Source organism: Paraburkholderia sp. BL6669N2 (assembly GCF_003387275.1).
GTDB lineage: Bacteria > Pseudomonadota > Gammaproteobacteria > Burkholderiales > Burkholderiaceae > Paraburkholderia.
Genome location: NZ_QUNA01000001.1, coordinates 2810844 through 2866214, shown reverse-complemented (window position 1 = coordinate 2866214; position 55371 = coordinate 2810844). Strand labels below are relative to the sequence as shown.

General features: G+C 63.6%; 54 protein-coding genes, 1 tRNA gene, 1 pseudogene and 1 riboswitch (1 of these 57 cut by a window edge). Of the genes and pseudogenes, 26 read left to right on the top strand and 30 right to left on the bottom strand.

Annotated elements, in window-relative coordinates; all coding sequences use genetic code 11:
* The 3 genes from B0G80_RS12965 to B0G80_RS12955 all read right to left on the bottom strand — a co-directional run.
* Nucleotides 1-138, bottom strand: the 5' portion of a protein-coding gene (locus B0G80_RS12965) for a PhoH family protein (protein ID WP_116118258.1). The gene continues 936 nt to the left of window position 1, outside the view; only the first 138 of its 1074 coding nucleotides appear in the window; the start codon lies at nucleotides 136-138; its stop codon lies beyond the left edge, outside the window.
* Between the two features lie 59 nt (nucleotides 139-197).
* Nucleotides 198-1571, bottom strand: a complete 1374-nt coding sequence (gene miaB, locus B0G80_RS12960; RefSeq protein ID WP_116118257.1) for a tRNA (N6-isopentenyl adenosine(37)-C2)-methylthiotransferase MiaB — start codon at nucleotides 1569-1571, stop codon at nucleotides 198-200.
* Between the two features lie 151 nt (nucleotides 1572-1722).
* On the bottom strand, nucleotides 1723-2706 hold the full coding sequence (locus tag B0G80_RS12955) for a LysR family transcriptional regulator (RefSeq protein WP_116118256.1): 984 nt from the start codon (nucleotides 2704-2706) through the stop codon (nucleotides 1723-1725).
* Nucleotides 2707-2815: 109 nt separating this feature from the next.
* On the opposite strand from B0G80_RS12955, the gene B0G80_RS12950 reads away from it, so the two are divergent.
* The 4 genes from B0G80_RS12950 (at nucleotide 2816) to ribB (ending at nucleotide 6445) form a co-directional block, all read left to right on the top strand.
* The gene (locus B0G80_RS12950) at nucleotides 2816-3214 is read left to right on the top strand and encodes a VOC family protein (protein WP_116118255.1); all 399 of its coding nucleotides are present in this window, start codon (nucleotides 2816-2818) and stop codon (nucleotides 3212-3214) included.
* Between the two features lie 16 nt (nucleotides 3215-3230).
* A complete protein-coding gene (locus B0G80_RS12945; protein WP_116118254.1) occupies nucleotides 3231-4397 on the top strand; it encodes an MFS transporter in 1167 nt (388 codons plus the stop codon).
* Nucleotides 4398-4584: 187 nt separating this feature from the next.
* A complete protein-coding gene (locus B0G80_RS12940; RefSeq protein ID WP_116118253.1) occupies nucleotides 4585-5274 on the top strand; it encodes a helix-turn-helix domain-containing protein in 690 nt (229 codons plus the stop codon).
* Between the two features lie 121 nt (nucleotides 5275-5395).
* Nucleotides 5396-5578, top strand: a riboswitch (FMN riboswitch).
* 147 nt (nucleotides 5579-5725) lie between these two features.
* Entirely contained in the window at nucleotides 5726-6445 is a 720-nt protein-coding gene (ribB, locus tag B0G80_RS12935) for a 3,4-dihydroxy-2-butanone-4-phosphate synthase (RefSeq protein ID WP_116118252.1), read from the top strand.
* A gap of 104 nt (nucleotides 6446-6549) precedes the next feature.
* Here the strand turns inward: ribB and B0G80_RS12930 are convergent, their stop codons facing one another.
* From B0G80_RS12930 to glpD, 4 genes are all read right to left on the bottom strand, one after another.
* Nucleotides 6550-7236 (bottom strand): HAD family hydrolase, encoded by a 687-nt coding sequence (locus B0G80_RS12930; protein ID WP_106284043.1) that lies wholly within the window; start codon nucleotides 7234-7236, stop codon nucleotides 6550-6552.
* 177 nt (nucleotides 7237-7413) lie between these two features.
* Entirely contained in the window at nucleotides 7414-8127 is a 714-nt protein-coding gene (locus tag B0G80_RS12925) for an MIP/aquaporin family protein (RefSeq protein WP_116118251.1), read from the bottom strand.
* A gap of 94 nt (nucleotides 8128-8221) precedes the next feature.
* A complete protein-coding gene (gene glpK, locus B0G80_RS12920) occupies nucleotides 8222-9721 on the bottom strand; it encodes a glycerol kinase GlpK (RefSeq protein WP_106284045.1) in 1500 nt (499 codons plus the stop codon).
* 176 nt (nucleotides 9722-9897) lie between these two features.
* Nucleotides 9898-11427: a glycerol-3-phosphate dehydrogenase gene (glpD, locus tag B0G80_RS12915; RefSeq protein ID WP_116118250.1), complete on the bottom strand. Its 1530-nt coding sequence runs from the start codon at nucleotides 11425-11427 to the stop codon at nucleotides 9898-9900.
* Between the two features lie 201 nt (nucleotides 11428-11628).
* On the opposite strand from glpD, the gene B0G80_RS12910 reads away from it, so the two are divergent.
* Nucleotides 11629-12003 carry a hypothetical protein gene (locus tag B0G80_RS12910; RefSeq protein WP_116118249.1) on the top strand — a complete coding sequence of 125 codons (375 nt, stop codon included), beginning with the start codon at nucleotides 11629-11631 and terminating at the stop codon, nucleotides 12001-12003.
* A gap of 74 nt (nucleotides 12004-12077) precedes the next feature.
* Here the strand turns inward: B0G80_RS12910 and B0G80_RS12905 are convergent, their stop codons facing one another.
* From B0G80_RS12905 to B0G80_RS12895, 3 genes are all read right to left on the bottom strand, one after another.
* Nucleotides 12078-12707: a TetR/AcrR family transcriptional regulator gene (locus tag B0G80_RS12905; protein ID WP_116118248.1), complete on the bottom strand. Its 630-nt coding sequence runs from the start codon at nucleotides 12705-12707 to the stop codon at nucleotides 12078-12080.
* 208 nt (nucleotides 12708-12915) lie between these two features.
* A complete protein-coding gene (locus B0G80_RS12900) occupies nucleotides 12916-13113 on the bottom strand; it encodes a hypothetical protein (RefSeq protein ID WP_166679045.1) in 198 nt (65 codons plus the stop codon).
* Between the two features lie 305 nt (nucleotides 13114-13418).
* Nucleotides 13419-14198 (bottom strand): DeoR/GlpR family DNA-binding transcription regulator, encoded by a 780-nt coding sequence (locus B0G80_RS12895; protein ID WP_116118247.1) that lies wholly within the window; start codon nucleotides 14196-14198, stop codon nucleotides 13419-13421.
* 349 nt (nucleotides 14199-14547) lie between these two features.
* Between B0G80_RS12895 and ggt the strand changes: the two genes are divergently transcribed.
* From ggt to B0G80_RS12875, 4 genes are all read left to right on the top strand, one after another.
* Nucleotides 14548-16185 (top strand): gamma-glutamyltransferase, encoded by a 1638-nt coding sequence (ggt, locus tag B0G80_RS12890; RefSeq protein ID WP_116118246.1) that lies wholly within the window; start codon nucleotides 14548-14550, stop codon nucleotides 16183-16185.
* A gap of 192 nt (nucleotides 16186-16377) precedes the next feature.
* Nucleotides 16378-17742, top strand: a complete 1365-nt coding sequence (locus B0G80_RS12885) for an MFS transporter (RefSeq protein ID WP_116118245.1) — start codon at nucleotides 16378-16380, stop codon at nucleotides 17740-17742.
* A gap of 346 nt (nucleotides 17743-18088) precedes the next feature.
* A complete protein-coding gene (locus tag B0G80_RS12880; RefSeq protein ID WP_106284131.1) occupies nucleotides 18089-18916 on the top strand; it encodes a ferritin-like domain-containing protein in 828 nt (275 codons plus the stop codon).
* A 102-nt stretch (nucleotides 18917-19018) separates the two neighbouring features.
* Complete coding sequence (locus tag B0G80_RS12875) at nucleotides 19019-19543, top strand: hypothetical protein (RefSeq protein WP_116118244.1); 525 nt, start codon at nucleotides 19019-19021, stop codon at nucleotides 19541-19543.
* 185 nt (nucleotides 19544-19728) lie between these two features.
* On the opposite strand, the gene B0G80_RS12870 is transcribed toward B0G80_RS12875, so the two are convergent.
* The 4 genes from B0G80_RS12870 to B0G80_RS12855 form a co-directional block, all read right to left on the bottom strand.
* Nucleotides 19729-21279 carry a DEAD/DEAH box helicase gene (locus B0G80_RS12870; protein ID WP_116118243.1) on the bottom strand — a complete coding sequence of 517 codons (1551 nt, stop codon included), beginning with the start codon at nucleotides 21277-21279 and terminating at the stop codon, nucleotides 19729-19731.
* A gap of 215 nt (nucleotides 21280-21494) precedes the next feature.
* Entirely contained in the window at nucleotides 21495-22115 is a 621-nt protein-coding gene (locus B0G80_RS12865) for a PAQR family membrane homeostasis protein TrhA (protein ID WP_116118242.1), read from the bottom strand.
* A 197-nt stretch (nucleotides 22116-22312) separates the two neighbouring features.
* Entirely contained in the window at nucleotides 22313-23611 is a 1299-nt protein-coding gene (locus tag B0G80_RS12860) for a cytochrome c (RefSeq protein ID WP_106284055.1), read from the bottom strand.
* A 21-nt stretch (nucleotides 23612-23632) separates the two neighbouring features.
* Nucleotides 23633-24364, bottom strand: a complete 732-nt coding sequence (locus B0G80_RS12855; RefSeq protein WP_012434267.1) for a c-type cytochrome — start codon at nucleotides 24362-24364, stop codon at nucleotides 23633-23635.
* 379 nt (nucleotides 24365-24743) lie between these two features.
* Here B0G80_RS12855 and copC point away from each other — a divergent pair, with 379 nt between their 5' ends.
* Nucleotides 24744-25121 (top strand): copper homeostasis periplasmic binding protein CopC, encoded by a 378-nt coding sequence (gene copC / locus B0G80_RS12850; RefSeq protein ID WP_116118241.1) that lies wholly within the window; start codon nucleotides 24744-24746, stop codon nucleotides 25119-25121.
* Nucleotides 25118-26047 (top strand): CopD family protein, encoded by a 930-nt coding sequence (locus B0G80_RS12845; protein WP_116118240.1) that lies wholly within the window; start codon nucleotides 25118-25120, stop codon nucleotides 26045-26047. The genes copC and B0G80_RS12845 overlap by 4 nt, the downstream gene beginning before the upstream one ends.
* A 178-nt stretch (nucleotides 26048-26225) precedes the next feature.
* Here the strand turns inward: B0G80_RS12845 and B0G80_RS12840 are convergent, their stop codons facing one another.
* The 3 genes from B0G80_RS12840 to dgoD form a co-directional block, all read right to left on the bottom strand.
* Nucleotides 26226-26468, bottom strand: a complete 243-nt coding sequence (locus B0G80_RS12840; RefSeq protein WP_106284058.1) for a YodC family protein — start codon at nucleotides 26466-26468, stop codon at nucleotides 26226-26228.
* Between the two features lie 13 nt (nucleotides 26469-26481).
* Complete coding sequence (locus B0G80_RS12835; RefSeq protein ID WP_116118239.1) at nucleotides 26482-26784, bottom strand: hypothetical protein; 303 nt, start codon at nucleotides 26782-26784, stop codon at nucleotides 26482-26484.
* Between the two features lie 288 nt (nucleotides 26785-27072).
* Nucleotides 27073-28221: a galactonate dehydratase gene (dgoD, locus tag B0G80_RS12830; RefSeq protein WP_116118238.1), complete on the bottom strand. Its 1149-nt coding sequence runs from the start codon at nucleotides 28219-28221 to the stop codon at nucleotides 27073-27075.
* Nucleotides 28222-28512: 291 nt separating this feature from the next.
* Here dgoD and B0G80_RS12825 point away from each other — a divergent pair, with 291 nt between their 5' ends.
* Nucleotides 28513-29190: a FadR/GntR family transcriptional regulator gene (locus tag B0G80_RS12825; RefSeq protein ID WP_116118237.1), complete on the top strand. Its 678-nt coding sequence runs from the start codon at nucleotides 28513-28515 to the stop codon at nucleotides 29188-29190.
* 57 nt (nucleotides 29191-29247) lie between these two features.
* On the opposite strand, the pseudogene B0G80_RS12820 reads toward B0G80_RS12825, so the two are convergent.
* Nucleotides 29248-30787: pseudogene (locus B0G80_RS12820) on the bottom strand (DHA2 family efflux MFS transporter permease subunit).
* Nucleotides 30788-30922: 135 nt separating this feature from the next.
* Here B0G80_RS12820 and B0G80_RS12815 point away from each other — a divergent pair.
* Nucleotides 30923-31366, top strand: a complete 444-nt coding sequence (locus tag B0G80_RS12815) for a MarR family winged helix-turn-helix transcriptional regulator (RefSeq protein ID WP_106284063.1) — start codon at nucleotides 30923-30925, stop codon at nucleotides 31364-31366.
* 130 nt (nucleotides 31367-31496) lie between these two features.
* Here the strand turns inward: B0G80_RS12815 and B0G80_RS12810 are convergent, their stop codons facing one another.
* From B0G80_RS12810 to B0G80_RS12790, 5 genes are all read right to left on the bottom strand, one after another.
* Entirely contained in the window at nucleotides 31497-31847 is a 351-nt protein-coding gene (locus tag B0G80_RS12810) for a hypothetical protein (RefSeq protein ID WP_116118236.1), read from the bottom strand.
* Nucleotides 31848-31941: 94 nt separating this feature from the next.
* Nucleotides 31942-32018 (bottom strand) — tRNA-Met (locus tag B0G80_RS12805).
* Between the two features lie 89 nt (nucleotides 32019-32107).
* A complete protein-coding gene (locus B0G80_RS12800; protein ID WP_116118235.1) occupies nucleotides 32108-33766 on the bottom strand; it encodes an MFS transporter in 1659 nt (552 codons plus the stop codon).
* A gap of 218 nt (nucleotides 33767-33984) precedes the next feature.
* Complete coding sequence (locus B0G80_RS12795) at nucleotides 33985-35532, bottom strand: sensor histidine kinase (RefSeq protein WP_116118234.1); 1548 nt, start codon at nucleotides 35530-35532, stop codon at nucleotides 33985-33987.
* 9 nt (nucleotides 35533-35541) lie between these two features.
* Nucleotides 35542-36324, bottom strand: a complete 783-nt coding sequence (locus tag B0G80_RS12790) for a response regulator transcription factor (protein WP_116118233.1) — start codon at nucleotides 36322-36324, stop codon at nucleotides 35542-35544.
* 233 nt (nucleotides 36325-36557) lie between these two features.
* On the opposite strand from B0G80_RS12790, the gene recA reads away from it, so the two are divergent.
* The 8 genes from recA (at nucleotide 36558) to B0G80_RS12750 (ending at nucleotide 44974) form a co-directional block, all read left to right on the top strand.
* Nucleotides 36558-37634 (top strand): recombinase RecA, encoded by a 1077-nt coding sequence (gene recA, locus B0G80_RS12785; protein WP_012434255.1) that lies wholly within the window; start codon nucleotides 36558-36560, stop codon nucleotides 37632-37634.
* Nucleotides 37635-37641: 7 nt separating this feature from the next.
* Nucleotides 37642-38349 carry a recombination regulator RecX gene (gene recX, locus B0G80_RS12780; RefSeq protein WP_116118232.1) on the top strand — a complete coding sequence of 236 codons (708 nt, stop codon included), beginning with the start codon at nucleotides 37642-37644 and terminating at the stop codon, nucleotides 38347-38349.
* A gap of 149 nt (nucleotides 38350-38498) precedes the next feature.
* The gene (locus tag B0G80_RS12775; RefSeq protein ID WP_116118231.1) at nucleotides 38499-39239 is read left to right on the top strand and encodes a DUF2889 domain-containing protein; all 741 of its coding nucleotides are present in this window, start codon (nucleotides 38499-38501) and stop codon (nucleotides 39237-39239) included.
* The gene (gene sucC, locus B0G80_RS12770; protein ID WP_012434252.1) at nucleotides 39236-40405 is read left to right on the top strand and encodes an ADP-forming succinate--CoA ligase subunit beta; all 1170 of its coding nucleotides are present in this window, start codon (nucleotides 39236-39238) and stop codon (nucleotides 40403-40405) included. Before B0G80_RS12775 ends, sucC begins: the two co-directional genes overlap by 4 nt.
* 150 nt (nucleotides 40406-40555) lie before the next feature.
* Nucleotides 40556-41437: a succinate--CoA ligase subunit alpha gene (sucD, locus tag B0G80_RS12765; RefSeq protein ID WP_091799342.1), complete on the top strand. Its 882-nt coding sequence runs from the start codon at nucleotides 40556-40558 to the stop codon at nucleotides 41435-41437.
* Between the two features lie 144 nt (nucleotides 41438-41581).
* A complete protein-coding gene (locus B0G80_RS12760; protein ID WP_116119641.1) occupies nucleotides 41582-42286 on the top strand; it encodes a TerC family protein in 705 nt (234 codons plus the stop codon).
* 120 nt (nucleotides 42287-42406) lie between these two features.
* Nucleotides 42407-43030, top strand: a complete 624-nt coding sequence (locus B0G80_RS12755) for a pilin (RefSeq protein ID WP_116118230.1) — start codon at nucleotides 42407-42409, stop codon at nucleotides 43028-43030.
* 159 nt (nucleotides 43031-43189) lie between these two features.
* Nucleotides 43190-44974: a Wzy polymerase domain-containing protein gene (locus B0G80_RS12750; protein ID WP_116119640.1), complete on the top strand. Its 1785-nt coding sequence runs from the start codon at nucleotides 43190-43192 to the stop codon at nucleotides 44972-44974.
* A gap of 61 nt (nucleotides 44975-45035) precedes the next feature.
* On the opposite strand, the gene moaC is transcribed toward B0G80_RS12750, so the two are convergent.
* On the bottom strand, nucleotides 45036-45512 hold the full coding sequence (gene moaC, locus B0G80_RS12745; protein ID WP_116118229.1) for a cyclic pyranopterin monophosphate synthase MoaC: 477 nt from the start codon (nucleotides 45510-45512) through the stop codon (nucleotides 45036-45038).
* A 124-nt stretch (nucleotides 45513-45636) separates the two neighbouring features.
* Between moaC and B0G80_RS12740 the strand changes: the two genes are divergently transcribed.
* A complete protein-coding gene (locus B0G80_RS12740) occupies nucleotides 45637-47346 on the top strand; it encodes a M48 family metalloprotease (RefSeq protein ID WP_116118228.1) in 1710 nt (569 codons plus the stop codon).
* Nucleotides 47347-47425: 79 nt separating this feature from the next.
* Here the strand turns inward: B0G80_RS12740 and B0G80_RS12735 are convergent, their stop codons facing one another.
* The 4 genes from B0G80_RS12735 to waaF form a co-directional block, all read right to left on the bottom strand.
* On the bottom strand, nucleotides 47426-48010 hold the full coding sequence (locus B0G80_RS12735) for a DUF2946 family protein (RefSeq protein ID WP_116118227.1): 585 nt from the start codon (nucleotides 48008-48010) through the stop codon (nucleotides 47426-47428).
* Entirely contained in the window at nucleotides 48003-49109 is a 1107-nt protein-coding gene (locus tag B0G80_RS12730; RefSeq protein WP_116118226.1) for a hydrolase, read from the bottom strand. The genes B0G80_RS12735 and B0G80_RS12730 overlap by 8 nt, the downstream gene beginning before the upstream one ends.
* A gap of 39 nt (nucleotides 49110-49148) precedes the next feature.
* A complete protein-coding gene (locus tag B0G80_RS12725) occupies nucleotides 49149-49595 on the bottom strand; it encodes a nuclear transport factor 2 family protein (protein WP_106284077.1) in 447 nt (148 codons plus the stop codon).
* Between the two features lie 167 nt (nucleotides 49596-49762).
* On the bottom strand, nucleotides 49763-50788 hold the full coding sequence (gene waaF, locus B0G80_RS12720; RefSeq protein WP_106284078.1) for a lipopolysaccharide heptosyltransferase II: 1026 nt from the start codon (nucleotides 50786-50788) through the stop codon (nucleotides 49763-49765).
* A 15-nt stretch (nucleotides 50789-50803) separates the two neighbouring features.
* Between waaF and B0G80_RS46815 the strand changes: the two genes are divergently transcribed.
* Nucleotides 50804-50929 (top strand): hypothetical protein, encoded by a 126-nt coding sequence (locus tag B0G80_RS46815; RefSeq protein ID WP_258878884.1) that lies wholly within the window; start codon nucleotides 50804-50806, stop codon nucleotides 50927-50929.
* A gap of 224 nt (nucleotides 50930-51153) precedes the next feature.
* On the opposite strand, the gene B0G80_RS12715 is transcribed toward B0G80_RS46815, so the two are convergent.
* Nucleotides 51154-51348, bottom strand: a complete 195-nt coding sequence (locus tag B0G80_RS12715) for a zinc-finger domain-containing protein (protein ID WP_007180502.1) — start codon at nucleotides 51346-51348, stop codon at nucleotides 51154-51156.
* Between the two features lie 62 nt (nucleotides 51349-51410).
* Nucleotides 51411-52334 (bottom strand): branched-chain amino acid transaminase, encoded by a 924-nt coding sequence (locus B0G80_RS12710; protein WP_106284079.1) that lies wholly within the window; start codon nucleotides 52332-52334, stop codon nucleotides 51411-51413.
* Nucleotides 52335-52554: 220 nt separating this feature from the next.
* Here B0G80_RS12710 and B0G80_RS12705 point away from each other — a divergent pair, with 220 nt between their 5' ends.
* The 3 genes from B0G80_RS12705 to B0G80_RS12695 all read left to right on the top strand — a co-directional run bounded on the left by B0G80_RS12705 (nucleotide 52555) and on the right by B0G80_RS12695 (nucleotide 55086).
* Nucleotides 52555-53301 (top strand): AzlC family ABC transporter permease, encoded by a 747-nt coding sequence (locus B0G80_RS12705; protein WP_116118225.1) that lies wholly within the window; start codon nucleotides 52555-52557, stop codon nucleotides 53299-53301.
* Nucleotides 53298-53621 carry an AzlD domain-containing protein gene (locus B0G80_RS12700; protein WP_106311304.1) on the top strand — a complete coding sequence of 108 codons (324 nt, stop codon included), beginning with the start codon at nucleotides 53298-53300 and terminating at the stop codon, nucleotides 53619-53621. The genes B0G80_RS12705 and B0G80_RS12700 overlap by 4 nt, the downstream gene beginning before the upstream one ends.
* A 271-nt stretch (nucleotides 53622-53892) precedes the next feature.
* Nucleotides 53893-55086 (top strand): phosphoglycerate kinase, encoded by a 1194-nt coding sequence (locus B0G80_RS12695; RefSeq protein WP_116118224.1) that lies wholly within the window; start codon nucleotides 53893-53895, stop codon nucleotides 55084-55086.
* Nucleotides 55087-55371: the final 285 nt, after the last annotated feature.

The window sequence follows — 55371 nt, the reverse complement described above, 5'->3', positions numbered from 1 at the left end:
GCCACGGCGTTGCAGCGTTACGTCGAGCGCCTGCTCGATCTGGCGCAGATTCTCGTCGAGCGGGCCGCAGAGGTTGGCGAGCCGCGCGTTGTCTTCGCGCGGTGCGGTGAATTCCAGATGCTGCTGAGTGGTCTTCAAGGCGGTAGGTCGATCCTGTCGGTTTCGATACGCGGGTTGGCGGCGCGGGTTTGCGTCGCTTAGTGGGTCGTGGCCGGGGCGTCGTCATGAACCAGCACGAGCTCGCCACGTAGCGAATGTGGGTACGCTTTGACGATTTTCACGTCGACCATCTGGCCGATCAGCCTGGCGTGCGACGCGACCGGCGCTGGGAAATTCACCACGCGGTTGTTCTCGGTGCGGCCGGCGAGTTCGTTCGGATCCTTGCGGGCCGGGCGCTCGACCAGTATGCGCTCGATCTTGCCGACCATCGAATCGCTGATGCGCTGCACGTTTTCCTCGATGGTGGCCTGCAAATGTTGCAGACGCCTGAGCTTCACTTCGCGCGGCGTGTCGTCGTGCAGATTCGCGGCCGGCGTGCCGGGACGCGGACTGTAGATGAACGAGAAGCTGGTGTCGTACTTCATCTCGTGCACGAGCGCCATCATCTTGTCGAAGTCTTCTTCCGTCTCGCCGGGGAAGCCGACGATCATGTCCGTGGAGAGCGACAGGTCGGGGCGGATCGCGCGCAGCTTGCGGATCACGGACTTGTATTCGAGCACCGTGTAGCCGCGCTTCATGGCCATCAGGATGCGGTCCGAGCCGTGCTGCACCGGCAAATGCAGATGGCTGACGAGCTTCGGCACTTTCGCGTAGGTGTCGATCAGGCGCTGCGTGAATTCCTTCGGATGCGACGTGGTGTAGCGAATCCGTTCGATGCCCGGAATATCCGCGACGTATTCGATCAACTGGGCGAAGTCGGCGATTTCTGTCGAACCCAGTGTGAGACCGGCGCGGTACGCGTTCACGTTCTGGCCGAGCAGCGTGACTTCGCGTACGCCCTGGTCGGCGAGGCCGGCGATTTCGGTCAGCACGTCATCCAGCGGACGCGACACTTCTTCGCCGCGCGTGTACGGCACGACGCAATAGCTGCAGTACTTGCTGCAACCTTCCATGATCGACACGAACGCGCTCGGGCCGTCGACGCGCGCCGGCGGCAGATGATCGAACTTTTCGATTTCCGGGAACGAGATGTCCACTTGCGCGCGGCCGCTTTCACGGCGCTTGTCGATCATTTGCGGCAGACGGTGCAGTGTTTGCGGGCCGAACACCAGATCGACGTATGGCGCGCGCGACACGATTGCCGCGCCTTCCTGGCTCGCCACGCAGCCGCCCACACCGATGATCAGATTGGGATTCGCTTCCTTCAACTCGCGCACGCGGCCGAGGTCGGAGAATACTTTTTCCTGCGCCTTTTCGCGCACCGAGCACGTGTTGAACAGAATGACGTCCGCGTCTTCCGGCGTGTCGGTCTTGACGAGGCCCTCAGCCGCGCCGAGTACGTCGACCATCTTGTCGGAGTCGTACTCGTTCATCTGGCAGCCAAAGGTCTTTACATAAACTTTCTTGGTCATTGAATTTCGCCGGTCGCAGTGGTTAACCTGGGGGCATCGTTTAAAAAGGTGAACAGGGCGAAACGTGCGAGCGGGCCGCGGGGCGGCGCTGATTTACCGTCATGGGCCGCCGTGGGCAGCTTTCGGGGCACGTTTGCAGCGTAGCTCATTATTATAGCCCTTCGCGCGATGCGGTTTCCCCGGCCGCCTCGCTGTGCGCACGCTCCGGCGGCAAGCCCAGCAGGCCTTCCAGTTCGTCCGACACCTGCGCGAAACGCTCGCTCAGAAAATCCAGCAACACGCGCACGCGCGGCGCCATGAAGCGGTTGCGATGGTAGAGCGCGTGCAGCGGCGCGTCCGGATAACGCCATTCCGGCAGCAGGATCTTCAGGCCGTCGGCGCGCAGGTCGGCTTCCACGTCCCACATCGACTTGATCGCGATGCCGTAACCGCGCAGCGCCCATTCGCGGGCGACCGCGCCGTCGTTGGTTTCGCGGGCGGTTTCGAACGGCACGGTGTAGTGCTGCACCTCGTCGCCGCGCGTGAAGCGCCACTCGTTCGCGAGCCCAGCGGCGGTGGCCAGCACGATGCAGTCGAAATTGGCCAGATCGTGCGGATCCTTCGGCTCGCCCTTGCGCGCGATGTAGTCCGGCGACGCGCACAGCACGCGCCGGTTCGGCGCCAGCTTGCGGGCGACCAGCGAACTGTCCTGGGGCACGCCGAAGCGGATCGCCAGATCAATGTCCTCCTGCACCAGATTCGCCAGCGAGTCCGACAGCGTCAGCGCGAAGGTCACTTCCGGATACAGCGCGTTGAATTCGTCGAGCCAGTGCATCAGCAGATTGCGGCCGAAGTCCGAGGTCGCCGACACCCGCACCTTGCCGCGCACGACACCTTGACCGGCTTGCAGGGCCGCTTCGGCGTCGTCGAGCGATTGCAGCGCCTGACGGCAGCAGTTCAGGTACAGGCGGCCTTCGTCCGTGAGCCTGAGTTGACGGGTGGTGCGCTCGAACAGGCGCGCTTTGAGGCCGGCTTCGAGCTTGGCAAGGCGCGCGCTGGCGGCGGCGGGCGTCAGTCCCAGCTTGCGGCCCGCGGCCGACAGGCTGCCCTGCTGCGCCGCTTCAACGAACAGGCGAATGTCACCGAGGTTGTCCATGAGGAATCTTTCAAATGAGATTTGAAAATGCTTCAAATGCTACGCCAATTATCAAATTGACACGCAGCCCCGACAATGCGCTCATGGAAAACCCTGGGGCCGACACGCCATGCAACTCGATCACGCGACCATCGTCACTGCCGACCTCGACACGGCCCGACGTTTTTTCGTCGACGTCGCCGGGCTGACCGAAGGCGCCCGGCCGCCGTTTTCGATTGATGGCTACTGGCTGTACGCGAACGGCCGGCCGCTGATTCACCTGATCGGCGCGACAGCGCCCGCCGCGGGTGGCAGGACGGCGCCGCGCATCGACCACATCGCCTTCCGGCTGGAGAGCGCCGCCGAATGGCAGGCGCTGCTTGGCCGCCTGCATGCGCACGGCGTCGACTTTCAAACCGCGCGCGTGCCGCAGATGGGACCGCAAGAGGCACAGGCGCAAATGTTCGTGGCGCTCGCGCCAGGCGTCGTCGTCGAATTCGTGACCGCGCTGCATCACGCTCAAATTTAGAACCTGGAGAAGAGAAATGCCCATTCCATTACTCGCGCTGGCGATCAGCGCATTCGCAATCGGCACGACGGAGTTCGTGATCATGGGCTTGCTGCCCGAGGTCGCGCACGATCTGGCGGTGTCGATTCCGTCGGCGGGATTGCTGGTGAGCGGCTACGCGCTCGGCGTCGCGGTCGGCGCGCCGCTGCTCGCGGTGGTGACCAGCAAGATGCCGCGCAAGCTGGCGTTGCAGTTGCTGATGGGCGTGTTCATCGTCGGCAATACGCTGTGCGCGGTCGCGTCCAGCTATTCCGTGCTGATGATCGCGCGCGTGGTGACGTCGTTCGCGCATGGTTCGTTCTTCGGCATCGGCGCGGTGGTGGCGGCTTCACTCGTGCCGGCCGAAAAGCGCGCCAGCGCGATTGCGCTCATGTTCACCGGCCTGACGCTCGCGAACGTGCTCGGCGTGCCGTTCGGCACGTTCGTCGGCCAGGAATTCGGCTGGCGCGCGGCGTTCTGGATTGTCAGCGCGTTCGGCGTGCTGTCGCTTGCGGGCGTGACGGCGCTGGTGCCGAATCGTCATGACGCCGGCCCGGTCGGCCTCGGTCACGAAGTGCGCGTGTTGAAGGATCCGCAAGTCTGGACCGCGCTCGCGATGACGGTGCTCGGCTTCGGCGGCGTGTTCGTCGTGTTCACCTATATCGCGCCGATTCTCGAGCAGGTGAGCGGCTTCTCGCCGCGCGGCGTGACGCTGATCCTGGTGCTGTTCGGCGTGGGTCTGACGATCGGTAATACGATCGGCGGCAAGCTGGCGGACCGTGCGCTGATGCCGTCGCTGATGGGTATTCTGGTGGCGCTCGCGGTGGTGATGGCGATCTTCGCGCGCACCAGCCATTCGCAAGTGGCCGCGGCGATCACGATCTTCGTATGGGGCATTGCCGCGTTCGCCACGGTGCCGCCGTTGCAGACGCGCGTAGTCGAGAAAGCGGCCGCGGCGCCGAATCTGGCTTCGACGCTGAATATCGGTGCGTTCAACGTCGGCAATGCGGGCGGCGCGTGGCTCGGCGGCCTGGTGATCAATCACGGCCATTCGCTCGATACCTTGCCGTGGGTGGCGGCAGCGGTCAGCGTGGCGGCGTTGCTGCTGACGTGGTTCGCGGCGCGCATGGATGCGCCGGCGACGACGGTGGCGCAGCGGGCGTGAGCGTGCTTGAGTCCGCGAATCGCCGCACCCGCGCCCTTATGAATAATTCGCACAAGCATTGCGGAAAACGTCCTCCGCAATGCTGATAACAGTGTGAAGATAACTTCGTTGGGCGTGGCGCGGCGCGATGCTATCTTGCTTCCACTAACCGTTTGCCCGCCGTCCGGCGGCGCTCCTGGAGGCAATCATGCATTCCCCGCTTGCGCTGGTTCGTGATCCCACGGCTGACACCGATACGTCGCCGCGTGCCGCTGAACCCTTCGATGCACTTGAACATCTGGTCGGCGTGAATCTCGCCCGTTTGCGCGCCGAGCGGCAACTGTCGCTCGACGCTTTGGCTCGCGCGTCCGGCGTCTCTCGCGCCATGCTCGCGCAGATCGAGTCGGCGCGCAGCGTGCCGTCCATCAAGGTGCTGTGCAAAGTGGCGGCGGCGTTGAAGGTGTCGGTGGCGGCTTTCTTGCGGCGTCACGCGACCAACGGCTTCGAGCATTTGCCGGCGGAGCGTTCGTCGCGTGTCGTCAGTTCGAACGGACGCTATTCGGCCCGGCCGCTTTATCCCGACGCCGAGCCGACCGCCGCCGAGTTTCACGAATTACGTATCGCGCCGCTGCACACCGAAGCCGGCACGCGCCGCGCGCCTGGCACCACGGTGAATCTGGTGGTGAGCGAAGGCACGCTGGAAGTCAGCCTCCATGATCAACGCCAGTTGCTGGCCACGGGCGACGCGATCGTGTTCGACGCCGACCAGCCGCATAGCCTGCGCAATCCTGGCGACACGGAAGCGCGCGCGTTTCGCGTGACGTTGAAAGCGGAGACGCCGCCGCGCTGGGATGTTCAAGCGCACCACGAACCGGCCCGCGAGGCCGCGCCGGTTTGATCATCGGTATCGTGAGGGACGGATGTGCTCCGAGTCGGAGATCTCCGTCTGACGAGTAGGGTTGCGCTGCAGGTGCGGCGCGACTGCTGTATGCTTTGCCAGCCGGTCGATCCGGCAATCAGTGCGTCTTCAGGGCGGGGCGAAATTCCCCACCGGCGGTATGCCGGCAACGCGAAAGCGTGAGCCGGTGAGCCCGCGAGCGCCCACGTCGTACGGTCTTCTGAACGGAAAGACTGAAGTGGGGTCAGCAGATCTGGTGAGAAGCCAGAGCCGACGGTTAGAGTCCGGATGGAAGAAGATGTGCAGATAGTCATGTTCGTTTCCGTGGCGCCGCTTGCAGGTCGAGGCGGTGCGCGAGCGTCGCTTTGCGCGGCGTTCAACGGCGCGTCTTTGTCTGTTTGCAATGCCCTGAAACGTTTCTCGCCCAACTTTTGCGATGAGCGTTTCAATCATGACCTTTGCTACTTTCCCTGCTCCGTCGACGATTGCGGATAGCGCATTCCTCGACCTCCCGCTGCTCGCCACCGAAGCCGTTCCGCCGCGTATCGCCGCCGCCTTGCAAGCCATGCGCGATGGCCGCGCCGTCGTTCTGCAAGACGACCACGACCGTGAGAACGAGGCCGATCTGATCGTGTCCGCCGAGCGTCTGTCCGTCGAAACCATGGCGTTGCTGATCCGCGAATGCAGCGGCATCGTTTGCCTGTGTTTGCCCGACGAGAAGATCCGCGCGCTCGAACTGCCGCCCATGTCCGTCAACAACGAAAGCCGTCACGGCACCGCGTTCACGGTCTCGATCGAAGCACGCGACGGCGTGACTACCGGAGTCTCCGCGCTCGATCGCGTGACGACCATTCGCGCCGCGATCGCCGACACGGCGAAGCCCGCCGATATTGTGCGTCCTGGTCACGTGTTCCCGCTGCGTGCGCAACCCGGCGGCGTGCTGGCTCGCCGAGGCCACACGGAAGGCACGGTCGACCTCGCGATTCTCGCGGGTCTGAAGCCGGCCGGCGTGCTGTGCGAACTGATGAACCCGGACGGCACGATGACGCGCGGTGCAGACGTGGAGCGCTTCGCCGCGCAACACAATCTGCCGATGCTGACCATCGCCGAGCTGGTGGAGTTTCGTCAGGCGCTGGCGCAGGCGCGCGAATGCGTGGCTGACGAGGTGTGACTCGTGCGCGCGCATGAGGTGATGCGCGCATTCGCTCCCGCTCCCGCGTAGATGCAAAAAAGCCGGCAAGCTTGAATTGCCGGCTTTTCCAATTGCCGCCAGTGCTACGACTGCACGTCGCCGAACTCGCCGCGTACGCCGGCTTCGACCAGCGCGGGCAACTCATCCATATGCTGCATGATCCGCGTCATGCCCATCTTGCGCAGCGCGTCCGCGTAGCCATCGGGAATATGGCTCGCGCCGACGAAAGCGATCGTCTTCATGCCCGCCGCGCGCGCGGCATTCAAACCCGCCACGCTGTCTTCCACCACCACACATCGCGACGGTTCCACGCCCAGCGTTTTCGCGGCGAACAGATACACGTCGGGATAGGGCTTCGGCCGCGCCACCTGTTCCGCGCTGAAAATGCGTTCGCCGAAAATCTGCTGCAAACCCGCGCGCCTCACCGACGCGTTCACGCGCGCCATCCGGCTGTTCGACACGACGGCCGCCGGCAACGTGACGCGTTGCAAGGCGTCGCGCACGCCGTTGATCGGGCTCAGCGAAGCCGCGAGTTCGAGCTCGACGTTGTGTTCGATGGTGTCGAAAAAATTCGCGGGCAGCGTGATATCGAACGACTTCTCGATGCCTTCGAGAAAGCGCGACGTTTGCTGACCGAAGGCCGTCTTGACGATGGGTTCGAAGTCGAGGCCGGGAAACGTGGCGGTCAGCGTTTCGAGCATCACGCGGTCAGCGATGATTTCGCTGTCGACGAGGACGCCGTCGCAGTCACAAATGAGGTGGTCGATCATGCCTGAAAACGGAAAGCGAAGCGCATGGGCAAGGCAATTGCAAGCGCATGCGCGGTAAGTGAAAGCGTCATGATACGTGCTTTGGCGGCGCCTGAGCGGCGCCGCTGCTTTCCGTGACGTCTTTGCTCAGGCGCACCGTGATGCACGCCTGAGTGAGCCCTACCTACGCCGCGCGGATCAATGCACGTGCAGATACAGATACAGACACGCCGCCGCCGCGCCGCCGAGCAACGGGCCGCAAACCGGAATCCACGCATAGTGCCAGTCGCTGTCACGCTTGCCCGGAATCGGCAGCAGCGCGTGCATCAAACGCGGCGACAGATCGCGAGCGGGACTCATCGCGTAACCGGTCGGGCCGCCGAGCGAGATGCCGATGCCGAGAACCAGCAGGCCGACCGGCAGCGCGTCGAGCGCACCGAGACCGACTTGCGGCGAAGCCAGATACAGCACGCCCAGGATCAGCACGAATGTGGCGATCATTTCGGTGAGCAGGTTGTGCGGCACGCTGCGAATCGCGGGCGAGGTGCAGAACACGCCGAGCTTCACGTCGGCGTCGGCTTCTTTGGCGAAGTGCTGGCGATACGCCATCCACACCAGCAGCGCGCCGGCCATGCCGCCGAGCATTTGCGCCGCGATATAGCCGGGCACTTTGGCCCAGGCGAATTTGCCCGCCAGCGCGAGGCTGATGGTCACGACGGGATTCAGGTGAGCGCCGCTGAACGACGCAGTGACGTAGACGGCGATGAACACGGCCATCGCCCAGCCCATGACGATCACGATCAGGTCCGCGCCTTTGCCTTTGGTGCGCGCGAGCAGCACGTTGGCGACGGCGCCGTCGCCGAGCAGCACCACGAGTGCTGTGCCGATGAATTCAGCAATGTAAGGAGACATCGTTGGGTATCCGAAATATAGTTATGAGGGAAGCCGCGGGATAAGCGGCTGCCTTATTGTCGATATCGTTGAAGGAAGGTGTTGGAAGATGCGCTCAGGGCGTATCGGCCCAGGCCTTCGCGGCGCGAATCGCGCGCTGCCAGCCGTCGAGACATTGCTTGACCTCGGCGTGCGGCAAGGCAGGCGTGAAGCGGCGATCGAGCTTCCACTGGCTTTGCAGTTCGTCGACGTCTTTCCAGTAACCCACCGCGAGTCCGGCGAGATATGCCGCGCCCAATGCGGTCGTTTCCGCCACCTTCGGGCGCACCGCGTCGACGCCGAGAATGTCCGCCTGGAACTGCATCAGCAGATTGTTCGCGCAGGCGCCGCCGTCCACCCGCAATTCGCCGATGCGAATGCCGGAGTCGGCTTCCATCGCTTTCAAAACATCGAGCGATTGGTAGGCGATCGAATCGAGCGCGGCGCGCGCAATATGCGCGGAGGACGTGCCGCGCGTCACGCCGAACAGCGTGCCGCGAGCACGCGCGTTCCAATGCGGCGCGCCGAGGCCGGCGAAGGCGGGCACCAGATACACGCCGTCGGAGTGGGACACGCTGCGCGCCAGCGTTTCGATCTCAGCGGCATTCTTGATGATGCCGAGGCCGTCGCGCAGCCATTGCACCACGGCGCCGCCAATGAAGATGCTGCCTTCGAGCGCGTAATTGATCTGATCGCCGATCTGCCACGCAATCGTGGTGACGAGATTGTTCTTCGATTCGATCGGCTTGTCGCCGGTGTTCATCACGAGGAAGCAGCCGGTGCCGTAGGTGTTCTTCACCATGCCCGACTCCGTGCACATCTGGCCGAAGAGGGCGGCGTGCTGATCGCCGGCGATGCCCGCGAGCGGAATCTTCGAAGCGAACACCGTGGTCTTGGTCGGCCCGTACACTTCCGACGAAGGCCGCACTTCCGGCAGCATGCTGCGCGGAATGTCGAGCGCTTCGAGCAGTTCGTCGTCCCACTTCAGCGAATGGATGTTGAAGAGCATCGTGCGCGATGCGTTGGTGACGTCGGTGACGTGCAGGCCGCCTTTGGTGAAATTCCACACGAGCCAGCTGTCGACGGTGCCGAACGCGAGGCGGCCCTGTTTGGCCTTTTCGCGCGCGCCTTCGACGTTGTCGAGTATCCAGCGGATCTTGGTCGCCGAGAAGTACGAGTCGATCGGCAGGCCGGTTTTGGCGCGGACTTTTTCTTCGAGCCCTTGCTCTTTGAGTTGGTCGCAGAAGTCGGCGGTGCGGCGGTCTTGCCAGACGATCGCGTTATAGATCGGATGGCCGGTTTCGCGATCCCACACAATGGTGGTTTCGCGCTGATTGGTGATGCCGATCGCGGCGATCGAAGTGCCGTTCATGCCGGCACGCGTCACGGCTTCGGCGGCGACGCCCGCCTGGGTCGACCAGATTTCCTGCGGGTCGTGTTCGACCCAGCCCGGACGCGGATAGATCTGCTGGAATTCCTTTTGCGCGATCGACACGATATTGCCGAGCCGGTCGAACAGCATCGCGCGCGAGCTGGTGGTGCCTTGGTCAAGCGCGAGGATGTACTGGTCCTGCATTGTCTCTTCTCCATGCGTTTTATGAATCGCCGGACGGATAGCCGGCGACGGGAACGGCTTCTAGTTTTGCGCGGGCAGCAACACGTGCGATGATGCGGCCCCGCGTGGTCCAGCCGAGGGGTGAATCGATGCGGTTGTTTTTTACTGCGGCGAGCGCGCCGCGTGGCGATGTCTGACTATGCGCTCTGTCGCTCGGGCTCGCGAGCGAACCACGCATCGATATCGCGTGTGATCGAATCGAGCGTGCCGGGTTCGACGTGCAAGCCGAGTTTCGAGCGGCGCCACAGCACGTCCTGGGCGCTGCGCGCCCATTCGGTGTCGCGCAGGTATGTCAGTTCCGCTTCGTAAAGGCCCGGCGCGAAGGCGCGGCCGAGATCGGCCACGGAACGCGCATTGCCGACCACATGCTTGACGCGCGTGCCGTAAGCGCGGGCGAGGCGATGCGCCAGATCGGCCGGCAGCCATGCATGCTGCTGCTTGAATTCGTTCAGAAAGCGCTCGAAGTTGGCGTTCGGAATGTCGCCGCCGGGCAAAGGTGCGCCGGCCGTCCACGAAGCCGCGCCGTGGCGCAGCGCTTGCGCGAGTTTGTCGACGGCTTCTTCCGCCAGTTTGCGGAAGGTGGTGATCTTGCCGCCGAACACCGACAGCAGCGGCGCTTCACCGGCGGGAGCGTCGAGTTCGAGCGAGTAGTCGCGCGTGACCGCGGACGGATTGTCCGCACCTTCTTCCTCGAGCAGCGGACGCACGCCCGAATACGTCCAGCGCACGTCGGCCGGCGAAATCTTCTGTTTGAAGTAGCGGTTGATCGAGTCGCACAGGTACTGCGTTTCGTCGGCGTTGATCGCCACTTGCGACGGGTCGCCGCGATATTCGAGGTCCGTCGTGCCGATCAGCGTGTAGTCGTGTTCGTACGGAATCGCGAAGATGATGCGCTTGTCCGGATTCTGGAAGATGTACGCGTGATCGTGATCGAACAGGCGCCGCGTAACGATGTGGCTGCCTTTCACGAGCCGCACGCTGTGCGACGCGGCGCGGCCTAGCGCGCCTTGCAGCAGTTCGCCGACCCACGGGCCCGCGGCGTTCGCAATCGAGGCGGCGCGCACGTCCAGAATCGTGCCGTCCGCGCGTTTGAGTTGTGCGCGCCATTCACCGCCCGCACGCACGGCGCTCAGCAGCTTCGTGCGCGTAAGAATTTTTGCGCCGTGCTCCTGCGCATCCAATGCGTTCAGCACGACGAGGCGCGCGTCGTTGACCCAGCCGTCCGAATACACAAAGCCGCGCTTGATCGAATCGACCAGCGGCGCGCCCGCCGGATGATTGCGCATCACGATGCCACGCGAGCCGGGCAGGAGTTCGCGTTTGGCCAGATGGTCGTACAGGAAGAGGCCGGCGCGGATCAGCCAGGCCGGGCGCAGATCGGGCATGTGCGGCATCACGAAGCGCAGCGGCCACATGATGTGCGGCGCGGCGCGCAGCAGTGTCTCGCGCTCCTGCAGCGCTTTGCGCACCAGGCCGAACTCGCGATATTCCAGATAGCGCAGGCCGCCGTGAATCAGCTTCGTGCTGGCCGACGACGTATGCGCCGCCAGATCGTCCTGTTCGCAGAGCAGCACCGACAGGCCGCGGCCCGCCGCATCGCGCGCGATGCCTGCACCGTTGATCCCGCCGCCCACGACGAGCAAATCGTATCTCGAGCCTTGCGTCACCTGCTGTGTCCCCTGCGTCGTATCCGGAAAACTGTTTGGAAAATCTATCGAACCGATAGTGTTCGTTTTCGAACTCTAATGAACATATTCGAAAAAGTAAAGTTCGGTTTGTTTAGGCGCCCCTCTAACGGTTGTCCGGATAGTGGCGCAACGCGCGGCCACGGACGATACTCTCGGCAGCAGCCATTTCGAGGTGAATTCATGCGTGGACTTTTGATGATCGGCGCCGCTACGCTTCTCGCGGGGTGCGTCAGCTCGCCGAGCCTGAGCGGAACGAGGGGCGCGCCGTCGTTCGCGTCGTTGCAGCAGATGTGCAGTCCCCAAACGGTCGACTACGGCAACGACGCGCAAGGCGTCTACGCGGCGATGTTCGACGCGTACGTGGCGAACCGCAGCGGCAAGCTGTCGAAAGAGGATTTCTGCGCGTTCCAGACGTCGATCGCGCAGCATTACACGAGCCAGGGCGCGAGCACCGATCCGCAGGTGCGTAACCAGTGGGTGACGTTCTTCACCGAACAGCGGGCCAAGGCGTTGAGCTGGCGCGCGGCCGTCGATCCGACGTTGCGCAACGGTTAGGCCCAAGCGCGAGCGCCGTCGTTCGGCTCGCTTGTCGCCATTCGTGAACCGATCTGTTTCGCGCGCAGTGAGCGCTAGGCGCGTTGCGGCTGTGCGCCGCGCCACAGCATGCGGCGAATTTGCGCGAACACGGCTTCGCGAGTCGGCGCATTGCCGGCGCCGGGAGGTTGCTGCGCCTGAGGCAAAGGCATCTGATTAGCCAGCGTCAGCATGGTGAAGCCGTGGAGGCTCGCCCAGTACGCGTAACCGATCAGTTGCGGATCGCCTTCCAGAATGCCCGCGGCGACGAGCTGCTCGAAGTGCTCGCCGAGCATGCGCCACGCGCGCTGCGAGGCGGCGGCAAGTTCCGGATAGACGCTGGCCTTCTGAGCCAGATCGAACATCAGCCGATAGGCGTGCGGTTCGTCGAGTGCGAACGCCACGTAGGCTTCGCTCACCGCCGAGTGATCCGTCTCCGGGGCAGTCTTCGCGGCCGCTTCGAGGCGCGCCGCGAAACGGTTGAATGCCGCGGCGCGCACCATCGCGAGAATCTCCTCCTTGTCGCGGAAGTAGCGGTAGGGCGTCATGGCGCTGCAACCCAGCTCTCTCGCCAGCTCGCGCATCGTCACGCCCGCCGCGCCACGCGTCGCGAACGCATTCTCGGCCACGCGCCGCATGGCCTCGCGGAATTGCTGGATGTCGTCGGGGGAGAGCGTTTTGGGCATGCGCGAGGGCAGAAAGTCCGTCGCGTCAATTTACTGTGTAAATGATTTGGGCACAACAAAACGGACGCCGGGCGGCGTCCTGTGTTTCACGCGAAGAGAAAGATTTCAAAGTAGCAAGGGCGAGTGCGATGAAGCGCGGCGCGTGCGCCGTCCCGGCGGCGGACGTGAACCGCTCGTCCGGCCGCAAGACGCAATGAAACCCGCAAAACTAGGAAAGACGCTTGATGGCTCGCAATGCGCTATCGCCGATTTCAGTCACGCGCCATTGTTCGTTGCCCGACGCGAGCCGTTCGAGTTGCACCAACTGGCGTTCCAGAAGGGCGTCGAGTTCTTCTCGCTCCATGTCGACCTGGTTCGGAGCATCCTTGACGAGCAACAACGTGGCGAATTCATGCGGACTTAGCATCGTTCTCTCCATGTCAAGCAAACGCGGACGGCCTTGCCGGCGACTGGCTCTTGCCAGTGAAGTCCGCAAAGGATCAGGCGGGAGGTACGGCTCTAACGAAAGTTTTATGCAACGGCGCTACGCAGAATGCGGAAAAGTACGCCGGGAACTGGAGTGTAGTCATCCGCACGTTAAACACCAAATACGCCCCAGTAAATTTTCCCTTTGACAATTGGGTGCATGGGAGGCGGTTGGGAGCCGCGGTCAGATCCTTGATTTCACTCGAAGTTTCGCGTGCGCTGCAACATGGCGAAAAACGCCTGGCATCAGCCGGCGATATACACCTGGCAGTTGGCGGCCGCGAGCGTCTCGGTCATCTCGGCGGGTGGTGCGATGTCCGTGAACAACGCGTCGATCTGATCGAGATGGCCTTGGCGAACCAGAGCGGGGCGCCCGAATTTGGAGTTGTCGGCGGCGAGAAAAACGGTGCGCGCATGCTGGATGATCGCTTCGGCGACGCGCACTTCGCGCGTGTCGAAATCGCGCAGTGTGCCATCCGTTTCGATGCTCGACGTGCCGATGATCGCGAAGTCGACCTTGAACTGGCGGATGAAATCGATCGCCAGTTCGCCGACGATCCCCTTGTCCCACGGCCGCACGATGCCGCCCGTCACCAGCACCTCGCAGTCCGGATAGCCGCTCATCATGCTGGCGACGTTCAGGTTGTTGGTGATCACGCGCAGGCCGCGGTGGCGATTGAGTGCGCGCGCCACTTCTTCGGTGGTGGTGCCGAGGTTGATGAAGAGCGACGCCTGATCGGGAATGTGAGTGGCCACTAACGCCGCGATGCGCCGTTTCTCGTCGTGAAACATGCGCTGACGCGCCGTGTACGAGACGTTTTCGGAGCTGGTCGGCAGACTCGCGCCGCCGTGATAACGGCGCAGCAGGTTCATGTCGGCGAGCCAGTTGACGTCGCGGCGGATCGTCTGCGGTGTCACGTCGAAGTGGGCCGCGAGGTCGTCCACGGTCACGAAGCCGTCGCGTTGCACCCACTCCAGCAGTTCCTGTTGCCGGGCATTGAGAGTCAGGCGGGGGTCTCGGGTCATGTGTCTCGGTTCGTGGGTTTTTTGTCGGCGCTGCCCGCCGCCGGCGCGCCAGGCTGGCCGGTAAGCGGGTGATGCGTGAGCGGGGTGAGCGTATTGTAAGACCATCGCGCACCTTATCTGCCAACTCGTGCGACATGCATAGGAGACGAGACGACCGCGCGCCGATCTATTCAGGCCATTTGCGCATTTATTCATTTGATAAATGAATTTGTTTTTTGGGCCGGATCACGATGCAATCCGGGGTTCCTCGGTTGATTCGCGCTTCACCTCGCCTCACCCCGCGTTCGATCCGTTTCCAATGGCTTCCGGCGTTTCCACATGCCGGGCCGTGCTTTCGAGAGTGTTCGACATGACTGGCTTCAACTGGCAAAACCCTTACGCGACGCCGCGTCTGCCTGTATTCGCGCGCAACATCGTTTCGACTTCGCATCCGCTCGCGGCGCAAGCCGGCCTGCGCATGCTGTGGAAAGGCGGTAATGCCGTCGATGCGGCGATCGCGGCCGCCGCGGCCATCACCGTGGTCGAGCCGGTCTCCTGCGGGCTGGGTGGCGACGCGTTCGCGCTGGTGTGGGACGGCAAGAAGCTGCATGGCCTGAATGCGTCGGGTGTCTCGCCGGCGGCGTGGAACGTCGACTACTTCAAGCGCAAGTACGGCGAGGAAAACGGTCTCGCGAAGCAACCGAAGCGCGGCTGGGACGCGGTGACGGTGCCCGGCGTGATCGCCGGCTGGGAAGCGCTGCATCAGAAATTCGGCACGCTGCCGTTCGCCGATCTGATGGAGCCGGCCATTGAAATCGCCGAGCGCGGTCACGCGGTGGCGAGCATCGTCGCTTATAAGTGGGCGGCCGCCGTGCCGGAACTGAAGGATCTGCCGGGCTTTGCCCAAACCTTCATGCCGCGCGGCCGCGCGCCGGAAGTAAGCGAACTGGTGCGCTTCCCCGGCCACGCGAAGACGCTGCGCAAGCTCGCCGAACAAGGCCCGCGTGCGTACTACGAAGGCGAGATCGCTGAACGGATCGCCGCGTTCGCCCGCGAAGGCGGCGGCGCGCTGACGCTCGACGATCTGCGCAACTACAAAGCGGATTGGGTCGAGCCGATCGGCAAGGATTATCGCGGCTACACGGTGCACGAAATTCCGCCGAACGGGCAGGGCATCGCGGCGCTGATCGCGCTGGGCATCCTCGAAAAATTCGATGTGAAGGAGCTGGCGGTCGACAACGTCGAGTCGCAGCACTTGCAGATCGAAGCCATGAAGCTGGCCTTCGCCGACGTCTACCGCTATGTGGCAGATCCGCGCTCCATGGAAGTCACGCCGGAGCAGATGCTCGACGACGCGTACCTCACCTCGCGCGCCAAACTGATCCATCACAAGCGCGCCACGCAGTTCGACTTCGGCATGCCGAAGGCTGGCGGGACCATCTACATGTCGGTGGCTGACGAGCGCGGCATGATGGTCAGCTTCATCCAGTCGAACTACATGGGCTTCGGCTCGGGCATCGTGGTGCCGGATAGCGGCATCGCCATGCAGAACCGTGGCTGCGGATTCTCGATGGACCCGAAGTCGCCGAACGTGGTGGAAGGCGGCAAGCGGCCGTTCCACACGATCATCCCGTCGTTCCTCACGCAGCAGGTGGACGGCCGGCAGGAAGCGGTGATGAGCTTCGGCGTGATGGGCGGCGACATGCAGCCGCAAGGCCACCTGCAATCCATCGTGCGGATGCTCGACTACGGACAGCAGCCGCAGGCCGCGTGCGACGCGCCGCGCTGGAAGGTCAATCGCGACTTCACGATCGACATCGAATCGACGCTCGATCCGAAGACCGCCGAGGCCTTGCAGAAGCTCGGCCACACGATCAAGTCGGTCGACGACCCGTATATGGACTTCGGCTCCGGCCAGTACATCTGGAACCTCGATCGCAACGATCCGGAGCGCGGGTATGTCGCGGCGAGCGATAGCCGCCGTGACGGGTTGGCCGCGGGGTTCTAAGCAGGCATCCATGCGCGAGGCGGGGCGCCGCTCGAAGCGGCGCGTCGCTGCGCGCGCAGGCGATGCCTTAGCGCGCATTCCTCTACACGCTAAAGGCACCGCGCAGATCAAATACACCGGTTGCCGGCGTCGCCTCTCGCACGCCAGGCATCTGACATCCGGCATCGAGCATCAGACAGAGCAGGAGACATCATGCAGACCCACGCGTCGCCTTCGGCGACAGCTTCCCCTCATTCCGCGCCCGCGCCGCTATCCAAAGCGATGGTGCGGCGGATCGTGTTTTCGTCGTCGGTCGGCAATGCGCTCGAGTGGTTCGATTTTCTGGTCTACGGCTACTTCGCGACCATCATCGCCAAACAGTTTTTCCCGATGCAGGACGAGTGGCTCTCCACGCTGCTCGCCATCGCCACCTTCGGCATTTCGTTTCTGATGCGGCCGCTGGGCGCGGTCGTGCTGGGCATCTACGGCGACCGCAAGGGCCGCAAGGCGGCGCTGACGCTCGCCATTGCGCTGATGATGGTCGGCACCTTCACGATGGCGGTAATGCCGCCGTATGCATCGATCGGTATCGCGGCGCCGATTCTGATTCTGCTCGCGCGGCTCGTGCAAGGCTTCGCGGTGGGCGGTGAGTTCGGCAGCGCGACGGCGTTCATGGTCGAGCATAGCGCGTCGCGCCGCGGCTATTACGCGAGTTGGCAGTTCGCGAGCCAGGGGCTTGCCGCGATTACGGCCGCCGCGTTCGGCTCGTTGCTGACCGCATGGATGCCGCCCGCGCAACTGAACGACTGGGGCTGGCGCCTGCCGTTCGTGTTCGGTTTGCTGGTCGGGCCGGTGGGCTATTACATCCGTTCGCATCTCGACGAAACGCCGGAGTTCCTCGCGCTGCGCGAGGCGCGCGAAGCGGTCGCCGCTCGCTCGACGGCAAGCGAGGAGAAGGACGCCTCGTTCGCGAGTCAGTGGGTCAACCTGCTGCTTGCGGTCGGCATCGTCGCGCAATCCACGGTGGGCGTCTATGTGCTGCAGCTCTACATGCCGATGTACGCCGTCAAGCAATTGCACATGCCGGCGGCGGCATCGTTCGGCGTGGTGGTGCTCAACGGCGGCCTGCAGTTCCTGCTCTCGCCGGTGATGGGCGCATTGTCCGATCGCATCGGCCGGATTCGCATCATGCTGACCACCTCGATTCTGATGGGCACGCTGATCTATCCGATGTTCGCGCTGCTGCAGTCTCATCCGACCGTTGGCTGGCTGCTCGTGTTGCAGGGTACGGCGGGAATTTTCAAGGCCGCTTATTCCGGACCGATGCCTGCGCTGATGTCCGAAATCTTTCCGACGCAGGTGCGCTCGACCGGTCTTTCAATCGGTTACAGCATCGGCGTGACGATCTTCGGCGGCTTCGCGCCCACCATCGTCGAAACGTTCATTCATTTGACCGGCGACAAACTTGCGCCAAGTTATTACGTGCTGATTGCCGCGCTACTGTCGGGTCTCTCGCTCGTGGTCGTGGCGTGGCGCATGCGCCGCGTGCGTCCGACGCGAGGCGTTCAGATGGCCTGAGCGCAGGCCTTGCGCCGTTGAATCAAAGCGCCGCTACGCCCGTCCAACCTGACTGACGAGCGATCGTCGCAAACTCAAGCCAGCTCTTCAGCTGGCTTTTTTTATGCTCCGCGCGATGCGCTTTTGTCCGGTCGAATGATTCGACTACCGCGCCATGGAACTGCGGCGCCTCGGCATGGTCTGTGCTCTGTTATCTGCAGAGTTGCGAAACACCGACTAAGATGCAGGATACAAGGGGTTAACTCTAATTCAAGGCGCTGTATCAGACACGGCGGACCGGCCCGGCCGAGAGCGGGCGGTCTCGAGCATGCTCCGCGAGTCGATACAGCTTTCGGAGCAAGACACGATGCATACAGAGCTGAACCATGTCATGCCCTGGCGGATCGAGGACATCGACCTCACCCGCATTGATCGGCAAAAGGCCGTCGCTAACGAAGACTTGCTGCTGCTGCTGTGCGCGTCTTCGTTTATCGAAAGCGGCTCCGATCTGTACACCAGCAATCTGAGCACTTTCTTTAACGGCGATCCTGAAGTCTCGGCTTGGCTCAACCAGGAGTGGGAGCCGGAAGAGTTGCAGCACGGCCGCGCGCTCAAGACGTATATTGCTTACGTGTGGCCCGAATTCGACTGGGACACGGCATTTCGTAATTTCATGGAAGAGTATTCGCTGACCTGCTCGGTGGAGGACTTCGAAAAGACCCGCGCGCTCGAGATGGTCGCGCGCTGCGTGGTGGAAACCGGCACCGCGACCTTGTATCGCGCGATCGGCGAATGCTCGGACGAGCCCGTGCTCAAGCAGATCACCGACAACATCCGCACCGACGAAGTGCGTCACTACAAGCACTTTTTCAAGTACTTCAAGAAGTACAACAAGATCGAAGGCAACGGCCGGCTGGCTGTGCTTGGCGCGCTCATGCGCCGCGTCATGGAAATCAAGAACGAAGACTCGGAAATCGCCTTGCGGCACGTCTTCGCGACTCGTTATCCGGAGCGCGTGCACGACTCGACCTACAACCGCGCGCGCGCGGCGCGGATCAATGCGCTGGTGCGGCGCAATCTGTCGGCCGACATGTGTGTCAAGATGCTGCTCAAGCCGCTGAATCTGCCGGCGCGGATCCAGCCGGGCGTGCATTACCCGCTCGCCAAGATTACGCAGCACGTGTTCTTTCGCTGATCGCCTGGCGTGAATCACCGGCGTTCAAATGGCCCGCTTAGGCGGGCCATTTGCTTTTCAAGGCATGATGCAGACTGGCTCACTTCTCATCCCATCGACATCATGAGCGATTCCCCAACACCCGAACGTCCAGTCGAACAGAACGTGTTCGATGAATGGCCCGATGCCGTGCGCGCCTTGTTCGACGGTTCGTCGCTCGCCGGCAAGACGGGTTTCACCGCGTCGCTGCTGAGCGTCGATACGAATGGCCATGTGCGCACGTCGCTGCTTGGCGTCGGCGAGTTGTACGCGCTTGATTCGCGCACGTTGTGCATCGCGCTGTGGCCGCAAGCGAGGGCGACGCGCGCCATCGCGCAGAGCGGACGGGCGGCGCTCACCTTTGTCTGCGACGAGGCGTTCTATCAGGTGCAGTTGCTCATGACGCCGCTAGCGAGCGTCGCGGGCGATGTGAGCGGGCTTGTCTATCTGCACGGCTCGATCGACACGGCCGAGGCGCAAAGCGTTCGTTACGCGCGCCTGACGAGCGGCATTACGTTCGAACTGGAAGGGGACGGAGAGGCGGTGCTCGATCGATGGGAACAGCAGATCGAGCACCTGAAGCAAGCGGCTGCGGCGGCGGGTCGGTAGTCCTCGATGTAAGGACAACTGCCGTGGATGGTTGAGCGGCTTGCTGCCGGCCGCCGCCCTTGGTGCAAGGACAACGGCCGGCGAGTGTGTGCCTTTAGGCGTGGCGGCTATGTTGCCCGCTGCCGCCGGCCCGTCGTGCTTAGCGCAACGACAGCGGCCAGCGAGCGTGGGCTGAGCCTTGAAGCTTAACGGCCGCGCTGACCGCTGCGCGTGGGCTGGCCACCGCGCGGCGCGTCGTTGCGCGGCTTGGCACCGCCCAGCAACGCACCCGGATTGCCGCCTTGCGGTTTCGCGGCTTGCGGCTTGCGCGGCGCATGCTGCGCGGCGCTGCCCTCATGCGCGACGGCGCGCGGCCGGTCGTCGTGACGTTGACCGTCACGGCGCGGCTGACCGCCGCCATTGCCGGCCGGCTTCGCACCATGCGGCTTCGGCTGCTGTTGACCGTTCGCCGGGCGTTGACCCGAGCGCTGCGCCGGCTTCGCGGAACCCGCGCCATCACGTTTCGGTGCGCCTTGACCCTGACGCGGCGAACGACCGCCGCCGCCACCACCACCCTGGCCGCGACGCAGGATCGGTTCCGGCTTCGCAGTCGGGTCCGGTTCGAAACCGGCGATCACTTCCTGCGGCACCGGGCGCTTGATCAGCTTCTCGATGTCCTTCAACAACTGCAGTTCGTCGACGCACACCAGCGAGATCGCCTCGCCCGTTGCGCCCGCGCGGCCCGTGCGGCCGATGCGGTGCACGTAGTCTTCCGGCACGTTCGGCAGATCGTAGTTAACCACGTGCGGCAGTTGATCGATATCGATGCCGCGCGCCGCGATGTCGGTCGCGACCAGCACCTGCAGCGTGCCGTCCTTGAACTCGGCGAGCGCGCGTGTGCGGGCCGACTGGCTCTTGTTGCCGTGAATCGCCAGGGCGCTGATGCTGTCTTTGGTCAACTGTTCGGCAAGACGGTTGGCGCCGTGCTTGGTGCGCGTGAACACCAGCACCTGAAACCAGTTGTGCTGCTTGATCAGATGCGTGAGCAGTTCGCGCTTTTTGTCGCGATCCACTGGGTGAATCTTCTGCGCGACCGTTTCCGCCGTCGTATTGCGGCGCGCGACTTCGATCAGCGCCGGCGAGTCGAGCAGGTTGTCGGCGAGCGTCTTGATCTCGTCGGAGAAGGTGGCTGAGAACAGCAGGTTCTGCCGCTTCGGCGGCAGCTTCGCCAGCACGCGTTTGATGTCGTGGATGAAGCCCATGTCGAGCATGCGGTCGGCCTCGTCGAGCACGAGAATCTCGAGATGCGACAGGTCGATGGTCTTCTGCTGCATGTGATCGAGCAAACGGCCCGGCGTCGCGACGACGATATCCACGCCGCTGCGCAGTGCGCCGATCTGCGGATTGATGCCGACGCCGCCGAACATCACGGTCGACTTCAGCTTCAGATACTTGCCGTACGCGCGCACGCTTTCTTCGACCTGCGCGGCCAGTTCACGCGTGGGCGTGAGGATCAGCGCGCGTACCGCGCGCTTGCCCGAGCCGGTCGTAACGGCGGGCATGGTGTTCAGGCGTTGCAGGATCGGCAACGTAAAGCCGGCAGTCTTGCCGGTGCCGGTTTGCGCGCCGGCAAGCAGATCGCCGCCGTTGAGCACGGCGGGAATCGCTTGCGTCTGGATCGGAGTCGGAGTGGTGTAGCCGAGTTCGTGTACAGCGCGGACCAACGGTTCGGACAAGCCGAGGGAATCAAAAGACATAAAAGATCTTTGCAATGCAGTTTCGCGGACGGACACACCTGAATTCAGGCAGGCATGAACGCGGCATGAACACACCCGCATGGCGTGTTCGAGGCCGAAGCCCAGTTCCGTTCGCAGAGAAATCGGCGGCACGCGCGCAAACGCGTGCCGAATGCTTCAACGCGCTATGCAGACACGTTGACTGGCCTTAAGTTGCATTTCGCCGCCGTGGGGTGTCATGCGACGTAGCGCGCGACACTGACGAATTGACACAGACTGCCCGCCAGTACGAACAGGTGCCAGATACCATGTCCATGCCGGATGCGCTCGTCGTTGATGAAGAAGTAGATGCCGACGCTATAGATGACCCCGCCGGCCACGAGCCAGGCGGTACCCGCTGCCGGTAAGGCTTCAACCAGCGGGCGGACGGCAACGAGCGCGAGCCATCCCATCAGGACATACAGCACCATCGAAACGCTGCGGGTGCGTCGCCCCAGCGTCAATTCCTGCACGATGCCGAGAGCGGCAAGCCCCCAGCTTACGCCGAATAGCGACCAGCCCCACGGACCGCGCAATGTGACGAGCGTGAACGGAGTGTAGCTGCCGGCGATCAGCAGGTAGATCGCCGAATGGTCGCATTTCTGCAGAACCGCCTTCGCGCGCGGATTGCGCACGCTGTGGTAAAGCGTCGAGATAGCATACAGCACGAACAGCATCGCACCGTACACGCTGAAGCTGACCACCTTGTACGCGTCGCCGTCGAGCGCGCCCATCGTCACGAGCGTTGCGAGACCGGCCACCGACAGTACGGCGCCGACGAGGTGGGTAATGCTGTTGAAACGCTCCCCGGCATGCACGATTCTTATCTCCTGCCCAGTTTCATAAGCGCCCCCAAGGTCTGTCGCTGCGCGCCGAGCCCCCGCGGGGGTGAGAAAACTAGCGGCGGCCCGGCGTTTATCTCAGGGTAAATACTCCCCTATGATACCGGTCCTTCAAAAACGAAGGGCGCGGCCGCGAATTTCGCAGGCCGCGCCCTTGGTGCAACGAACGCTGCTTAGTCGAGCGGCGCCGAACGCAGATCGGACACTTGCTGCGGCGACACCGCCGTGCCGTGGTTGCCCCACGACATACGGATGTACGTCACAACCGCCGCGACTTCCTGATTCGACAGTGCTTGTGCGAACGGCGGCATGCCGTACGGATGCGGGTTGGCATCCGTGCTCGGCGGGTATCCGCCGTTCAGCACCATACGGATCGGGTTGACGGCCGACGGCATCTGAATCGACTGGTTGTTCGCGAGCGGCGGGAAGGCCGGCGGCATGCCGAGGCCATTTTCCGCATGGCACTTCGCGCAGTTGTCAGCGTAGATCTTCTGACCTTGCTTCAGCAGTTCGCCGCCGAACTTTTCAGACGTTTCGAGCTGCAGCGGCTCAGGCGCTTCGCTCTTCTGCGGAATCGTCTTCAGGTACGTGGCCATCGCGTTGATGTCCGCGTCCGACATGTACTGCAGGCTGTTGTGAACCACTTCGGCCATCGGACCGAACACCGCGCCGCGGTTCGACACGCCGGTCTTCAGCAGATCGGCGATGTCTTTGGTTTCCCAGTCGCCGAGGCCGGCTTCCTTGTTCGACGTGAGCGACGGTGCGTACCAGTTCTGCAGCGGGATCAGACCGCCGGCAAACGCGGCCGAGCTCACCGGGCCGCCCATGGCGTTGATCGACGTGTGGCACATGCCGCAGTGACCGAGACCTTCGATCAGGTACGCGCCACGGTTCCATTCGACCGACTTGGTCGGATCCGGCTTGTACTCGCCTTCACGGAAGAACAGCGTGCGCCAGCCGATCAGCATGTTGCGCTGGTTGAACGGGAATTTCAGTTCATGCGGACGGCTCGGCACGTTGACCGGCGCGACCGAACGCAGGTACGCGTAGATCGCGTCCGAGTCGGCGCGCGTGACCTTCGTGTAGCTGGTGAACGGGAAGCCCGGATACAGCAGGCTGCCGTCTTTCGAACGGCCGGTGTGCATGGCGCGATAGAAGTCGTCCTGCGTCCACTTGCCGATACCGTACTGGTCGTCAGGCGTGATGTTCGGCGTGAACATCGTGCCGAACGGCGTGGCCATGGGCAGGCCGCCGGCGAACTGCTTGCCGCCGCGCACTGTGTGGCAGGCGATACAGTCGCCGGCGCGGGCGAGATACTCGCCTTGCTTGATCAGCGCGGCCTGGTCGGCGGGCGTTGCCGCCATGGCCGTGCCGTTATGCAGATGGTCGCCGCCCGACCACAGGACGGGAACGAGTGCGGCAGCCGCAACGACGACGACTGCCGAGAGGGCGAACAAAGACTTGCGTTTCATTTGAGTGTCTCTCCCGGTGCCTTATTGCGGTTCGCTGCCGCAGGCAAGCGGAGTCTTCATCGAGCGGGCTGGAGCCGGCACGGGGTTTTGTGGGGCCTGCTGCGTGGAAAGCCAGGCGGCAACGGCGTTCACGTCTTCGTCGGTCAGACGCGTGGCGATGGTGTGCATGCAATCAGGCGCGATGGCATGGCGCGAACCCGAGCGCCATGCGCCGAGCTGCGCGCTGATGTAATCCGAATGCAGACCGACCAGACCCGGGATAGCGGGTTGCATACCGGTCAGCGTCTTGCCGTGGCAGGCCGCGCAAGCCGGAATCTGCTTCGACGCGTCGCCGTTCAGCACGATCTGCTGGCCGCGCGCGAGCGTGCTCGACGATACCGTCGGCTTGGCCGGCGGCGGATACGGAGGACGCTGTTGCGAGAAATAAGTGGCGATCTGATGAAGGTAGTCGTCCGAGAGATACGTGACGAGGTAGTTCATGGGCGGGTACTTGCGGCGCCCTTCGCGGAAATTCTGTAGCTGGTTGTACAGGTAGTCGGCAGGTTTGCCCGCGAGGCGAGGGAAGTAGTCGTTGTCCGTACCTTGGCCATGTGTGCCGTGGCAGGCCGTGCAGCCTTGCACGCGCGCTTCCATCGTATCGGGGGCTTTCGGCTGAGTCTGCGCTTTCGCAGCGCTATAAACGCCCGCGGAGCCGATCAGCAGAAGGGCGAGCAACGGGCGGAAAATGCGTCTTGAAGACACGCGTAACTCCATCAAAATCGGGGACCTGACCGAACTTCGAGCGGCTCGGTGTGAAGGGCAGCCGGCGCTGCGGCGACGCAGCATTCTATCATCGAAGGGTGATGATGACTATTTGGCACATTAGAGAAGGTTCCGGCTGTCACAGCCATGCGACAGTTTGACGCGCACACGCGTTTCACGCTGCCCAACTGTTATCCCGAATTTGTCTGCGCGATCAATGGCGCAACGCTCGAGCCTGGGCGATCTATCTATAAACCAGGTTGAACCGACGCCCGCGCGAACCATCGAAGCGTACACTTCCGGGCGCGCCGGACTGGATCCGGCCTGGTCCCGGCCTCGACGTGTCCGGTCCGACGCCCACTGTTTCCTGATCATCCGCTATCGGTCTTACATGAAGCTACCTGATTTTTCCCGCCCGGCGTTGCGAGCGTCGATGCTCGGCGCCGTGGCGCTGCTTGTGACGTCCACGGCATTCGCCCATGCGCATCTGAGCTCGAGCGAGCCGGCGGCCAACGCCGAAGTCGCCGCGCCCTCCGAAGTGACGATCCATTTCACCGAGCCGCTCGAACCGGCTTTCAGCAAGATCGCGCTTGCCGACACCAGCGGCAAGGCGGCCGTGGCAACTGAGTCGCAGGTCGACAAGGACGACGCCCGGGTCATGCATCTGCCGCTGCCGCAGTTGAGCGCCGGCCGCTATGCCGTGCACTGGATCGCGGTAGCCACGGACGGCCACCGTAGCCAAGGCGACTTTGCGTTTATCGTCAAATGAGCATCGACGGACTCTGGATCGGGCAGGTCGCCATGGCCGCGCTCATGAACGTCGCGTTTGCGTTTGCCGTCGGTTCGGCGTTGCTCGGCGCGTGGCTCGCGAAGGACGCCCAGCAGAAAATCTCGCCCGCGCGCCCCGCCTGGTTGCGCGCGCAACGTTCGATGCTGACGGCCACTGTCGTGCTGGTACTCGCCGACCTCGGCTGGTTGCTGTATCAGGCGGCGTCGATGAGCGGCGTCGGGTTGCCGGCCGCCATCGGCGTGGTGCCGACGGTGCTGACGCAAACTCATGTCGGTTATGGCTGGAGCCTTGCGTTTGCCGGCGCGCTGGTGCTGCTCGGCACGGCCATGGCCAGCCATACGGGCATGCTGCGCAATGCGCTCCTGTGGCTCGCGGTGGTCGCGATCGCCGCCGGCAAGGCGTCGCTCGGTCACGCGGCGGATGCCGGCCCGGCCTCGGCTGCGATCGCCATGCAAACGCTGCACGTGCTCGTCACCAGCGTGTGGGGCGGTCTGGCGATGGCGGCAGGGCTCGCGGTGCTGCCGGCACTCGGCACCTCGACTGCACGCGGCATGTTGATCCGCACCGCGACTCAGGTGTCGAACGTCTCGGTGGTGGCGGTTGGGCTCGTGCTGCTCTCCGGCGTTTTCAACGCGGTGCGAGGTTCCGGCGGCTCGTTCGAGGCGATCGAACTCAGCACGTGGGGCCATGTGCTGATGCTCAAGCTTGCGCTGGTCGGGCTCGCGCTCGTGCTCGGCGGACTCAACCGCTTTCTGGCGCTGCCGCGCCTGCGCCGCACGGCCTCGACAATGGACGCCCACACCTTCGTCAACGTGCTGTATCTGGAAGCGCTGGCGATGATCGGCGTGTTCGTCGCGGCGGCCGCGTTGTCGCATAGCGTGCCTGCGTTCGCCGCGCTCGGCTGACACCGTGGCGCGAGGTTATCTGCGAGGCGGGCTAGGTGGCACCTGAACAGCAACCGCGTCCTTAAGGATTCAGGTCCGCAACGTCTCGCAAGCGCGACATCGGCCGTATAAAAAAACGCCGCACAGCCAAAGCGTGCGGCGCAATACACACGGTCGCCTGGCGGTGGCCAGCAATCCGTTACTGCACTTTTGAGGCGGCGAGTACGTGGCTCGTCCGCTCCAGGGTCTCCTCCGGAAACATCTCCTGCTGTAACTCGCCGGTCTCGCTGAACCACTGGCAGATCAGCCAGTTACCTGATGCGAACAGCACCCGGCCGCTCCAGGTGACGGTCATCGGGCGGCCGCCTGACTTGAGTTTCAGGACGTCGCCCGCGCGAAACGTGGGTTTGGGCCGCCTCATGAGCCGCCTGGCCAATTGCATGGCGAGGCTCCGCTTATTCGAGACCGAGCCGATGGCCGAGGATCGGCGCACAAAAGAGGGCGATGGCGCAGCCCGCGGCTTTGCCTTCCAGCTCGGCGCCCGCGGCGCGCGAGCCGTACATATGCGTCAGCAGATCGAACAGTTGCGGCAGGCAGTACACGATCGCGGCGCCGATGAAGCATTTCTCGACGACCGAGATGCGCCAGCCGCGTTCGAATGCGAGTGCCGCGCCGATGATGCGCAGCACGCCGAACGCCACCAACGCGCCGACGGCGGCCTGTTCGCGGAGCAGATAGTCTGGCAGGAATTCGCTCATGATTTTCCCCGATGCATTTGTCGTTTGAATGCATTTGAGCAAAGAGCGGGCCATGTGTATGTGTGGTGTCGAACGGATGGCGTGAAAGCCTTTATGGATAAGGCTTTGCGGGAATTCGAGCGGGTTTGGGAAGGGCGCGGAAAACGCCTGCTCGGATGGGTTCGGTCCGGGATGTTACGTTACTGCGACGGCCCACGCGTCACGTCACCGTAACGCGCGGGCCGCGTCGGAGATGCGGCCGCCGACGCAAACAAAAACGCCGCCCACGGGCGGCGCTCCTTTACGCGATTACCATTCGGCGACGCTGCCATCCTCATGGCGCCACACCGGATTGCGCCAGCGATGGCCGACCTTGGCCATCTCCCGCACTTTCTCCTCGTTGACCTCGATGCCGAGCCCCGGGCCCTGCGGAATCGACACGAAGCCGTCTTCGTATTTGAAGACTTCCGGGTTCCTGATGTAGTCGAGCAGGTCGTTGCCCTGGTTGTAGTGGATGCCGAGACTCTGTTCCTGGATGAACGCGTTGTAGCTCACCGCATCGATCTGCAGACACGTCGCCAGAGCGATCGGCCCGAGCGGGCAATGCAGCGCGAGCGCGACGTCGTAGGCTTCCGCCATCGACGCGATCTTGCGGCACTCGGTAATGCCGCCCGCGTGCGATGCGTCCGGCTGAATGATGTCGACGTAGCCGCCCGACAGAATGTGCTTGAAGTCCCAGCGCGAGTAAAGACGCTCGCCCAACGCGATCGGCGTGTTGGTCTGATTGACGATGTCGCGCAACGCTTCGGCGTTCTCCGACAGCACGGGCTCTTCGATGAAGAGCAGCTTGTACGGGTCGAGTTCTTTCGCCAGCACCTTGGCCATCGGCTTGTGCACGCGGCCGTGGAAATCCACGCCGATGCCGATGTTCGGTCCGACTGCCTCGCGCACGGCCGCGACGTTGTTGATGACGCCTTGCACCTTGTCGAAGGTGTCGATGATCTGCAACTCTTCCGAGCCGTTCATCTTCACCGCCTTGAAGCCGCGTTCGACCACGGCGCGCGCGTTATTGGCCACGTCGCTCGGACGGTCGCCGCCGATCCACGAATACACCTTGATCTTGTCGCGCACCTGGCCGCCGAGCAGCGCATGGACCGGCACGCCATGGTGCTTGCCCTTGATGTCCCACAGCGCCTGGTCGACGCCGGCGATCGCGCTCATGGTGATCGGGCCGCCGCGATAGAAGCCCGAGCGGTACATCACTTGCCAATGGTCTTCGATCAGAAGCGGGTCTTTGCCGACCAGATAGTCGGACAGTTCTTCAACCGCAGCCGCCACCGTATGCGCGCGGCCTTCGACCACCGGTTCGCCCCAGCCGACGATGCCTTCGTCGGTTTCGATTTTCAGGAAGCACCAGCGCGGCGGAACGATGAAGGTTTCGAGCTTGGTGATTTTCATGATGTGCGTCTCCTTTGTCGGCCGGAGTTGGTGCTTTAGCGCTTACTCCGGCCCCATGCGAAGCATCGGCCTTAGGCGTCTGCGAACTATTTCGAGGATTCACATCCTACATCAAAAGTGTATTTAAGTACTATTAATAGTACTATTGTCCGGATAGTGGTGACACCCGCCGTCTCGGCACGGCACTGTCGAAGCAGTGATCTCACGGCTGAGATGAGATGCCGGATAATCGCGCTCGTTCCGGCCTCGGTTCCCGTATCAATAGCGCTGCAAAGCCGCTAGGAGAAAGCTATTCAGCACGATCTGCATGGGCGTGTCGCCCATCGGCTGGCGACCGCGATTCTGCGCGGCGACTACGCGCCTGATTCGATCCTGCCGCGCGAAGCGGAGTTGATGGAGGCGTTCGGCGTGAGTCGCACGGTGTTGCGCGAGGCGTTGCGCACGTTGACTTCGAAAGGCTTGATCGAATCGCGTCCGCGCGTGGGGACGCGCGTGCGGCCGAAACGCGCGTGGAATCTGCTCGATGTGGACGTGCTCGACTGGTACTCGCGGGTCGCCGAGCCGATGGCGTTCGCGCTCAACCTGCAGGAAATGCGCGAGATGATCGAGCCGTATGCCGCGAGTCTGGCGGCGGCTTCGCATACGGACGACACCTTCCACGCGCTCGCGGCGTCCCACGAAGCGATGGTGGCGGCGCGCAATGTCGACGAATGGGTGCGAGCCGATCTGCAGTTTCATTTGAGCGTGTTGACCGCATGCAGCAACGAATTGCTGATTCCGCTCGGCACGTTGATCGAGCGCACGCTCGAAGCGCAACTGCGTCTGAATGCAAAACGCGCGGAGGTGTTCAACGCGTCGCTGGCCGAGCACACGGCGGTGTTCGAAGCGATTCGCGATCGCGACGCCGCGGCGGCGCGCACGGCGATGGCGGCGCTGCTGGGTGTGACGCGCGGGCGGATCGAAGGTTAGTCGCGGGCGCGGCGCGCGGCCCATTGCGACGGCGACTAACCGGGTTAGCGCCGTGTCTCAATCCATCGCGGCATGCGCCACCGATGCGTCCGGCGACTTATGCGCGGGGCGGATCAACAGCAGAAGCGGAATGACCAGCAGCGTCGCCATGAACATCAGCTTGAAGTCGTTCAGATACGCGATCATCGATGCCTGCTGCGTGATCGACACGTTCAGTGCGGCCATGTCGAAATTGGAGCCGGTATTGAGCATCGGCTGGACGGCAGGATTGAACGGCGTGATGTTGGCCGCCAGGTCCGCATGCGAGACCTGCGTGTTGCGCGTCATCAGCGTTTGCACGATGGAAATGCCGATACTGCTGCCGATATTGCGCATCAGGCTATACGTTGCGGTGCCGTCCGCGCGCAGTTCCGGCGTGAGCGTCGAGAAAGTCAGCGCGCTCAGCGGCACGAACACGAGGCCGAGCCCGAAGCCCTGAATCACCCCGGGCCAGACAATGTCCGACGCCGACAGCACGATCGTAATACTGCATCATCTGCCAGAGCGCGAACGCCGAGATCAGAAAGCCGGCGAGCAGCAGAAGCCGTGCGTCGATCCGCTTCAGCAGGCGCCCGGCGAACAGCATGGCGACCATTGTGCCCGCGCCGCTCGGCGCAGTGACGAGGCCGGTCGTCGCGACCGGATAGTTCATCAGGTTCTGCAGCATGGGCGGCAGCAACGCGCGCGTCGCGTACATCACCGCGCCAATCACGAAGATGAAAAACGTCCCCGTGGCGAAGTTCGGGTCCTTCAGTAACTCGTATTTGAAAAACGATTTCTTGCCGACCGTGGCCGTGTGCACGAGGAAAAACGCAAAGCTGATGGCCGCGAGCAAGGCCTCGACGACGATTTCGTTCGAGCCGAACCAGTCGAGTTGCTCGCCGCGATCGAGCATGGCCTGCAATGCGCCGATGGCGAGACCCAGCGTGGCGAAGCCGAACGCGTCGAACTTCGCGTCGTGTTTCGGTTCGCGCGCGGGCAGGAAGGTCGCCACACCGAACAGCGCGAACGCGCCGATCGGCACGTTGATGAAAAACACCCAGCGCCAGTTGTAGCTGTCGGTGAGCCAGCCGCCGAGCGTCGGCCCGAGAATCGGTCCGACCATCACGCCCATGCCCCACACGGCCATGGCTTGCCCCTGCTTCTCGCGCGGGTTGATATCGAGCAGGATGGATTGCGACAGGGGCACCAGCGACGCGCCGAAAATCCCTTGCAGCAAACGCGACGCGACGATCTGCGTGAGCGTCTCCGACAACCCGCACAGCGCCGACGACACCGTGAAGCCGCCGATCGCGAAGATCAGCAGACGCTTGACGCTCAGCCGGTCGGACAGCCAGCCGGTGAGCGGCGTGGCGATCGCCGCGGCGACGATGTACGAGGTCAGCACCCACGTGATTTCATCCTGCGACGCGGACAGCGTGCCCTGCATATGCGGCAGCGCCACGTTGGCGATCGTGCTGTCGAGCGTCTGGATCAACGTCGCCAGCATGATCGAGACGGTGATCATCGGGCGGTTGAGCGGCGCGGCGGCGCGGGCCGCCGGGGTGTCGGAGGACATGAATGAGCGGGGTCGTCGATATAGTAAGCATGCTTAGTATATCGACTGCGCACGAGTCTGCCATCGGGAATTATGCGGAGCCTGAATACGCCCGTTTCAACGCTAATAAACGAAGGCCTTTCGTATAATCCGCTCATGAAAACCCAACTCGAAGAGCGCTTCGGCTTTCTGATTTCCGACGTCGGTCGCCTGACAGGCAAGCGTTTCGACGATCTCGCGAAGTCGTCGGTCGACTTGACGCGCGCGCAGTGCCGCGTGCTGGCCTATCTCGCGCACTACGGCGACACCAATCAGGCGCGGCTTGCGGACCTGCTCGAGGTCGCGCCGATCTCGGCGGGTCGTCTGCTGGATCGGATGGAAGAGGGTGGCTGGATCGAGCGGACGGCCAATCCGCAGGACCGCCGCGAGCGCCAGGTGAACATGACGCCGAAGGCCGAGCGCACGCTCGGCAAGGCGCGCAAGGTCGGCGACGAAGTCGCGCTCGAAGCGCTCAACGGCTTCACCGATGAAGAGGCGAAGCAGTTGATCGCGTTGTTGCAGCGGGTGCGGGGGAATCTCAGCCGGTTGGTGGATCGGTAACAGGCGGCACGCGGCTGGTTGAGCGAGGTGTCGATTGCGCCGGCGCCGGCTTCTTTCAAGCCGTAGCTTCACAGTCCGAAGGTCGGCACCGTGCGCGCGGTCGACGGCACGCTTCGGCCTGCCGTGCCGGTTACTTCGACTCGGGCGTCCCCGACGCTCCCGACGGCGGCACCAGTTCGAAACATGCCGGCGGCGCGACGGACGTTCTCGTTTTTGCGTCGGCCTGCTGCGGGTCGATACATTTGAATGCGCTCTGATCGCGCTGGACGAAAATCGTGTCGGTTGACCCAGCGCTGCCATGGCCGCCATTCATGACAGCGACGATCTTGTAGCCGTCCTGCAGCAGTGTGGATAGCGTGGTCGCGCTTGTGCGCCACTGACTGTCGGGCGGTGTCTGAGCCTGAGCGGCGAAGGCGGCCGTGCCGCTGAGCAAAGCGATGGAAGCGGTAGCCGCGGCAAGCGCGGCGGTGCGGAACGTCATCAAGAAACCTCCTTGAAGTTGCTGTAGTTGCAGTTCGGAAAGCCAAAACAAAAAAGCCGCTGAACCTTGCGGATCAGCGGCTTTTTCTTGCAACTGGTGGCGAATCAGGGACTCGAACCCCGGACCTGCGGATTATGATTCCGTCGCTCTAACCAACTGAGCTAATTCGCCGAAAGAAGCGAGATTATGCGGACGGCACCGGAGGCTGTCAACCCCCGGTGCACAACTTTTTCAAGAAGCCGTTACGTCCATCAGACGCGTCAATCCTTCGCGTAGATATCCGAGTCCTTGGTTTCCCGGACAAACAGCATGCCGATCACGAAGGTGATGAGCGCGATCACAATCGGATACCACAACCCCGAAAAGATATTGCCCTTCGCCGCGACGATCGCAAAGGCGGTGGCCGGCAGGAAGCCACCGAACCAGCCATTGCCGATGTGATACGGCAGCGACATCGACGTATAGCGGATGCGCGTCGGGAACATCTCCACCAGCATCGCCGCGATCGGGCCGTAGACCATCGTCACGTAGATCATCATGATCGTCAGAATCACCACGGTCATGGGCCAGTTGATCTGCGTGGGATCGGCCTTCGGCGCATAACCGGCGGTCTTCAGCGTCGTCGCGAGAGTCTTGTCGAACACCTTGCCTTGATCCTTGGCGTCCGCGGCCTTGCCGTCATACGTGTTGACCACCGTATCGCCGACCTTGATCTCCGCCAGCGTGCCCGCCGGCGCGGCGACGTTCTCGTAGTTCAAACCGGCCTTCGAGAGCGCGCTCTTGGCGATGTCGCAGGAACTCGTGAACTTCGCGGTGCCGACCGGGTTGAACTGGAACGAGCACTCGTCCGGATTCGCGATCACGACGATCGGCGCCTTCGCGGTCGCCGCTTCCAGTGCCGGGTTGGTGTAATGCGCGAGCGCCTTGAACAGCGGGAAGTACGTGCACGCGGCGATCAGCAGGCCGGCCATGATGATCGGCTTGCGGCCGATACGATCCGACAGCGAGCCGAAGAACAGGAAGAACGGCGTGCCGATCAGGAGCGCGATCGCGATCATGATGTTGGCGCTGCTGCCATCCACTTTCAGCGTCTGCGTCAGGAAGAACAGCGTGTAGAACTGGCCCGTGTACCAAACCACGGCCTGGCCGGCGGTGAGGCCGATCAGCGCGAGAATCACGATCTTCAGGTTCTTCCACTGGCCGAAGGCTTCGGTCAGCGGCGCCTTGGAGATCTTGCCTTCGGACTTGATGCGCTCGAACACCGGCGATTCGTGCAGTTGCAGACGAATCCACACCGACACGGCCAGCAGAAGGATCGAGACGATGAACGGAATGCGCCAGCCCCAGGCGCCGAACGCATCCTCACCCATTGCCGTACGTACGCCGAGAATCACCAGCAGCGACAGGAACAGGCCGAGCGTGGCGGTGGTCTGGATCCATGCCGTGTAGAAGCCGCGGCGTCCCGGCGGCGCATGTTCGGCCACGTAGGTGGCGGCGCCGCCATACTCGCCGCCGAGCGCGAGGCCTTGCAGCATCCGCATCGCGATGAAGATCACGGGCGATGCAAAGCCGATCGTCGCGTAGCCCGGCAGGAAGCCGACTAGGAACGTCGACAAGCCCATGATCACGATCGTCACGAGGAACGTGTACTTGCGCCCGACCATATCGCCGAGCCGCCCGAACACGATCGCGCCGAACGGCCGGACCGCGAAGCCGGCCGCGAAGCTAAGCAGCGTGAAGATGAAGGCGGCTGTCGGATTGACGCCGGAGAAGAAGCTCTTGCTGATGAAGGCCGCCAGCGAGCCGGCCAGATAGAAGTCGTACCACTCGAAAACCGTACCCAGCGACGATGCGAAGATCACCCGCTTCTCTTCGCGCGTCATCGGCACGTGCGAGATTTGCCCGCCAACGGTAGCCATATGTCGTCTCCAATATTGATATGCACGCGGTTCGCCGGTAACGGCGTTCCCGTGAAACCGATTATTGGAGTGGAAACTTACGGCGTACTGACGTGGCGGGGTGAATTTGCAGGCCTGGTCTGTGTTGTGGGTTTTCATCCAACACGCGCCTATCTGGCGTCAAACCGGGCCAATTTACACTCAACGTATCTCAATATTGAGTCGGGGAATCGACGCATTCAGGTCGCGTTAGGGTAAGTCCCGGCCCGTTCGTGCACATGCAAACTGACACGTACGAGCGTGCCGGCAAGCCGCGGCGAAGTTTGATAGACGTTGTCGTCGATCGTCAGCTCGCCGCCGTGCATGGTCGCGATCTCGCGGACGATCGCGAGTCCGAGGCCGCTGCCGTCGCCTTCGCGGCCGAGAATCCGGTAGAAGCGCTCGATCACACGCGAACGCTCGGCGACCGGAATGCCGAGGCCGGTATCCTCGACTTCCAGATGCACGAGCCGCGCCGCCGCGTCGTGCCGCACTCTGACGGTGATGCGGCCGCCCGGCGGCGTATAGCGGATCGCGTTGTCGATCAGATTCGAAAGCATTTCGCGCAACATGACCGGATTGCCGTTCACTTCGACCGGTTCTTCAGGCGCTTCGTAGCCCAGATCCATCTGCTTGGCGAGCGCGGCCTGAACCCAGTCGCGCACTGCGCTGCGCGCGACCTCCGTCACTTCGACCGGTGTGAAAATCTGACCCGACATGCGGTTCTCCGCGCGCGCCAGCGCCAGCAGTTGCGTGACGAGCCGCGCGGCATGCTCCGAGCTGGTGGCGATCTGCTCGAGCGAGCGATGCACCTCCGCGGAGGCGTCCTGACGCAGCGCCAGCTCGGCCTGCGTGCGCAAGCCGGCAAGCGGGGTCTTCATCTGATGCGCGGCGTCGGCGATAAAGCGCTTTTGCAGCTCCATGTTCTGTTCGAGACGCGTCAGCAGATCGTTGAACGAGGTCACGAGCGGCTCGATTTCCGGCGGCGCGCGACGCGCCTCGAGCGGCGACAGGTCGTCCGGGCGGCGCGCGCGGATATGCGCCTGCAGCGCGTGCAGCGGCGCGAGCCCGCGCGAGAGCCCGAACCAGACCAGCAGGATCGCGAGCGGCAGAATCACGAACTGCGGCAGGATCACGCCTTTGATGATGTCGTTGGCGAGCTGGCTGCGTTTGTCGAGCGTTTCAGCGACCTGCACCAGCACGGGTTGCGCGCCGGGCGTCTGCGGAAACTCCACGGTTGTGTAGGCGACGCGGATATCGTTGCCGCGCAGCACATCGTCACGAAATTCGACGAGACCGGGCTGCGGGCGGTCTTCCTCGTGCGGCAGCGGCATGTCGCGCTCGCCGCCCACCAGTTCGCCGCGCGTGCCGAGCACCTGATAGAACACACTGTCCACATTGTCCGCGCGCAGAAAGTCGCGCGTGGAGTCGGGCAGCGTCAGTTCCGCCACGCCGTTCACCGGATGAATCTGGCGGGCCAGCACGTAGGCGTCCGTTTCCAGCGCGCGGTCGAACGGGCCGTTCGCGATCGACTTCGCGACCAGATAGGTGACCGCGAGACTCATCGGCCAAAGCAGCAGCAGCGGCGCCAGCATCCAGTCGAGAATCTCGCCGAACAGCGAGCGCGGGCGCGCCTCGGCGGCGGCTTCGGTTTCGTCGGGCGGGGCGAACGGGTTGGCGTAGCGCTCGTCGCGCGCCTCGTCTAGGTCCGCCGCGTGCGCCGTGGCGCGGTCTGCGCGTGCGGACATGGGCGGTCTCTATTTGTAGTGATGGCTCGCCGGCATCGCGCCGGACGGCGGCGCGGCGGGCGGTTCGGGCTCGGCGGGCGCGGGCGTGGTCGTAGCGTTCGCGTTCGTGCTTGCGCTCGGCGCTGACGCGGCTTTCTCAAGACAGTAGCCCAGACCGCGCACGGTGATGATGCGCACGCCGCTCGGCTCGATTTTCTTGCGCAGGCGGTGCACGTAGACCTCGATCGCGTTATTGCTGACTTCTTCGCCCCATTCGCATAGATGATCGACGAGTTGTTCCTTCGAAACCAGCCGGCCGATCCGCTGCAGCAGCACTTCGAGCAAACCCAGTTCGCGCGCCGACAGGTCGATCACCTGCTCGTTGATATAGGCGATCCGGCCGACCTGGTCGAACGACAGCGAGCCGTGCCGCACGACCGTCGGGCCGCCGCCGGCGCCGCGCCGCGTCAGGGCGCGCACGCGTGCCTCGAGTTCGTTCAGCGCGAAGGGCTTGGCCATGTAGTCGTCGGCGCCGAAGTCGAGGCCCTTGACGCGCTCGTCGACGCTGTCCGCGGCGGTCAGAATCAGCACCGGCAGGGTGGAATTGCGCGCGCGCAAGCGCCGCAACACCTCGAGGCCGGACATGCGCGGCAGGCCCAGATCGAGAATCAGCAGGTCGAAAGATTGCATCGACAGCGCGGTATCGGCCTCGACGCCGCTCTTTACGTGATCGACGGCATAGGCCGATTGGCGGAGTGATCGAACCAGACCGTCCGCGAGTATGCTGTCGTCTTCGGCAATCAGAATTCGCATGGTGCGCCAGCCTGGCCTTGCCGGCACCGCGGGGTGTCCCCCCGGCGCACAGCGGTCTCCGAAAATTATTGTGGGTAGTTGGGCAGCGCGACGGTAAAAATGCGCGTTCGCATGAGAATCGTGCTTGCCAAAACTACTGTTTTTTTATACAGTGTCTGAGTTTCGTGTGCTGTCCTTTCAAAGTGGGCTGCACATCCGCCTCAGACGCCGTTCATCATAGCAAAGGACGATTCATGGAAGAAAGCAAGAAAGGCTCGGCTGGACTGACGGCTGAAAAGAGCAAGGCACTCGCTGCCGCACTCGCACAGATCGAAAAGCAGTTCGGCAAAGGGTCGGTCATGCGGCTCGGCGCAGGTGAGGCGGTCGAAGATATCCAGGTGGTCTCAACCGGATCGCTCGGCCTCGACATCGCGTTGGGCGTCGGCGGTTTGCCGCGTGGCCGTGTGGTCGAAATTTATGGCCCGGAATCGTCCGGTAAAACCACCCTGACTTTGCAGGTCGTCGCCGAAATGCAGAAACTCGGCGGCACGGCAGCGTTTATCGACGCGGAACACGCGCTGGATATCCAGTACGCGGGCAAGCTCGGCGTGAACGTGAACGAACTGCTGGTTTCGCAGCCGGACACCGGCGAACAGGCGCTCGAAATCGCCGACGCGCTGGTACGCTCGGGTTCGATCGACATGATCGTGATCGACTCGGTCGCGGCGCTCGTGCCGAAGGCTGAAATCGAAGGCGAAATGGGCGACTCGCTGCCGGGTCTGCAAGCGCGTCTCATGTCGCAGGCGTTGCGCAAGCTCACCGGCACGATCAAGCGCACGAACTGCCTCGTGATCTTCATCAACCAGATCCGCATGAAGATCGGCGTGATGTTCGGCAATCCGGAAACCACCACGGGTGGTAACGCGCTGAAGTTCTACGCGTCGGTGCGTCTGGACATTCGCCGTATCGGTTCGATCAAGAAGAACGACGAAGTGATCGGCAACGAAACGCGCGTGAAGGTGGTGAAAAACAAGGTAGCGCCGCCGTTCCGCGAAGCGATTTTCGACATTCTGTACGGCGAAGGCATTTCACGTCAGGGCGAAATCATCGACCTGGGCGTGCAAGCCAAGATCGTCGACAAGGCCGGCGCGTGGTACAGCTACAGCGGCGAACGTATCGGTCAGGGCAAGGACAACGCGCGTGAATTCCTGCGCGAAAATCCGGATATCGCTCGTGAAATCGAAAATCGTATCCGCGAATCGCTGGGCGTGAATGCCATGGCTGAAGCCGTGACCGGCGCAGCCGCTGAAGTCGCGGACGAAGAAGAGTAACCATCACGTGATACGCAAGGGCCGGCCGTTGTCCGATTCCGGACGCCACGCGGACGGCCCGCGTGATGAAGACGACGAGTCGTTCGATCCATTCGAATCGTTCGACGCACACGACCGCGCTGCGGGCCGCAATCCGCAGCGCGCGCAGTTTGAATCCCCGCCGCCCGTAGGCTCGGATCCCTCCGAGACCACCTACACCCGCTCACGTCGCGTCCCAGGCGAGGCGAAACCCGGGCAAGACGAAGCCAAACAGTCCAAACGTCCGGCACGGTCTTTAAAAGGCCGCGCGCTCGGCTATCTATCCCGCCGCGAATACAGCCGCACCGAACTGGCGCGCAAGCTGAAGCCATTCGTCGAGGAAACCGATTCTCTCGACACCGTGCTCGACTCGCTGGAAGCCGAAAACTGGCTGTCCGACTCGCGCTTTGCCGAAAGCCTGATTCATCGCCGCTCGTCACGATTGGGCGCGAGCCGGATCGTTGGCGAATTGAAGCAGCATTCGGTCGACCAGACGCTCGTCGAAGAGGCCAGCGCGCAATTGCGCGAAACCGAACTCGCCCGTGCCCATGCCGTCTGGCAAAAGAAGTTCGGCCGGCTTCCCGAAACGCCCGCCGAACGGGCGAAACAGCAGCGCTTTCTGGCATCGCGCGGATTTTCGGGCGCCACGATCGGCAAAATCCTCAAGGGAATGGACGAGGAGTGGAGCGGCGAGTAGTCGCGTCGTCCATCGTTCGCACGCAAAAGCCTTTGGGGTGGCACGTTCCGCTCCCAGCCGCGCACGGCACGGCCGTGCGCAATCGGACCTGTCCCAAATACCCAGTATGCTAAAATTCGTGGGTTTTCCAATCCGGCCTTTCCTCCCGCATGCCGCTCTCCCCGCCCGTGTCCCGTCAGTTGCGCCATCGTCGCGCAATCAGAGCGGAAGCCTATGAGCGAGCCGATGGCCTGTGGGATGTGGAAGCGTGCTTGACTGACGAAAAACCGCGCGACGTAGTGCTTGCGTCGGGCGTCCGGCCCAAGGGTCAGCCGATCCATGAACTCTGGCTTCGCATCACCATCGATCGCAAGCTCAATGTCGTCGACGCCGAGGCGTCGTCCGACTGGGTGCCCTATCCTGGTTTGTGCCAAGCCAGCAATCCCGCCTACCGTGCCCTCATCGGGCTCAATCTCCGTCAAAACTTCCGTCGCGAGTCTGCCCGTGTGCTCGGTGGCACGGCGGGTTGCACGCATCTCACCGAGCTGTGCGCAATGCTGCCGACCGCCGCGATTCAGGCGTTCGCGGGCGAAGTGTGGAATACCGGTGACAGTGCGCCGGGCGCGAACGCAGGTTCAGGAGACGGATCGTCTAACAGCACAGGCGAGCATTCCAACGATAAACCGCCATTCCAGCTGGGACGCTGCCACGCGCTGCGTTTCGACGGCGAGGCGGTGCAGCAGTTTTATCCGCGCTGGTATGGCCGCGCTCCGTATACAGCGGATCGCGCGGCATCGTCAGGCGACGGGGCAGTCCGCCAGACAGGCGAGGGCGGCAACGCGTCCGGCATGAACGACGGCAGCGGAAACGAAGTTCAATCCAACTCTCAGACTGAAGGGAATCACGCATGAAGATTCACGAGTACCAGGGTAAGGAAATCCTGCGGAAATTCGGCGTCGCGGTACCGCGCGGCAAGCCGGTCTTCTCGGTGGATGATGCGGTCAAGGCCGCGGAAGAGCTCGGCGGCCCGGTATGGGTCGTGAAGGCTCAGATCCACGCGGGTGGCCGTGGCAAGGGCGGCGGCGTGAAGGTCGCCAAGTCGCTGGATCAGGTTCGCGAGTACTCGGAACAGATCCTCGGCATGCAGCTCGTCACGCACCAGACCGGTCCGGAAGGCCAGAAGGTGAATCGTCTGCTGATCGAAGAAGGCGCTGACATCAAGAAGGAACTGTATGTCGGCCTCGTGATCGATCGCGTGTCGCAGAAGATCGTCGTGATGGCATCGAGCGAAGGCGGCATGGACGTCGAAGAAGTCGCGGAAAAGACGCCTGAGCTGATCCACAAGATCGCCGTCGATCCGGCAACCGGCCTGAAAGACGCCGAAGCCGACGAACTGGCCACGAAGATCGGCGTGCCCGCTGCTTCGCTGCCGCAAGCGCGCGCGATCCTGCAAGGCCTGTACAAGGCATTCTGGGAAACCGACGCATCGCTGGCCGAAATCAACCCGCTGATCCTGACCGGCGACGGCAAGGTCATCGCGTTGGACGCCAAGTTCAACTTCGATTCGAACGCGCTGTTCCGTCACCCGGAAATCGTCGCGTATCGCGATCTGGACGAAGAAGATCCGGCTGAAGTCGAAGCCTCGAAGTTCGACCTCGCGTACATCTCGCTCGACGGCAACATCGGCTGCCTCGTGAACGGCGCCGGCCTTGCCATGGCAACGATGGACACCATCAAGCTGTTCGGCGGCGAACCGGCGAACTTCCTCGACGTGGGCGGTGGCGCCACGACCGAGAAGGTCACGGAAGCGTTCAAGATCATGCTGAAAAACCCGAACCTGACCGCGATTCTGGTCAACATTTTCGGCGGCATCATGCGCTGCGACGTGATCGCGGAAGGCGTGATCGCGGCGTCGAAGGCCGTCTCGCTGAAGGTGCCGCTCGTGGTCCGCATGAAGGGCACGAACGAAGACCTCGGCAAGAAGATGCTCGCTGAATCCGGTCTGCCGATCATCGCGGCGGACAGCATGGAAGAAGCGGCTCAGAAGGTCGTCGCGGCTGCTGCGGGCAAGGCGTAAGCCTTCCCTTAGCCGCTTTTTCCAGGGCTTTTGTCAGGGCTTTTGCCAGGATTAACCAGGATTACGAATGGCGACGTGCGAGCGCCGCGGGCGAGGAACATTCCGCCTCGCGGCGCCGTCGCACGACGCCAAACGAACAGAGGTCAATACATGTCGATTCTGATTAACAAAGACACCAAGGTCATCACGCAGGGCATCACCGGCAAGACCGGTCAGTTCCACACGCGTGCTTGCCGTGAATATGCAAACGGCCGCGAAGCGTACGTTGCGGGCGTGAACCCGAAGCGTGCCGGCGAAGACTTCGAAGGCATTCCTATCTACGCTAGCGTCGCTGAAGCCAAGGCTGAAACGGGCGCGACCGTGTCGGTGATTTACGTTCCGCCGGCAGGCGCTGCGGCTGCGATCTGGGAAGCGGTCGAAGCCGATCTGGATCTGGCGATCTGTATCACGGAAGGCATTCCCGTGCGTGACATGATCGAGCTGAAGGCTCGCATGCGCGCTGAAAACCGCAAGACGCTGCTGCTCGGCCCGAACTGCCCGGGCACGATCACGCCGGACGAACTGAAGATCGGCATCATGCCGGGTCACATCCACCGCAAGGGCCGCATCGGCGTCGTGTCGCGTTCGGGCACGCTGACGTACGAAGCAGTCGGCCAATTGACGGCGATCGGCCTCGGCCAGTCGTCGGCGGTCGGTATTGGCGGCGACCCGATCAACGGTCTGAAGCACATCGACGTGATGAAGATGTTCAACGACGATCCGGAAACGGACGCCGTCATCATGATCGGCGAGATCGGCGGTCCGGACGAAGCGAACGCTGCTGAGTGGATCAAGGATAACATGAAGAAGCCGGTGGTCGGCTTCATCGCGGGCGTCACGGCGCCTCCGGGCAAGCGCATGGGGCACGCCGGCGCGCTGATCTCGGGCGGTGCGGACACCGCTGAAGCGAAGCTGGAAATCATGGACGCCTGCGGCATCAAGGTCACGAAGAACCCGTCGGAAATGGCGCGTCTTCTGAAGGCAATGCTGTAAATCGAAATTCGCGCGCTGTCACGGCGCGTTTTTTGATACGCTTACGAAGTCCTTTCGTGAGCACGCGGTTCAAAAAGCGGGGGAGTGCAGACTCCTCCGCTTTTTTATTGGCCGCTCGCCGCATTTCTTCTTATTCTTCCAATCATGCTCGAGTTCTTCGCCACGCTCCACTGGGGCGCTGTTATCCAGATCATCGTCATCGACATTCTGCTGGGTGGCGATAATGCGGTCGTGATCGCGCTGGCCTGCCGCAATTTGCCGCCGTCCCAACGCACGAAAGGCGTGCTGTGGGGCACGGCAGGCGCGATTGTGCTGCGCGTGGCGTTGATCGCGTTCGCGGTCGCGCTGCTCGATGTGCCGCTGCTGAAGTTCGCGGGCGGCCTGTTGCTGCTGTGGATCGGCGTGCGTCTGATGGCGCCGGCGCACGACCCGCATGAAAACATCAAGCCGGCCGACAAGCTGATGGCGGCGATCAAGACCATCATCGTCGCGGACGCGGTCATGAGCCTCGACAACGTGATCGCGATCGCGGGCGCTGCTGAGGCGGCCGATCCCGAGCACCGCCTGGCGTTGGTGATCTTCGGTCTGGTGGTGAGCATCCCGTTGATCGTGTGGGGCAGCCAGCTGGTTCTTAAACTGCTCGACCGCTTTCCGATCGTCATCACGCTCGGCGCCGGGTTGCTGGGCTGGATCGCGGGCGGGTTGATCATCAACGACCCGGCAGGCGATCGCTGGCCGATCCTCGATACGCCGTTGGCTGAATACGGCATGAGCATCGCGGGGGCGTTGTTCGTCATCGTCCTTGGTTATCTGCTCAAGCGCCGCAACGCCCATCGCGCGGCGGCTTGAGACGCGCCACGCCGCAACGTTAGCCATTCGGCTGACTGTCTGATACGAGCGCCGCTGGCTACGATTGATACGCCTGTTCCCGATCCGTGGGGCAGGCGTTTTCGTTTCAGGAGCCTGCCGATGATCTTCACTTTGCCTTATTGCCCGTACTCCCAATCCTCGCTGGCCACGCGCTCACGATCTTGCCGGGCGGCCTGGTCCGCGCGGCTCGCGCGTGCCTGCCGACGCCTCGGTTTCGGTTTCACGCTGATCGAGCTGATGATCGTGCTGGCGATCGTCGGCGTGATCGCCGCCTATGCGATTCCCGCGTATCAGGACTATCTCGCTCGCAGCCGCGTCGGCGAGGGGCTGTCGCTGGCGGCGTCCGCGCGGCTGGCGGTGGCTGAAAACGCCGCGAGCGGCAACACGTTCAGCGGTGGGTATGCGTCGCCGCCCGCCACCCGCAACGTCGAATCGATTCGGGTCGACGACGACACCGGCCAGATCACCGTCGCCTTCACGACGCGCGTCGCAGCCGTTGGTTCGAACACGCTCACGCTCGTGCCGTCGGTGCCTGACAATGCGGATGCGCCGACTGCGCGCGTCGCGTTGAGCAAGGGCGGAGTGCAGGCGGGCGCGCTGACGTGGGAATGTTTCACGGGCGGCAAAGCGGCGTCCTCGCTGCCGGCGCCGGGCGCAGGCCCGGCACCCACCGATGCGCCCACGTTGCCGTCGAATCTCGCCCCGCCTGAGTGCCGTTCATGAACGTATGCGACATGAGCGCGCGATAAGCGGGAGAGCGGCGCGGCGTCGCAGTCGTCCGCACGTAAAAGGCTGATTTTTGGGATATTTCAGTCGGCCCGGCGCACAGCAGGAGGATTTTTTTGTATAGTGCGCCGGTTGCTGACGCCCACCGGTTCCTCGATGCCCACCCCTTTCGCGCGCTATCTGTCTTTCATTTTGTTGTCTCTCGCGTTGGTGCTGCCTTATGCAGTTGTCAACCATACGTATCCGATTCCGACCTTTTACGCTGAATTCACCGCACTCGCCCTGTATCTGCTGACCGGGGCGGGTGTCGTGCTGATGGTGGCGAGCGCCAAGCCGCGTGTGACGTTCGCGTCGCCGATGGTCGCGCTGGTGCCGCTCCTATTTGGGCTGCTACTGGTGGCGCAGTCGGTGGTGTTGCCGGTCTCGCAGCCTTCGATGAACTGGCTCGGCGGCGGCTATCTGCTGGCGGCCTTCATGGCGACGCACGCCGGTTATGGCTTCACGCGCGCCAAGCTCAACGAGACCGCGTTGCGCTGGGCGGCTGGGGCGTTGATCGTCGGCGGACTGTTTGCGGTGTTTTGCCAGGTCGTCCAGTTGTTTCACCTCGAAGTGCGCGTGTCGCCGCTCGTGGTCGCGTATAACGTGACCGTCGAGCGCCGGCCGTTCGGCAACATGGCTCAGGCCAACCACCTCGCCACCTACATTGCGTTTGCGATGGCGGGTGCGCTGTTCCTCGTGCAAACGCGTCGGATCGCCGTGAGCATCTGGTTCCTCGTGTCGACGATTTTCGCGGTGGGCCTCGCGCTGACCGTGTCGCGCGGGCCGTGGCTGCAGATGGGTGTGATCGTGGTGGCAGGTTTCTGGATGGCGTTCGCGCAGATGCGCGATCAGTCGCAGGTACGCCGCGGCAATCGCGAATGGATCATTCCCATCGCGCTTGCCGTGCTGTTTTTCGTGATCAACGCGCTGATCCGCTGGGCCAACGTTCACTATCACCTGGAGCTTGGACAGTCCGCGGCGGAACGTTTTCAGGATGCCGGCCAGATCGCGCCGCGCCTCGCGCTGTGGAAATACGGCTGGACGATGTTCAAGACGCATCCGCTGCTGGGCGTCGGTTGGGGCGAATTTCCGAGCTACCAGTACGAGTTCGCGAAGTCGCTCGGCGGCGTCGAGATCGCCAACAATTCGCACGACATCTTTATCGATCTGCTCGCGAAGACCGGTTTGATCGGCCTCGCGATCGTGCTGTTCGGTCTGATTACGTGGCTCGTGCGCGTGGTGCGCGCACCGCAAAGTTCAGCGCGCGTATTCGGCATTGCGCTGATCGGCGTGCTGGTCATGCACGCGCTGGTCGAATATCCGCAGCAGTATATGTTCTTCCTGCTGCCGGCGATGTTCGTGTTCGGCCTGCTGGAAACGCGGCCACTGCGGCTGGTGCCCGCACGGTTGTCGTTCGGCGTCTTTGCAGCGGTGGTGTTCGGCGGGCTGGCCGCGCTGTATCCGGTGTATCGCGACTATGCGCGCGCCGAGGTGCTGTACTACGGCCAGCGTCCCGCCGAGCAATATCGCGCGGCCCCGTCGTTCCTGTTCCAGGCGTGGGGCGAATATGGTCTGGCGACGCTTTTGCCGATGAATTCGACGGATCTGCCACAGAAGCTCGCCATGCACAAACAGGCGATGGCGCTGCTGCCGGGCGAAACCGTATTGCGTCGCTATGCGGTGTTGCGGGCATTGAGCGGCGATCAGGCCGGGGCGCTCGATACCGTCGAACGACTGAAGATTTTCGCCACGGAATTGAAGGACTGGCCGTCGCAACTGAGCTACGTGTACGAGCTTTGCGACGAGCAGAAAACGCTGACCGGTTTCAAGGCGGAACTGGTCAAGCGCTACGGCATGCCGCCGGGTGACGTCAATGAGGACGACAACAGCGACGAGGAGTGAGGCGCTGCGTTCGCTTCAATGCTTCAAGGATTCAAGGGTGAGTTGATGACACAGCCAGTCGTCAACTCGCCACCCAATCCCCCGACTTCCCGCCGTGCTTTTCGAGCACCTTCACATCGGTGATCGTCATCCCGCGGTCCACCGCCTTGCACATGTCGTACACGGTCAATAACCCGACCTGTACGGCAGTCAGCGCTTCCATCTCGACGCCCGTTCGCCCCAGCGTTTCAACCTGAACCGTGCAATGCACGCCCGGCAGCGTGTCATCGAGTTCGAAATCCACCTTGACGCGCGTCAACGCAAGCGGGTGACACAGCGGAATCAGATCGGCGGCGCGCTTCGAGCCTTGAATCGCGGCAATCCGCGCGATGCCGATCACGTCGCCCTTCTTGGCGTTGCCGTCGCGAATCAGCGCGAAGGTTTCCGGCAGCATGCGAATCGAGCCACGCGCAACGGCGATGCGCCTGGTCTCCTGCTTGCCGCCGACGTCCACCATATGCGCCTGGCCGGCTGCGTCGAAATGAGTGAGTTCAGGCATGGTTGGGCTCCTTCAGAGGGCGCCTATCATAGCAGCGCGGCATGGGCGGATTACAATTGCCCATGCCCGCTATCTTAGTCCGAGCGGCGGGCGTCGCTTTCGACTTCGTCAACTCGAGCTCGCGATGCGTCCCAAACGGTTCCTCGCTGCGTTGCTGTCTGTCGCGCTGGCCGCACCGCCCGGCGCGTTCGCGCAATCGCCCGGCGGGTCGAGCATCGCGCTCAACACCTTGCCCGCGGAGCCGCCGCTGGTTAGCGGCCCGGCCGATGCCTACGCCGATCCGCTCGTTCCGTCCGATATCGCGCAAGGCGTGTTCGGTGTGTACGGCGGCGCGCAGAGCCGCTTTTCGGGCAACACCGGCGTGAACACCAACTGGCGCACACCGATCGTTACGCAACAACTCCCCGATCTCGGCAGCGGCGGTTCCGGCTCGCTCACGCCACAGGCCGAGCGCAAGCTCGGCGAGCGCGTGATGCGCGAACTGCGCCGCGACCCCGACTATCTCGACGACTGGCTGGTGCGCGACTATCTGAACTCGGTTGCCGCGAAACTGGCCGCGGCGGCGAGCGCGCTCTATATCGGCGGATATCGGCCGGACTTCGATCTGTTCGCGGTGCGCGACCCGCAGATCAACGCCTTCTCGCTGCCGGGCGGTTTTATCGGCGTGAACACCGGCCTGATCGTGGCCACGCAGACCGAGTCCGAGTTGGCATCGGTGCTGGGTCACGAAATGGGACACGTCTTGCAGCGGCACATCTCGCGCATGATCACGACCGGCGAACGCAGCGGCTACGCGGCGCTCGCGGGCCTATTGTTCGGCGTGCTGGCCGGCGTGCTCGCGCATAGCGGCGACCTCGGCAGCGCGATTGCGATCGGCGGCCAGGCGTATGCGGTCGACAACCAGTTGCGCTTCTCCCGGTCCGCCGAGCACGAGGCGGACCGCGTCGGCTTTCTGCTGCTCGCCGGCGCTGGCTACGATCCCTACGCGATGACGACCTTCTTCGGTCGCCTCGATCGTGCCGCGATGAGCGACACCGGCATTCCGGCGTACGCGCGCACCCATCCGCTGACTGGCGAACGGATTGCCGACATGGAGGACCGTGCGCGCCGCGCGCCTTACCGGCAACCGCATCAATCGGCCGAATATGGTTTCGTGCGGGCACGCTCTCGTCTGCTGCAGGACCGCTCGCGCAGCGAATACGGCGACGAGATTTCGCGCTTGCGCTCGGAGATCGAGGACCGCACCGCGGTCAACGTCGCGGCGAACTGGTACGGCATTGCGTACGGGCAGATGCTGCTCGAACGTTACGACGAAGCGGCGGCGTCGCTGGCGTCGTCCCGCGCCGCGTTCGCGACGGGTGAGCAGGCCGAGGGCGGCACGGCACGCAGTTCGCCGAGTCTCGACGTGTTGGCCGCCGACATCGCGCGGCGCGCCGGCCGCGACGACGAAGCCGCGCGTCTGGCCGAGCTGGCGCAGAAGCGCTGGCCACAGTCGAATGCCGCCATCGACATGCATATCCGCACCTTGCTGACCTTGCGTCGTTTTGCCGATGCTCAGGCGCTTGCGCGAAAAGAAACCCGTGCCCAGCCCGATCAGCCGGCCTGGTGGCTGTATCTTGCCCAGGCTAGCGCGGGCACGGGCGACGCATTGACCCAGCATCGTGCGATGGCTGAAAAGTTCGCGCTCGAGGGAGCGTGGCCTTCGGCGATCCGTCAATTGAAGGACGCGCGCGATCTGAAGACGATCGGCTACTACGACCTCGCGACCGTCGACGCGAGGCTGCACGAGATGGAAAGCCGCTATCAGGAGGAGCGGCTGGACGAGAAGAGTTAAGCGTCGCCTGGTTGCCTGCGCCTGGCGGGGTTCAACGCGCTGGCCTCGTCGAAGCACGGCGCAGCGCGTGGGCTAATGTTCAAGCGCCCGCAGCGGCCGGACTTGGCACAAACTTAAATCGCGCCGCAACGTCGCTTCGCCGCACAGCCTGCAGCGGCAGCACAACCCGATTGTTCCAGCGAAACTCGCCGCTCATCGAATCGTCCGCCAGCGTCGCGTGATCGGAGAACACTTCCAGATCGTGGTCGTGCAGGACGGCGACTCTCGGCGGCGTCGCGCCGTCGGTAAAGAGAATGCCGCCTTCTTCATCGACGAACACGGCTGCGGGCTCGAATGGGCCGCCCGCCTGGTCCTGCAAGGCGAGCATTGCGGCGCCGGCCTCCGTATTGGCCGACAGCCTCACCACCCACGGCGTATAGCCCAACTCGACATACACGCGCTGCGGACCGTTCTGGAAATACCATTGCCCGCGCTCGTCAGCGTCGTAATTCCTGTTGATGAACGCGAGCAACGCTTCATGGCGGATCGGTGTGCCCGGCGAACCACTCGACTGCGCGGCTTCGTCGCGCATGCGCCAGTTGCCGCGCCTGTCCAGCATCAGCCACCCTGTGCAACTCGGTACATTCGGCCATTTGGCCAAGGCCTGCTTGACGATGTCATCCATGATCGACGTGTTGCTCCAGATAGCCGAGCACGCGCCGTGACAGCCAGTCGATGCGGCCCGGAAACGGCCCGGTCATAAAGCCGGCGTGGCCGCCGTGCCTGGGTTGGTCGAGTTCCACCGCCGCCGAGACTTCATGCCGCGACGGCAATGCCGCAGCCGGCAGGAACGGGTCGTTGCGCGCGTTCAGCACCAGCGTGGGCACCTGAATGTGCGGCAGCAGCGGACGCGTGGTCGCCGTGCTCCAGTAGTCGTCGGTATCGCGAAAGCCGTGCAGCGGCGCGGTCACCACGTTGTCGAACTCGTACATGGTGCGGCTCGCCAGCATCGCGTCACGGTCGAACAAGCCGGGAAACTGAACCAGCTTCTGCTCGGCCTTCTGCTTGAGCGTCTTCAGGAAACTGCGCGTGTAGACAAGGCCGAAGCCCTGCGACAACGCGCGGCCGCCGGCATGCACGTCGATGGGTGTCGAGATCGCCGCGGCGGCCGAGATCACCGAGGCCGCGTCTTCGCGCCGCTCGCCCAGCCAGCGCAGCAGCACATTGCCGCCGAGCGACACGCCGGCCGCCAAGATCGGCCCGCGATGCGCGGCGCGCAGGCGGCGCAGCACCCAATCGACTTCATTGCTGTCGGCGAGATGATAGAAGCGCGGCATGCGGTTCAACGCTCCGCTGCAACTGCGAAAGTGCGGCACGACGCCGTGCCAGCCGGACTCGCGCGCGGCCGCCATCAACGAAGCGGCGTAGTGCGAGCCCGAACTGCCTTCGAGGCCGTGAAACAGCACGAAGAGCGGGGCGGTGTCGGCGGGAATGTGAGGTGCGGCGCCAAGCTGGGCGTCATGTTGCACCCAGTCGAGATCGATGAAATCGCCGTCTGGCGTGTCCCAGCGCTCGCGCCGAAACGAGACGGCGGGGCGGCGCGCAAACAGCGACGGGACGATGGTCTGCACATGCCGGTTCGGCAGCCAGAGCGGCGCGCGGTAGAGCAAGTCGACGGCCGCTTCGACCGTCGCCTCGACGGCGGCCGCGGCGCGTGCCGCGCCGGAAGAAGCGGATTGATCGTGCGTCGTGCCCAAAAGGGACTTCCTGCGGGGCGTGCTCATGCCTGCTTCAGAACAAAAAAGTGAAACGCGCGGTGCGCGTCAGTGCAGCGACCCCTGGCCATGCCGCATCTTCGTGGCGAACTGGCTGGCGGCTTCGTTGGGCATCGGACTCGCGTGAATGTGCGCGATGCGCCATTCGCCGCGTTCGTGAACCATCACGTAAGTCGTGAACACCATGGCGGGCGTGGCCTTCGGGTCGGCCGGCCGGTGCGCTTCGGCAATCGCGTAGACCACGGTGCCGAGGCTGTCATAGACGCGGATATCGAGCGGTTCGATGGAAACCCGCGCGGTTTCGAGCTGGGTCTGCAAGCCCGCGCGAATGCTGTCGAGGCCGTGCAGGTGCGAGCCGTCGGCGCAGATGCAGCTCACGAACTCTTCATCGATCCACAGACCCATCAAGCTGTCGATATTGACCTCGGCGACGGCCTGGTAATAGGCGTTCAGGGTATCGGCGGCGGCTTCGAAGATATGGGCAAAACGTGGCATGGCTCGTCAGTCTCTTGTGCGCGGCGCGCGGTTGCGGGACAGCGGTCAGCGGGACAGTCCGGGGCACCGGACAATCGCACCCGAGCGCCAGAATGCCCGCGCCGCAAGGCGCGAACATGACGCGACGCGCTCAGGGCGTGCGGTGTTGCGTGCAAGTGTCAGCGAGTTCAGCGTTGCGCCAGCAACATGCCGCGCAAATCGCCGAACACCTGCTCGGCGCTCAACTGCTTCAGGCAGTTCAAATGACCAAGCGGACACTCGCGCTCAAAACAGGGGCTGCATTCGAGATGAAGCCATTGTACCTTCGCAAGCTCGGACAAGGGCGGCGTGTGGCGCGGATCGGTCGAACCGTACACGGCCACCAGCGGCCGGCGCAGCGCGGCGGCCACGTGCATCAGGCCGGAATCGTTGGTGACGACGGCGTTGGCGCGCGAGATCAGCGCGCACGCCTCGCCTAGTGCGGTCTGGCCGCACAGGTTGCGCACGTTCGGCGCTCGCTCGGCAATGGCCTGTGCGAGCGGCGCGTCTTTCGGCGAACCGAGTGCGACGATCTGCGTGTACGGGAACGACTGGCCAACCATTTGCGCGAGCGATGCGAAGTGCTCGGGCGGCCAGCGCTTGGCCGGGCCGTATTCGGCGCCCGGACAGAACACCAATAGCGGCACGCGGGTGTCGAGATTAAAGCGTGCCGAGACGCGCGACGCTTCGTTCAGGTCCGCGTCGAGGCGCGGCATCGGCAGGTCGTCGGGCAGCTTGGCGCCGGGCGCGTAGGCGAGGGCGGCGTACTGGCTGACCATCGGCGGGCGCTCGTCCTTGCGCGGGTTCGCATGACGCACGTTCAGCAGGCCGTAGCGGCTCTCGCCGGTATAGCCGATGCGCAGCGGGATGCCCGCCATCCACGGAATCAGCGCCGACTTGAGCGAGTTCGGCAGCACGTAGGCGGCGTCGTAGCCGACATCGCGCAAGTCGCTAGCCAACTGCCAGCGGCGCAGCATTTGCAGCTTGCCGTGCGCGAGATCCGTGGCGTAGACGTCGCGGATTTCCGGCATACGTTCGAGTACAGGTGCGACCCACGAGGGCGCGACCGCGTCGATGACGATGCGCGGATGCAATTTCACGAGGCGCGCAAACAGCGGCTGCGCCATCAATGCGTCACCGATCCAGTTCGGTGCGATAACCAACGCGCGACGCATCAGAGTGAGTGTCCGGTGTCGAAACGAAACCCCGCGCAGGTTTTGCGCGTGGCATTCGGATTAGTAAAAGGAGAAAAGCCGCAAGCCGCGTGGCGTATTTCCGGCATGGCCGGACGCGCCGCGGTGGCGGCCCTGCTGTGACGCGCCTGCTTTCGGACCGGGTTGCGCGCGCGCGTGGCATGGTCACGGTCTGCTACACGACCGGCGCGGGCTCGTGCAACGACCAACCTCGCCGCGGAACAACCCGCAGCCGATCAAGAAGCGAACCCCACGACGCAACCCGCGCGCAACCCGCAACGAAGCGGGCCGCAGACCCGGCAAGCGGCGCCACAAGCCATCAGTGCTCAGTGCTCAGTGCGCTGTGTTCAATGACCCTTGACCACTTCGCCGTCGCGCAGTTTGTAACGCGTGCTGCAGTACGGGCACTTGGCTTCGCCATGCGTGACATCGATAAAGACACGCGGATGCGCGCTCCAGCGCGGCATGGCCGGATTCGGGCAATACGCCGGCAGGTCTTTTGCCGACAGTTCGACCAGCGGCATTTCCTTGATTTCGCTCATGAGACGTTCTCGTTGTATGCAGGGTGCGTGCGTTTCGCCGGTTGATTCCGGCGCAGCGCGCGTTAGATCTTGGTGAGCCAGTTCGCGTACTTGTCGCTCTTGCCGTTCACGATATCGAAGAAGCCCGACTGCAGCTTCTCGGTAATCGGGCCGCGCGTGCCCGAGCCGATCGTGCGGTTGTCGAGTTCGCGGATCGGCGTGACTTCGGCGGCGGTGCCGGTGAAGAACGCTTCGTCGCAGGTATAAACCTCGTCGCGCGTGATGCGCTTTTCGATCACCTGAATGCCCGCGTCGCGCGCCAGCGTGATGACCGTGTCACGCGTAATGCCGTCGAGGCACGACGACAGGTCCGGCGTGTACAGCTTGCCGTTGTTCACGAGGAAGAAGTTCTCGCCGGAGCCTTCCGACACGTAGCCGTCCACGTCGAGCAGCAGCGCTTCGTCGTAACCGTCGGCGATGGCTTCCTGGTTGGCGAGGATCGAGTTCACGTACCAGCCCGACGCCTTGGCGCGGACCATCGACACGTTCACGTGATGGCGCGTGAACGACGAAGTCTTTACGCGGATGCCCTTGGCGATACCGTCTTCACCGAGGTACGCGCCCCACGGCCAGGCGGCGATCGCCACGTGGATGGTGTTGCCCTTGGCCGACACGCCGAGCTTTTCCGAGCCGACCCAGATGATCGGGCGCAGGTAGCAGGATTCGAGCTTGTTTTCGCGTACCACTTCGCATTGCGCGGCGGCGAGCGTTTCGTGGTCGAACGGCACGTCCATCTGGAAGATCTTGGCCGAGTTCAGCAGACGCTTGGTGTGTTCCTGCAGACGGAAAATCGCGGTGCCGCCGTCCGCCGTCTTGTAGGCGCGTACGCCTTCGAAGACGCCCATGCCGTAGTGCAGCGTGTGGGTGAGCACGTGGATCTTGGCGTCGCGCCAGTCGATGAGCTTGCCATCCATCCAGATCTTGCCGTCGCGGTCGGCCATTGACATACGATTCTCCAGCGGGTGCGTTGTTAGGCGTAGCTATGTCGGGTATAGCCAGGACCCGCATTTTAACGTCTTTTGCACACGAAACGGGCATTTGGCCGCATTCCCGACGCTATAATCCAGCGCACGCATAATTCATATCCGAATGCGCCAGCGGGTGCTTGACGACCTGGCGCCGACTTCCCATCCCTGCAGCGCCCCAAGGCGCCCGCGTTTCGCCCCCATGCTCGCTCGCCTGTCAGATGCCAATCGTCGTGCCTTCCGCGAAGGCGCGCGCGACTATTCGCCCACGCTGATGGCGATCTTCTCCTGGGGGCTTGTCACCGGCATCGCCATGAGCAAATCAGTGCTCACATTGCCGCAGGCGCTCACCATGTCGCTGCTGTGCTATGCCGGTTCGTCGCAACTGGCGGTGCTGCCGCTGCTCGCCGCCAAGCTGCCCATCTGGACCGTGCTGCTCACCGCCGCGATGGTCAATACGCGTTTCGTGATCTTCAGCGTGGGTCTCGCGCCGCATTTTTCGTATCTGTCGATGTGGCGGCGCATCGTGCTCGGCTACTTCAATGGCGACGTCATCTATCTGCTGTTCCAGAAGAAGAGCTTCCCCACCGGATATGTGCCGGGCAAGGAGGCGTATTACTGGGGCATGGCGAGTTGCAGCTGGCTGTCGTGGCAGGTGTCGTCGATCGCCGGGATTCTGCTGGCGAGCCTGATTCCCGATAACTGGGGCCTTGCGCTGGCGGGCACGCTGGCCTTGCTGCCCATCATGATCTCGGCGATCGCGACGCGCTCCACGCTGGTGGCGGTCGCCGTCGCCGGTGTGGTGTCGCTGCTGGCGTTCGACTTGCCATACCGGCTCGCGCTGCCGCTCGCGGTGATCGCGGCGATCGTCGCCGGCAGCGCCGCCGACCTGATGGTCGAGCGCGCCGATTTGCGACGCATCCGTAACAGCGCCGGAGATTCCCGATGACATCCACGCAGATCTGGCTGGCCATTTTCGGCATGACCTTGGTCACCGCCGTGACACGCGCGATGTTTCTAATCGGCGGCGAGCGCACCGTTTTGCCGGCGCGGGTGCAGCGCATGTTGCGTTATGCGCCGGCAGCGGCGCTCGCCGCCGTGGTCCTGCCGGACGTGCTGGCAACGCCCGACGGTTTGTCGTTCGCGCCGTCGAACCATGAGTTCTACGCCACGCTGGCGGGTCTCGCGTGGTTTTTGTGGCGACGCACCATGCTCGGTACGATTGTCGTCGGAATGGTCGTGTTCACGCTGTTGCGGCTCTTCATGTAGTTGAAGAGGCAGGAAATGTTGCGTTGCGGTATCAGCGCCGCTCGCTTCAAATACGGGACATTCGCCCGGTCGCGGGTCAGAAGGCCGTGTGGATCAGTTAAAATGCTTGTTTCCGGGATACGCGCGCCGACGCAAGGCGCGCGGGCCGCGGCTCTGCCGCCGGCACCCGAGTCAGTGGAGCCGCTGCCGTGCCTGAGCGCTGGAGTTCACCGCGCTTGAGTACCGCGCGCCGTCCGCCACCGCCTTCTCATCAACTCGCACACACACGCCCATGAACAAGGTATTGCGTCTCTCCGATCTGATCGCCGAAGGCAAGCTATCCGGCAAACGCGTGTTCATCCGCGCCGATCTGAACGTGCCGCAGGACGATCAAGGCAACATCACCGAAGACACCCGTATCCGCGCCTCCGTGCCGGCCATCAAGGCCGCGCTCGACGCGGGCGCCGCCGTGATGGTCACGTCGCACCTGGGCCGTCCGACCGAGGGCGATTTCAAGCCGGAAGACTCGCTGGCGCCGGTCGCGAAGCGTCTGGCCGAACTGCTCGGCCGCGATGTGCCGCTGGTGGCGAACTGGGTGGAAAATGGCGTGAATGTCGAGCCGGGCTCGGTCGTGCTGCTGGAAAATTGCCGCGTCAACAAGGGCGAAAAGAAGGATTCCGACGAGCTCGCGCAAAAAATGGCGAAGCTCTGCGACATCTACGTGAACGACGCGTTCGGCACCGCGCACCGCGCTGAAGCGACCACGCACGGCATCGCCAAATACGCGCCGGTCGCGTGCGCCGGTCCGCTGCTGGCCGCCGAGCTCGAAGCGCTCGGCAAGGCGCTGGGCGCGCCGAAGCGTCCGCTGGTGGCGATCGTCGCCGGCTCGAAGGTGTCGACCAAGCTGACCATTCTGAAGTCGCTCGCCGACAAGGTCGATCAGCTGATCGTGGGCGGCGGCATCGCCAACACGTTCATGCTGGCTGCCGGCCTGAAGATCGGCAAGTCGCTTGCCGAAGCCGATCTGGTGAACGAGGCCAAAGCCATCATCGACGCCGCGAAAGCGCGCGGCGCCTCGGTGCCGATCCCGACCGACGTGGTCACGGCCAAAGAGTTTTCGCCGACCGCCAAGGCCGAAATCAAGGCCGTCGCCGACGTTCAAGACGACGACATGATCCTCGACATCGGACCGGAAACGGCCAAGGGGCTTGCCGCGCAACTGGAAAAGGCCGGCACGATCGTGTGGAACGGCCCGGTCGGCGTGTTCGAATTCGACCAGTTCGGCAACGGCACCAAAACGCTGGCGGACGCCATCGCCAAGTCGTCGGCGTTCTCGATTGCGGGCGGCGGCGACACGCTCGCGGCGATCGCCAAATACGGCATCCACGACAAGGTCAGCTACATCTCGACGGGCGGCGGCGCCTTCCTCGAGTTCCTCGAAGGCAAGAAGCTGCCCGCCGTCGAAGTTCTGGAATCGCGGGCTTAACGTGGCGACGCGCTCCCCAACGGCCAAGTCCGCAAAAGCGCGCGGCGGCAAGCCGCGCAACATCGCGGCGGGATCGGCAGGGGAGCGCGCGGCGCGCTCCGCCGCCACGCCGGCAGCGCTCGAGTCCGCGGGTGATGCCACGGTCGGTTCAGCTAGCCAGCAGCAAGAAGAATCCGGGGCGCCCCGCGCGCTCGCGGAGTTGACCACTGCCGGCGAGGCAGCGGAATTGTCCAGCGCAGATGCTGTACAGACCGCCTCGCCATCCGCAGAACTCCCCGACGAAGA

What these genes read in the sequence shown, in the direction of transcription:
- B0G80_RS12955 (WP_116118256.1), bottom strand. Translation starts at nt 2,706, where the DNA reads ATGGACAACCTCGGTGACATTCGCCTGTTCGTTGAAGCGGCGCAGCAG.
- B0G80_RS12705 (WP_116118225.1), top strand. Translation starts at nt 52,555, where the DNA reads ATGCTCGCTCGCCTGTCAGATGCCAATCGTCGTGCCTTCCGCGAAGGC.
- B0G80_RS12740 (WP_116118228.1), top strand. Translation starts at nt 45,637, where the DNA reads ATGCGTCCCAAACGGTTCCTCGCTGCGTTGCTGTCTGTCGCGCTGGCC.
- B0G80_RS12815 (WP_106284063.1), top strand. Translation starts at nt 30,923, where the DNA reads ATGAAAACCCAACTCGAAGAGCGCTTCGGCTTTCTGATTTCCGACGTC.
- B0G80_RS12760 (WP_116119641.1), top strand. Translation starts at nt 41,582, where the DNA reads ATGCTCGAGTTCTTCGCCACGCTCCACTGGGGCGCTGTTATCCAGATC.
- B0G80_RS12940 (WP_116118253.1), top strand. Translation starts at nt 4,585, where the DNA reads ATGCATTCCCCGCTTGCGCTGGTTCGTGATCCCACGGCTGACACCGAT.
- glpK (WP_106284045.1), bottom strand. Translation starts at nt 9,721, where the DNA reads ATGCAGGACCAGTACATCCTCGCGCTTGACCAAGGCACCACCAGCTCG.
- B0G80_RS12755 (WP_116118230.1), top strand. Translation starts at nt 42,407, where the DNA reads ATGATCTTCACTTTGCCTTATTGCCCGTACTCCCAATCCTCGCTGGCC.
- B0G80_RS12880 (WP_106284131.1), top strand. Translation starts at nt 18,089, where the DNA reads ATGCATACAGAGCTGAACCATGTCATGCCCTGGCGGATCGAGGACATC.
- B0G80_RS12845 (WP_116118240.1), top strand. Translation starts at nt 25,118, where the DNA reads ATGAGCATCGACGGACTCTGGATCGGGCAGGTCGCCATGGCCGCGCTC.
- B0G80_RS12945 (WP_116118254.1), top strand. Translation starts at nt 3,231, where the DNA reads ATGCCCATTCCATTACTCGCGCTGGCGATCAGCGCATTCGCAATCGGC.
- B0G80_RS12900 (WP_166679045.1), bottom strand. Translation starts at nt 13,113, where the DNA reads ATGCTAAGTCCGCATGAATTCGCCACGTTGTTGCTCGTCAAGGATGCT.
- sucC (WP_012434252.1), top strand. Translation starts at nt 39,236, where the DNA reads ATGAAGATTCACGAGTACCAGGGTAAGGAAATCCTGCGGAAATTCGGC.
- B0G80_RS12795 (WP_116118234.1), bottom strand. Translation starts at nt 35,532, where the DNA reads ATGTCCGCACGCGCAGACCGCGCCACGGCGCACGCGGCGGACCTAGAC.
- ribB (WP_116118252.1), top strand. Translation starts at nt 5,726, where the DNA reads ATGACCTTTGCTACTTTCCCTGCTCCGTCGACGATTGCGGATAGCGCA.
- B0G80_RS12735 (WP_116118227.1), bottom strand. Translation starts at nt 48,010, where the DNA reads ATGGATGACATCGTCAAGCAGGCCTTGGCCAAATGGCCGAATGTACCG.
- B0G80_RS12790 (WP_116118233.1), bottom strand. Translation starts at nt 36,324, where the DNA reads ATGCGAATTCTGATTGCCGAAGACGACAGCATACTCGCGGACGGTCTG.
- B0G80_RS12925 (WP_116118251.1), bottom strand. Translation starts at nt 8,127, where the DNA reads ATGTCTCCTTACATTGCTGAATTCATCGGCACAGCACTCGTGGTGCTG.
- B0G80_RS12810 (WP_116118236.1), bottom strand. Translation starts at nt 31,847, where the DNA reads ATGACGTTCCGCACCGCCGCGCTTGCCGCGGCTACCGCTTCCATCGCT.
- B0G80_RS12800 (WP_116118235.1), bottom strand. Translation starts at nt 33,766, where the DNA reads ATGGCTACCGTTGGCGGGCAAATCTCGCACGTGCCGATGACGCGCGAA.
- waaF (WP_106284078.1), bottom strand. Translation starts at nt 50,788, where the DNA reads ATGCGTCGCGCGTTGGTTATCGCACCGAACTGGATCGGTGACGCATTG.
- recA (WP_012434255.1), top strand. Translation starts at nt 36,558, where the DNA reads ATGGAAGAAAGCAAGAAAGGCTCGGCTGGACTGACGGCTGAAAAGAGC.
- B0G80_RS12860 (WP_106284055.1), bottom strand. Translation starts at nt 23,611, where the DNA reads ATGAAACGCAAGTCTTTGTTCGCCCTCTCGGCAGTCGTCGTCGTTGCG.
- B0G80_RS12895 (WP_116118247.1), bottom strand. Translation starts at nt 14,198, where the DNA reads ATGACCCGAGACCCCCGCCTGACTCTCAATGCCCGGCAACAGGAACTG.
- ggt (WP_116118246.1), top strand. Translation starts at nt 14,548, where the DNA reads ATGACTGGCTTCAACTGGCAAAACCCTTACGCGACGCCGCGTCTGCCT.
- B0G80_RS12775 (WP_116118231.1), top strand. Translation starts at nt 38,499, where the DNA reads ATGCCGCTCTCCCCGCCCGTGTCCCGTCAGTTGCGCCATCGTCGCGCA.
- B0G80_RS12905 (WP_116118248.1), bottom strand. Translation starts at nt 12,707, where the DNA reads ATGCCCAAAACGCTCTCCCCCGACGACATCCAGCAATTCCGCGAGGCC.
- B0G80_RS12870 (WP_116118243.1), bottom strand. Translation starts at nt 21,279, where the DNA reads ATGTCTTTTGATTCCCTCGGCTTGTCCGAACCGTTGGTCCGCGCTGTA.
- B0G80_RS12730 (WP_116118226.1), bottom strand. Translation starts at nt 49,109, where the DNA reads ATGAGCACGCCCCGCAGGAAGTCCCTTTTGGGCACGACGCACGATCAA.
- B0G80_RS12750 (WP_116119640.1), top strand. Translation starts at nt 43,190, where the DNA reads ATGCCCACCCCTTTCGCGCGCTATCTGTCTTTCATTTTGTTGTCTCTC.
- B0G80_RS12930 (WP_106284043.1), bottom strand. Translation starts at nt 7,236, where the DNA reads ATGATCGACCACCTCATTTGTGACTGCGACGGCGTCCTCGTCGACAGC.
- copC (WP_116118241.1), top strand. Translation starts at nt 24,744, where the DNA reads ATGAAGCTACCTGATTTTTCCCGCCCGGCGTTGCGAGCGTCGATGCTC.
- sucD (WP_091799342.1), top strand. Translation starts at nt 40,556, where the DNA reads ATGTCGATTCTGATTAACAAAGACACCAAGGTCATCACGCAGGGCATC.
- B0G80_RS12710 (WP_106284079.1), bottom strand. Translation starts at nt 52,334, where the DNA reads ATGTCAATGGCCGACCGCGACGGCAAGATCTGGATGGATGGCAAGCTC.
- B0G80_RS12910 (WP_116118249.1), top strand. Translation starts at nt 11,629, where the DNA reads ATGCGTGGACTTTTGATGATCGGCGCCGCTACGCTTCTCGCGGGGTGC.
- miaB (WP_116118257.1), bottom strand. Translation starts at nt 1,571, where the DNA reads ATGACCAAGAAAGTTTATGTAAAGACCTTTGGCTGCCAGATGAACGAG.
- B0G80_RS12855 (WP_012434267.1), bottom strand. Translation starts at nt 24,364, where the DNA reads ATGGAGTTACGCGTGTCTTCAAGACGCATTTTCCGCCCGTTGCTCGCC.
- B0G80_RS12715 (WP_007180502.1), bottom strand. Translation starts at nt 51,348, where the DNA reads ATGAGCGAAATCAAGGAAATGCCGCTGGTCGAACTGTCGGCAAAAGAC.
- dgoD (WP_116118238.1), bottom strand. Translation starts at nt 28,221, where the DNA reads ATGAAAATCACCAAGCTCGAAACCTTCATCGTTCCGCCGCGCTGGTGC.
- B0G80_RS12885 (WP_116118245.1), top strand. Translation starts at nt 16,378, where the DNA reads ATGCAGACCCACGCGTCGCCTTCGGCGACAGCTTCCCCTCATTCCGCG.
- B0G80_RS12835 (WP_116118239.1), bottom strand. Translation starts at nt 26,784, where the DNA reads ATGAGCGAATTCCTGCCAGACTATCTGCTCCGCGAACAGGCCGCCGTC.
- B0G80_RS12875 (WP_116118244.1), top strand. Translation starts at nt 19,019, where the DNA reads ATGAGCGATTCCCCAACACCCGAACGTCCAGTCGAACAGAACGTGTTC.
- B0G80_RS12695 (WP_116118224.1), top strand. Translation starts at nt 53,893, where the DNA reads ATGAACAAGGTATTGCGTCTCTCCGATCTGATCGCCGAAGGCAAGCTA.
- moaC (WP_116118229.1), bottom strand. Translation starts at nt 45,512, where the DNA reads ATGCCTGAACTCACTCATTTCGACGCAGCCGGCCAGGCGCATATGGTG.
- B0G80_RS12840 (WP_106284058.1), bottom strand. Translation starts at nt 26,468, where the DNA reads ATGCAATTGGCCAGGCGGCTCATGAGGCGGCCCAAACCCACGTTTCGC.
- B0G80_RS12950 (WP_116118255.1), top strand. Translation starts at nt 2,816, where the DNA reads ATGCAACTCGATCACGCGACCATCGTCACTGCCGACCTCGACACGGCC.
- B0G80_RS12700 (WP_106311304.1), top strand. Translation starts at nt 53,298, where the DNA reads ATGACATCCACGCAGATCTGGCTGGCCATTTTCGGCATGACCTTGGTC.
- B0G80_RS12725 (WP_106284077.1), bottom strand. Translation starts at nt 49,595, where the DNA reads ATGCCACGTTTTGCCCATATCTTCGAAGCCGCCGCCGATACCCTGAAC.